The sequence below is a fragment of the Celerinatantimonas diazotrophica genome, from assembly GCF_004339545.1.
Classification (GTDB): domain Bacteria; phylum Pseudomonadota; class Gammaproteobacteria; order Enterobacterales; family Celerinatantimonadaceae; genus Celerinatantimonas; species Celerinatantimonas diazotrophica.
This window is the reverse complement of the sequence record NZ_SMGD01000014.1, coordinates 351,219-408,889: the sequence shown is the minus strand read 5'-3', so window position 1 is coordinate 408,889 and position 57,671 is coordinate 351,219. Positions and strand designations below refer to the sequence as shown.

Here is a 57,671-nt window from a genome sequence, read left to right as displayed (position 1 = left end):
AGTTAGTTGATGATTTAATCGGTGATAACCAAACTTCGGTTGAAGATTTAGCGGCTCAATTATTGATGGTTGCTCAGGGGAACCGACCACTAAAAGTGGTTGAGCCACCTAAACGGGCAAATGCCGATAAAGCACGCGTTCGTAAACCTAGTAAACCTGGTAGTCAGAGTCAGGGAAGTCAGGGACGTAGTAGCCGTCGTCGTCAACCAACTGCCGATGTGCCAATGGAACGTTTCCGCTTGGAAGTAGGCCGCAGTCATGGGGCCCAACCTAAGCACATTGTCGGTGCTATTGCTAATGAAGCAAATATTGAAAGCCAGTATATTGGCCGAATAGAGCTGTTTGATGATCATAGCACGGTTGAGTTGCCGAAAGGTATGCCAGAAACAGTTTTCCGTGATCTGGGTAAAGCGTATGTGAAACAGCGTAAATTGCGAATTCGTCGCGTTTAGCTATAAGTTACATATGAGTTAATAGGCAGCTTAGGCTGCCTTTTTTTATGGACTTTGCTAAGCTATCGACCTCATTATTTTTGACTAGGTCAATCTCGTGAATTGGGTATACCGACTTATTACTTTGTTCGTTTCTCTCTCTGGAATTTTCGTAAGTTATGCAATGGAGCCACCGCCAGGATCGTTAGTTCAAACGATTGCTCCTTGGCAAAACAATGCTCATCAGCAATATCTGGTAAAACCAGCTAGTATTACCAAGTTATTAACCGCAACCGCTGCCTGGCAGACTTTAGGTCCAAAATTCGTTTTTAAAACTTCACTTCATTACCGAAAAATTGCAGCCCATCAAGCAGATGTTCAGCTAGTTTTCAGTGGTGATCCAACTTTAAAATTAGATGATTTGATCAACCTAATTGGTCAGCTTAAACGCCTAGGTATTACTCAAATTCGCCATTTTCAGATTGATGATAGCCGTTATGGTGGGCATCAGTGGGGATTAGGGCAGGTTTGGAATGATCATGGCATCTGTTTTGCTGCACCGATCAATGCTGCGATCGTCGATCATAACTGTGTTTTGGGTAATCTGAAGCCAACTGAAATTGGTCAACCGGGCCGGTTATATGTGGCGAGCTTTGCTGGTGTGAGTTTTTCTAATCAGACGATTACAACTAAAACAGAGGATAACTGTGAGCCACTGCATGCTGTTAACAGTGACAATCATTTTCGTCTTTATGGTTGTATTGGAGAAGATCATATAGTATTACCACTGGCCTTCTCAGTTGTAAATGTTCCGGCTTACATCACTGCTTTAGTTAAGAAAATCATGGCGGATGCGCATATTGACTTGGTAGATAAAATTCGATTTGCCAAAGTTATTAAGCCATATCCCAATATGTTTACGCATTCATCTCAACCACTTTCCAAACTATTGCATACCATGTTGAAGCATTCGGATAACGTCATTGCTGATAGCTTGACTAAACAGCTAGCATACGTCACGACAGGTCGCAGTGGTACCTTTAAAGCAGGGGTTAAGGTGATTTGGCAAGTACTGGCAGAGCATCATATTGATCGTGAAAATCAGGTATTGAATGACGGTTCAGGGTTGTCACGCGAAAATTTAATTTACCCTGAGACTGTCTATAAAGTATTACGATTATGGTTAGATAATCCAAAGTTCCATCCCCTTATCGCTAATCTGCCTGTTGCTGGCGTTGATGGTACACTACGTTATCGAAGTAGTGTCATGAGCCCGCCTTTAAGGGGGCATATTATTGCTAAAACTGGTTCAATGAATGGTGTTTCTAATTTGGCCGGTTTTTTGAAAATAAAATCACAGTTAGTGCCATTTGTGATTATGAGTAATCAGGTCAGCAGTTCCAACCCGAATGAAAGTGCGGTAACTATCATGAAAGAAAATGAGACTAAATGGCTTACAAATGGAATGATTCACTATGAGAAGCGTCATTAGCTAATTTTATATTGCATTTTTAAGATAAAATTTGTATAGATTTTACACACAATGACTAATTTATCGAAGGATAAACTAGTCATTTTTTTATACTTGAATTTTTATTCTGACTATTTGGATAGAAATAGTTTAAAATTACAAATAAACCATAAAGAATGCCATGATTGTGTAATTATATGCGATTTTGTGGTTAAATATAGCTGATAATAACGAAATTAATTATAGGAAATATTTTTAGCGCATGAGTAACACAACATCGGTTAATAGTCGTTGGTCTAGCAAACTGACCTATGTTCTTGCCGCTACAGGCTCGGCAGTTGGATTAGGTAATTTATGGAAGTTCCCTTACATCATGGGTGAAAATGGTGGTGGGGCATTTGTTTTGGTTTACCTTTTTTGTGTCCTAGTGATCGGGATTCCGGTCATGATGGCTGAGGTTTATATTGGCAAGCAGGGGCGGGCGACGCCTGCTCATGCCATGGAGAAAGTCGCCAAAGAACATGGACTGAGTCCCAAGTGGTCTTATAACGGGGCTTTAGGAGTCCTTTCCGGATTTTTAATTCTAAGTTTTTATGTTGTGATTGCTGGTTGGGCTGTTGCATACATCTACTATTCTGCAACGGGAGCTATTGGAGCAGCGGATGGCCATTCAGCCGTTATCCAGGGAATTTTTAGTGCGTTACTAGGATCTATTAGTAAGCTGATTTTATTTACATCAATTATTGTGGTTGCTGCAGTTTACTGTTTGGCCAGAGGAGTGAAACGCGGGCTAGAAGCGGCAATTCGTTACATGATGCCAGCTTTATTTATCCTATTGCTGATTGTAATGATTTATTCCTGTGCTACAGGTGATTTCTCTGGAGCTGTAAACTTTATGTTTTATCCAGATTTTAGTAAGTTAAGTTTCGGTGGCTTTATTGTTGCTCTAGGGCACGCATTTTTCACCTTAAGCTTATCTCTCGGTATTATGATTATGTATGGCGCATATTTACCGGAAGGGACATCGATTGCAAAAACATCGATTATTGTTGCTCTGGCTGATACATTGGTTGCCCTCTGTGCTGGGTTAGCTATCTATCCAGTTGTTTTCGCTCATGGAATTGCGCCAGGGGCTGGTCCTGGTCTATTATTCCAATCCCTTCCTATTGCATTTAGTAATATGCCTTTAGGAACAGTGATCTCGACGCTATTCTTCATTATGGTTACTTTCGCTGCATTTACTTCAGTTTTATCTCTATTTGAAGCACCGATTGCGTATTTTGTTGAACGCAAAGGAATGAGCCGAGGCGCGGCGGCTATTTTATGCGGGGTATTGATCTGGCTGCTAAGTTTACTATCTATTTGTGCATTTGCAAAAGTCAGTTGGGCGAGTTTCCATACCCCAATAGGTGATGGCATTTTTAATATTCTCGATTATATTACGGCTAATATTATGCTGCCAGTAGGTGGGTTATTCACTGCTATTTTTGTCGGTTGGCGGTTGAAACCATCGCTTCGCACGTCGAAAAGTTTTGAGATGAAACGTTTCTTTAAGCCTTATGTTGCATGTATTAAATATGTGTCACCAGCAGCAATTGTATTAGTATTTCTAAATGCGATTGGCGTGCTTTAATAAGCTTGTCTCGAAGACTAAAAAACCGGCATCGCGCCGGTTTTTTAGTCTTATTAACGGTGAGAGATCGATATTGTAGAATATTTTGTTGATTTTTAGTTGCTGCCATAAACAGTTTTATTACACTAGGGGGAATGAATTTTTGATAAGGATTAAGATACATGTCTACCCCGGTTGCCAAATATCGCCAAGATTATGTTGCCCCTGCATTTACGACCTCCCACATTGAGTTAGATGTAGTACTGGATGATCATCAAACCAAAGTTACCGCGGTGCTTGATATCAAACAGCTGCGAGTCGGCGAACCACTCCACTTAGATGGTGACAAGTCACTAAAACTCGTTGAACTGCTCGTTGATGGTACACCATATACAGATTATAACCGCGATGATGAAGGTTTAACCATCAATGGGATTGGTTCTTGCCAACTGACGATCATCAATGAAATAGATCCAAAAAATAACACAGCGCTGGAAGGATTATATAAATCGGGTAATGCGTTTTGTACTCAATGCGAAGCCGAAGGCTTCCGTAGAATTACATTTTATCAGGATCGTCCGGACGTTTTAGCTACGTATACTACGCGTGTTGAAGCTGACAAAGCTGGTTATCCATTTTTACTCTCTAATGGGAATAAAATTGAAAGTGGGGAACTTGATAGTGGCCGTCATTGGGTTCGTTGGCAAGACCCATTTCCAAAACCAAGTTACCTATTTGCCTTGGTCGCTGGTGACTTTGATAAGCTTACTGATAGCTTTAAAACCCGCAGTGGTCGTGACGTTGCATTAGAAATCTTTGTCGATAAAGGTCATTTAAACCGAGCTCATCATGCCATGGCATCGCTGAAAAAAGCGATGGCTTGGGATGAAAGTCGATTCAGTCTTGAATACGATCTCGATATCTATATGGTTGTTGCTGTTGATTTCTTCAATATGGGCGCAATGGAAAATAAAGGCCTGAATGTTTTCAACTCAAAATACGTGTTAGCAAGTCCTGATACAGCCACTGATACTGATTATATGGGAATTGAATCTGTTATCGGACATGAATATTTCCATAACTGGACAGGCGATCGTGTAACTTGTCGAGATTGGTTCCAACTATCTCTCAAAGAAGGATTGACGGTTTTCCGTGATCAGGAGTTTAGCTCTGATCTGAATTCTCGAGGCGTGGAACGAATTAATAATGTGCGAATTTTGCGTAGCCATCAGTTTGCTGAGGATGAGGGACCTATGGCGCATCCGATCCGTCCGGAAAAAGTAATCGAGATGAATAACTTCTACACATTGACGGTTTATGAAAAAGGTGCAGAAGTTATCCGTATGATGCACACCTTGTTGGGTGAAGAAAAATTTCAGGCGGGTATGGCACTTTATTTCGAGCGTCATGATGGCCAGGCAGTTACTTGTGATGATTTTGTGCAAGCGATGGAGGATGCCTCAGGTATTGATTTAGGATTATTCCGGCGCTGGTATTCACAATCGGGGACTCCGCAGTTAACTGTGAAAGATCATTATGATCCATCAACGCAGTGTTATGAGTTGACCCTGACCCAGATGACACCGTCAACGGCTGATCAAAGTGAAAAACTGCCATTGCATATTCCGGTCGATATTGAGTTGCTGAGTGCCGATGGTACACCTATCACACTCAAAGGTGCTGAGTCGCAACGGAATAATTCGGTACTTAATTTAACAGATGTTAAACAGACGTTTGTGTTTGAATCGGTTGCGAGTAAACCGACGCCTTGCATACTCCAGCAATTCTCAGCACCGGTTAAATTGTTCTATGATTATAGCGATGAACAGTTGTTACTGATTATTCAGAAAGCAACGGATGAGTTTTGTCGTTGGGATGCGCTACAACAGCTGATCCATAAATATGTTCGTTTGAATGTGACTGCTTATCAGTGTCAAGAAAAGCTGACTGTTCCAGAAGCGTTTGTTGACGTACTCCGTGCAGCCCTGCTTGATCCGGAGTTAGATCCTGCTTTTACCGCATTATTATTTAATTTGCCAAGTACTCGTGAGCTGATTGAGTTATTCGATTGTGCTGATATTGATGCGATTGAAGCCGTGCGATTCTGGTTACAAACTTATATTGCTGAGCAGCTTGAGGATGAAGTCAGTGCGTTAATCACTAAAGCCACGGGGATCGACAAAAATGAGCTTGAAAGTGAACAGATTGGCTGGCGTAGCTTAAAAGCTCAGCTTCTAAAATATGCAGCTTTTCGTAATGAAGCTTTAATTAAGCGCGAATACAATCAGGCTCAGACTATGACAATGACCTTGGCGGCTCTGACCAGTGCCAATCAGGCGCAGCTGGCATGCCGTGATGAGCTAATGCGTGATTTTGAGCAAAAATGGCAGCATGATGGTTTGGTTATGGATAAATGGTTTACGCTCCAGGGAACTTATCCAGGAAATGATGTATTAGAGCGAGTCAAAACACTTATGAATCATCCGAGCTTTAGTCTGAGTAATCCAAACCGTACCCGTTCATTGATTGGCAGTTTCTGTGAAGGTAACCCTGTTGCGTTTCACCGTGAAGATGGGAGTGGTTACGAATTCCTGAGTGATATTTTGCGTCAGCTCAATGAAAGCAATCCGCAAGTAGCGGCGCGATTAGTAACCCCTCTTATCCAGTTTGGTCGCTTGACTAAGAACCATCAAAGCAAGATTAAAGAAGTGTTAACTTCTCTTGCTGATATGGATAATATTAGTCGAGATTTATATGAGAAAATTGATAAAGCCCTGGGGCAGTTCGCTTAATCGTTCGTTAGTTAAAAGGAGCCTTAGGCTCCTTTTTTCGTGATACTGATCGATAAAATAGATGGTTCGATGGTTATAAATTTAATTTTTAAACTTATCGCAAATTAATATGACTTGAGACAAGGTAACCTCTGAAAAGGTCGCTGATCTAGTCGCTTGATGGTGGAACTATCATTAATAATGAAATATTACCGATTCAATATTAGTGTCAGTTATGAAGAATTTTTACAGGTCTATCAAGGCAGCGCTCGATACTTGGTTATAGAAACTGACGAGGGTTTGACCATCAAAACTAATGCTTCAAATTTTTTGCCATTTGTCAGTCAATTGGGGATTAGAGGTTATTTTTGTCTGATAACAGATGACCTGAATAAATTTCATTCACTAGAGCGTATCGCTTGATGCAGTGGCAGCTACCTAAATTACGAATTTTATTTGTTTTTCCAGATAAATATTGTGGATCTACTTCTATATTTAATGTGGGTCCGTTTCTATATTTAATAAAGCCGTTCGTATTCCGAAGTAAGGATCACAATGATGACCAGAATGCATGTTTCGTCTGTATTACTTGAAAAAGTTTATTCTATAGTGGCTCAAAAGTTGGATGAGCGAGAGGCCGTAATTGCTCAACAATTCATGGCACAGATGTTTGATGGGCTGTCATCCCAAGATTTAGTGCATCATAGTGACAGTGATTTGTACGGAATGGGGATCAATCTATGGAATGCGCTGCAAGATTCAACTGTCGATAAAACTCACATCTATGTTTTTAATCCTGAATTATCAAGACATGGTTGGCAGTCACCTCATACGATCATTGAAGTAGTTGTCAAAGACCGGCCTTTTTTAGTGGATTCTATTCGGATGGCGCTCAATCGAGTTGGGGTGAACGTTCATCTATTTTTGCATGAGCCTCTAGCGGTTGAGCGAGCTAAATCGGGGGAAATCGAATTAATTGCCAAAACACACCAACGCAAAGATATTCCGCATCAGACTGCGTTTTTAATCGAAATTGATCGGCAAACATCAAAAGATGCACTTGCTCGTCTTAAAGATGAAATTGACCAAGTGTTAACTGAGATTGCATTGGTGGTTGACGATTGGCAATCCATGCATAAAAAACTATTAGAAGTGTGTGATGATTTAGCTGCCGAGGGCAAAAAGCAGAATCTTGACTTCACTCAACCCATTGATTTTCTAAAATGGTTAAGTGACGATAATTTCACATTTATTGGTTATCGATTTTATTCTCTAACTCCCGTAAGAGGTGATTATCATCTGGAACCTTCGGGAGATGAAAAATATGGGATTTTCCGCGGCGATATAGAAACCCGCACGGTATCTTTATCATCTGTTCCTGAAGAAGCCCGTTTTTTAGCTTTGAATAATGATCCGTTGTTACTCAATAAGAGTCGCTTTAAGTCACGAATCCATCGTCCAGCTTATATTGATCACATCGGTGTCAAAGCGTTTGATAAAAATAATAATGTCATTGGTGAGCACCGTTTTATAGGGCTGTATGCCTCGGTTATTTATAACCACAGTGTGATGGGGATTCCGCTGATTAACCAAAAAGTGAAGCGGATAATGGAGCAGTCCGGATTTGCTCAAGGCTCACATGCATATAAAGCACTAATGAACTTTATTGAGACCTATCCGCGTGACGAACTGATTCAAGAAAGTGAAGATGAGTTACTCGAAACAGGGACTGAAGTTTTCCAGATCCAAGAGCGGGATCAAGTTAAACTGTTTGTGCGCAGAGATGTCTATGGACGATTTTATTCGTGCTTGGTGTATACCACTAAAGATCGTTTTAACACGGCATTTCGTCAGCAAACCCAAAGCATTTTAAAAAGTTATTTTAACGGCGTGGGAGATGTCGAGTTTTCGACTTACTTTACCGAGGGCGCATTAGCCCGAACTCATTATCTCGTGCGTGTTGAGCAACCAAGAGAAAACGTAAACAAAGCAGAACTGGAGCAGAATTTGATCGAAGCCGCCCGCAATTGGGATGATAAATTAATTGACTCATTGAGTGCTAATTTTGGCGAAGATGATGCCCAGCGATTGGCTCATCGCTACCAATCGGCATTCCCTCGTTCCTATAAAGAATCGGTTATGCCGGGGTCGGCTGTTGCAGATATTATTGAGTTAGAGCAGCTACAATCAGAACAGCAACTTGGGATGATTTTCTACCGAGCTCAGGAGCAAAAACGTAGTAGTAGTTTACTCAATCTTAAACTATTCCATTATGGGGCTCCGCTGTTTTTATCTGATATTTTGCCTATGCTCGAAAATATGGGGCTTAGAATTATCGGTGAGTCACCTTATCGAATCCAAACCAGTGACGATAAAGATTACTGGATTTTAGAATTCACTATGTTTTATTCGGGGTCCCAAGAACTCGACTTGGAGTTGTGCCGGGATAATTTCCAAGATGCCTTGTCGAATGTATGGTCAGGCGATATCGAAAACGATGGGTTTAATAGACTGGTTTTAAGGGCTGGTTTGACTGGGCGCAATGTTGCAATATTACGCGCCTATGCCAAGTACATGCGCCAAATCGGCTCTAATTTTAGTCAGCAATATATTGAAGAAACGCTAGGCCGATATGCTGAAATAGCGGCAATGTTAGTGAATCTATTCCATAGCCGCTTTTGCCCGGAACGAGTCGATGCAGAAACAGAAAAAACCTTACATGAACAGATTATCGCGGCTCTCGAGCAGGTCGAGAATCTAGATGATGATCGTATCATTAGACGCTTCTTAGAACTGATCGAAGCGACGATCCGAACTAACTATTATCAAGATAATCAGCAAAAATCATATATATCATTTAAATTCTTACCGGCAAATATTACGGAGATGCCTGAACCTCGGCCGAAATTTGAAATTTTTGTCTATTCTCCCAAAGTAGAGGGGATCCATTTGCGGGCTGGCAAGGTTGCTCGAGGAGGACTGCGTTGGTCTGATCGGCGCGAAGATTTCAGGACCGAGATACTAGGATTAGTAAAAGCGCAGCAAGTTAAAAACACGGTCATTGTTCCTGTAGGGGCCAAGGGGGGATTTGTTTGCAAACAATTACCGGATATCTCTGATAGAGATGCTTGGTTGAAGGAAGGCAAATCTTGCTATCGAATATTCATCCGTGGGTTGTTAGATATTACCGATAACATTGTCTCAGGAGAGAGTGTCCATCCGGATAATGTAATCTGTTTAGATGAGTTAGATCCCTATCTGGTCGTTGCTGCCGATAAAGGGACTGCGACTTTTTCGGATATTGCTAATGAAATTAGTTCAAGTTATAACTTTTGGATGGGTGATGCGTTTGCTTCAGGCGGAAGTCATGGCTATGACCACAAAGGGATGGGGATTACGGCTAAAGGCGCATGGGAATCGGTAGAAAGACATTTCCGTGAATTAGGTAAGGATTGCCAAAAAGAACCATTTACTTGCGTGGGTATCGGGGACATGGCTGGAGATGTTTTTGGTAACGGTATGTTGTTATCTAAGCAGACGAAACTCTTGGCTGCATTTAACCACATGCATATATTTATCGATCCAACACCGGATCCAGTAAGTTCCTTTGCTGAGCGTCAGCGCTTGTTTAACTTACCGCGTTCGAGCTGGGATGATTATGATCGGAGTCTGATATCAAAGGGAGGCGGAATATTTTTGCGATCAGCTAAGTCCATTAGCTTAACACCGCAAATGCAAAAAGCCTTAGGCTGTCAAAGTAAGAAATTAACGCCAAATGATTTGATCAAAGTGATCTTAACTGCTCCGGTTGACTTACTTTGGAATGGCGGAATCGGTACTTACATTAAGTCCTCTAAAGAGAGTAATAGTGACGTTGGTGATAGAACGAATGACCCACTGAGGATAGATGGGAAAGACGTTCGGGCCAAAATTATCGCAGAGGGAGGCAACCTAGGGGTTACCCAATTAGGGCGGATCGAATTTGCGCTTAATGGTGGTTATGTGAATACCGACTTTACTGATAACGTCGGGGGCGTTAACTGTTCTGATAATGAAGTTAACATCAAAATATTGCTGAACGCATTGGTTAGCAATGGTGACCTCACAGAAAAACAGCGTAATTCAATGCTGGTGAAAATGACCGATGATGTGGCAGCTATCGTTCTAAAAAATGCGTATCGTCAGAGTCAAACGATTAGCATTACAGACGCGCTAGGTCAGGGAATTAGCAAAGAGAATATCCGGTTCATTCACGAATTAGAACGTGATGGGTTGCTCAACCGTCAGTTAGAATATTTGCCTAATGATGATGAATTAAGTGAACGTATCGCCGCCAACATCGGACTTACTCGACCAGAAATGGCGATTTTAGTGGCGTATGCGAAAATGGTGCTGAAAGAACAGCTTAATACTCCTGAGTTGAATGACGATCCCTACTTTTCACAGGTTCTAAACGAAGCATTTCCCTCACTACTAAGAAAAAAATATGCTACGCAAATGGAGAGTCATCCTCTGCGCAACGAAATTATTGCGACGCGATTGGCGAATCAGTTAGTTGATGATATGGGCTTTAATTTTGTTGCAAGGTTGAAAGATGATACCGGTGCGAGTGCCGTGGAAATTTGTATTTGCTACATCATGAGCCGTGAAATATTTAAAACGAGTGAGTTATTTACAGCGATCGAAACGTTAGATAATAAGGTTGAAGCCAAACTTCAATTGCAATTGATGGGTAGTGTTCGGGGGCTGATGCGCCGAGCTGTGCGGCGTTTCTTGCGTCAGCGTAATCGTAAGTTGACGATTAATGAACAGATTGCGCGTTATCGAGGTGTGCATCAAACGTTACTTGAGTTAATGGATGACGCATTGGTTCCTGAAGAAGTGAAAGAAATCCAAGATCTTGTCAATGATTGGCATTCACAAGGTGTACCTGAAGATATTGCTCGGCAAGTTGCAGAGCTAAGTTCCATCTTTGCTTGTCTAGATATTGCTGAAATCAGTGAACAAGTTCAAAGCTCGGATTTCTATGTAGCTGATTTGTATTTTAGTTTGGGAGCTAAAATGGGGCTGCATTGGTTCCTCAATGAAATTCTAGTGTTGCCAGTGGATAATCACTGGCAGGCATTAGCTAGATCATCGTTTCGTGAAGAGCTCGATTGGCAGCAACGCGTATTAGCGACACATACGATACGTTGGCTTGAGCAGAAGCATCTTGAAGCTGATCCAGGAGTTGATGATTGGATGAATGCACACACTCAAATTATTGGACGTTGGCAGCACATGTTGGCTGATTTTAAGACATCAAACACACATGAATTTGCTAAATTTTCAGTATTATTGCGTGAACTCAATTTATTGAATTTAAACTGCGCTGATTTCAGGTAAACTATGCCCCCCGAAGCCCCGCACCTTCGGGGGATGACCTTAAGGGAGTTCCAATGTATTATCCACTGGCAAAAAGTTTACTGTTTCAACTCAACCCAGAACGAGCACATGATGTTATTCTGGCAGCATTTAAGGCCACCGGGCGTACCCCTGTGAGTTATCTGTATCGGCAGGTAATAGAACACGCGCCTATTCATTTAATGGGAATCGATTTTCCGAATCCAGTCGGGCTGGCTGCAGGGCTAGATAAAAATGGCGAATGTCTAGATGCATTTGCAGCTATGGGATTTGGTTATTTAGAGGTGGGAACAGTGACTCCTAAACCTCAGGATGGAAATGATAAGCCCCGTATCTTTCGGTTAGTTGATGCCGAAGGCATTATCAATCGAATGGGATTTAATAATAAAGGGATTGATCATTTGATCGAACAGATCAAAAGATCAAATTATAAAGGCGTCCTAGGAATTAATATTGGTAAAAATTTCACCACTCCTGTAGAAAAAGGAAAGGATGATTATCTTATTTGCTTAGAAAAGGCGTATCCTTATGCTTCTTATATTGCAATTAACATTTCTAGCCCTAACACCCCGGGGCTGCGGACACTGCAATATGGTGAAGCTTTAGATGATTTATTAAGTAGTCTTGATAATAAACGTGAAGAGTTAGCGAAACAATTAGGCGTGCGTAAGCCATTAGTCGTTAAAATAGCGCCTGATCTGACCGATCAAGAATTGGAGCAGATCGCCGATAGCCTGCTTACTCATCATATCGATGGAGTGATTGCAACCAACACAACTATCGATAGAAGTATGGTTGAAGGAATGCGCTATAGCAATGAGCAAGGCGGATTAAGTGGTCGACCTTTGCAAATGCCTTCGACTATTATTATTAAAAAATTACATCACTATTTAAATAACCAAATTCCAATTATTGGTGTTGGAGGGATTGATTCAGCAATGGCTGCAAAAGAAAAAATAAATGCAGGCGCTCAGTTAGTCCAAATTTATAGTGGATTCATTTATCGTGGACCAGAATTAATCCATCAAATTTGCCAAGCAATATAAATTTTTGTTGAATATTCAACTAAAATGAAATATACCTAACGCATACTTTTAATAAAGGTTGGGATATGTTGTTGCACCCGAATAAAAATTGGCATTGGTTGTTTGACTCTAAATTACAGCGGATGACGTTGTTGCTTGGAGAACAGATGCAGTTTGTCAGTGAACTTGAGGGACGCAAGATGAGTTCGGCTGCTTCACAAGCTGGAGAGTTTACTTGTGAGCAGACTCAGGATTACCTTTATTTACTAGAGGTTTTAGAAGGGATTGATTGGCCTGACCCGATTAAAGTTCAGACAGCACTGAATGCATTGACCATGAAGTATTATCATAAACCAATGATGCCTCAAAGTTGGTTTTTTGTGCAGGGTAGTGAGATGCAGCCTTGCCAATTTGGTGAATTGATCCAACTGAAAACCCAAAAATCTTTGGCTTGGTTTATGGTGGTTGAAGCTGAACCTACTTCGGCGCTTTGTATGTACCTTGATAAGGAACTTTGGCTCAGTGATGCAAAATCGATGAGTCAATTTGATGTGATCAAGGTGATGCGTGACCGCATTATTGAGCCCGAAAGTGTAAAGCAGTATGCGCGGGCCGTTTAGGGTACCGCTAGGATAAAAATACCTACCGAATCTGGTAGGTATTTTTATTTAAATGCTGGTACTGGTTTGTATTGTTTGACGAAGTTTACCGTTTATGGGTGGGTTCCATTTTTCATAATGATGGCTCAATCGCCAAAATCGAATAAGCAACATGACTGCTGCACAGCTTAAGCCGAACACAAATGCGAGCCAAAATCCTATAGCACCTAGTGGCTCTGGCGTTAACCATTCAGTCATTCCCAATATGCAACCACTGCCCAAACCAATTGGCCAATAGCTAATAAATGTAATCCATAACACACTGCGGGTATCTTGGTAGCCTCTTAATACTCCAGCAGTAACGACTTGCAGAGCATCAGATAGCTGAAATGCAGCCCCAACGAGTAATAATCGAATTGCAATTGCTTGAACTTGATGATTATTGGTATAAAGTGCCACAATTTGTGGTCGCAATAGCCAAGTAAGTGTTGCGGTAACAAGTGCAATGAGTAGGCACAGGCCTATTCCTAAGAGCCCGATCTTGCGAGCTTTTTCTAATTGCCGTTCTCCGAGTAGATGGCCTATTCGGATTGTCATCGTCATCCCAATACTTAAAGGCACCATAAATATGACACCGATAAAATTGATAGCGATTTGATGTGCCGCGACAGTATTCGTCCCAAATGGCGCCATAAGAATCGTAATGACTGAAAATAGACTTGTCTCAAAGAAAATGGAAAATGCAATAGGGATCCCGAGTTTAGCGATGGCTAAGATCCGATCTTGGCGCGGCTTTATCCGGATATGTAACAGCTTTAATGGCTTATAACGTTTACAGCAATAGACATAAATAGCCAGACTGATAGCCATAAAAGTAAATACAAGCGCCGTTGCTACGCCACAACCTGCACCACCTAGTTTGGGCATGCCGTACAAACCATGGATAAAAATATAGTTAATAGGAACATTGAGAAGAATCCCAATTAAACCAAATACCATAATGATACGGGTATTGCCAACGCCTTCGTTAATCCCTCGCCATGCTTGATAAAAACAAGCCCCAAAGATCCCCCAAGATAGAAAATCAATGTATTCATTGGCCAAATAAATTAAGCGCTGATCATGACTCATCAGCGCGCAGAGATGATATAGCTGCGTTGAAATTAATTTCGCGAAGATACTGAGTACTAAAGCTAACCATAGAGACTGCATTAGCGTGCGACGAATATACCGGTATCGTTTAGCGCCATAATGGTTAGCTATGATTGGTGTAACTGCTAATAACGTTCCTTGGCAGAAGAAAATAAGCGGCATAATTAGACTGCTTCCCAAAGCAACTGCAGCGAGGTCAGTTGCACTGACCTGACCGGCCATGAGTGTATCGACAACACTCATTCCCATCATAATTAGCTGAGTGACTAAAATAGGAAAAGCGAGTTTAATTAAACGCACCATTTCTTGTTTATAGAAACGCTTCATAACAACACAATATTATTCTTAAAATTATTTGGATCTGTAGAGGGTACATTCTTTTGAATGATAATACGACTTTATTTGTTTTGTTGAGTTTTAGCGAAATGATCAACTTATCTTAAGTACAATTTCATGTTCTTAACACTTTGATTAGACACGTTAAAAACTAAAATTAGATTGCTTAAATAGTCATTATTTCCATTTGAGTTTATGGGTTGGTTCCGTTACGATTAGCATCATTGTCCGATAGTAACGGACAAGCTCACAAAATTTACTTTCAAATCTATAAATAAATTCATATTTGCATGTGATGTTTGGTAGGCGTCACCACTGTGAATGTAAGGAATCATTATGCCAGTTATTACGCTTCCTGACGGAAGCCAGCGTCAGTTCGATAATCCAGTCTCAATCGCTGAAATCGCATCCAGTATCGGTGCCGGTTTAGCTAAAGCATGTATTGCAGGTCGAGTAAACGGCCAACGAGTTGATGCTTGCGATACAGTCAGTGACGATGCGAAAGTCGAGATTATTACAGCGAAAGATGAAGACGGTCTAGAAATTATTCGTCACTCTTGTGCGCACTTGTTGGGGCATGCAATTAAACAATTATGGCCCGATGTGAAAATGGCCATCGGCCCAACTATCGACAAAGGATTTTATTACGATGTCGATATGGAACATTCGCTGACGCAGGATGATCTGGAAACGTTAGAAAAGCGCATGAAAGAGTTAGCTAAAACTAACTATGAAGTGATTAAAGAAAAAGTTTCGGTAGATGAAGCAAAGCGTGTGTTTAGTGAACGCAATGAGCCTTACAAATTAGAAATTATCGAAGGCATCGATCCCAGCGACCGTCCAGGTTTATATCATCACATGGAATATGTGGATATGTGTCGTGGCCCTCATGTACCTAATATGCGTTTCTGTCAAAATTTTAGATTGATGAAAGTGGCTGGAGCATATTGGCGTGGTGACAGTAACAATAAAATGTTGCAACGGATCTACGGGACTGCTTGGGCTGATAAAAAACAGCTTAAAGTTTATCTGACACAACTTGAAGAAGCAGCCAAACGAGACCATCGGAAAGTCGGAAAAGCTCTGGATCTGTTCCACTGGCAAGAAGAAGCACCAGGCATGGTTTTTTGGCATAATGATGGTTGGACCATTTTCCGTGAACTGGAAAAATTTGTTCGTGAAAAACTAGGTGAATATGATTATCAAGAAGTGAAAGCACCGATGATCATGGATCGTGTATTGTGGGAACGTTCTGGTCACTGGGATAAATATGCTGAAAACATGTTTACCACGAATTCAGAAAATCGTGAATACGCGATTAAACCAATGAACTGCCCAGGCCATATCCAGATTTTTAACCAGGGACTTAAATCATATCGTGATTTGCCGCTGCGAATGGCTGAATTTGGGAGTTGTCACAGGAACGAACCATCCGGAGCTCTGCATGGGTTAATGCGGGTGCGCGGTTTCACACAAGATGATGCCCATATTTTCTGTACAGAAGATCAAATACAAGACGAGGTCTCCTCATGTATTAAAATGGTTTACGACATGTACAGTACTTTTGGCTTCGATAAAATTGCTGTCAAACTGTCAACTCGTCCAGAAAAACGAGTCGGGAGTGATGAAATCTGGGATAAAGCTGAAAATGCACTGAAAGATTCGTTAGTGCATAATCAACTTGAATATGAGATTCAACCTGGCGAAGGTGCGTTTTACGGGCCTAAGATTGAATTTACTCTATATGATTGTTTGGACAGGGCATGGCAGTGTGGTACAATTCAGTTAGATTTCTCAATGCCTGGGCGTTTGGGAGCATCTTACGTCGCTGAAAGTAACGAACGTAAGGTTCCGGTGATGATTCACCGTGCTATATTAGGTTCTTTAGAACGTTTCTTTGGTATCTTAACTGAAGAATATATTGGCTTCTTCCCGGTATGGCTTGCGCCAACTCAGGTCGTTGTAATGAATATTACGGATAATCAGGCTGATTTTGTCAAACAGACTGTAGCTGCGCTTAAGGAAGCTGGAATTCGCGCGTCTGCAGATTTTAGAAATGAAAAAATTGGTTTTAAAATCCGGGAACATACGCTAAAACGGGTACCCTACTTACTAGTCATTGGTGACAAAGAAGTAGAAGCGCAAGAAGTTGCAGTTCGTACTCGTAAGGGCGTCGATTTAGGTAAAATGAAAGTCGCTGATTTTATTCATCAAGTGCGTACCGAAATCGACAACCGTGTGATAACAATGTCGGAGGAATAAGTTATAAAAGGTGGAAGAAGAGGTCAGCAAAAAGTTGTTCGACCAAATAAAATTAACCGTGAGATCCGAGTTCCCGAAGTCCGCTTAATTGGTACTGAAGGCGAGCAGATAGGGGTTGTTTCAATTGAGGATGCTTTAGATAAAGCACACAATGCAGGTGTTGATCTGGTAGAGATTAGCCCTAATGCTGAGCCTCCTGTTTGCCGAATTATGGATTACGGGAAATTCCTCTACGAAAAAAGTAAATCTGCAAAAGAGCAGAAGAAAAAGCAAAAACAGATTCAGGTCAAGGAAGTTAAATTCCGACCTGGAACTGATGAGGGCGACTATCAGGTAAAACTACGCAACCTGATTCGCTTCATTGAAGAGGGCAATAAAGCCAAGGTGACTTTGCGTTTCCGTGGACGGGAAATGGCACATCAACGTTTAGGGTTTGATCTTTTGAATCGCATTAAAGACGATCTGGAAGAACTGGCTATCGTTGAAGCATTTCCTAAAATGGAAGGCCGACAAGCCGTCATGGTACTTGCTCCTAAGAAGAAGTAGTTAAGGCTTTCAAGTAACTTATAACCAGCTATTCATATGAATAGCTGGTTTTGTTCGCCTTGCTGCTGTTTATTAATCCCAATGCGGAGTGCATGTAAATGCCAAAATTAAAAACTGACAGAGGCGCAGCGAAGCGCTTCAAAAAAACCGGTTCTGGTGGTTTTAAATGTAAACAAGCTGGCCTGCGTCATATCCTGACTAAGCGTCGTACGAAAGTTAAACGTCAATTGCGTGCAAAAAGCATGGTTGCAAAATCTGATATTGCATCCGTCGTACGTATGTTGCCTTACGCTTAAGTTTAAAGGAGATTACAGATGGCTAGAGTAAAACGTGGCGTAACAGCTCGTGCGCGTCATAAAAAAGTCCTGAATCAGGCGAAAGGTTACTATGGTGCTCGTTCACGCGTTTATCGCGTAGCGTTCCAGGCAGTAACTAAAGCTGGTCAATATGCTTATCGTGACCGCCGTCAGCGTAAACGTCAATTCCGTCAATTATGGATTGCGCGTATTAACGCCGCTGCTCGTCAGAACGGTCTGTCATACAGCCGTTTCATCGACGGTTTGAAAAAAGCGTCTGTCGAAATTGATCGTAAGATCTTAGCTGACATCGCTGTATTTGATAAAGTTGCATTCGCTGCTTTGGTTGAAAAAGCTAAAAGCGAACTGTAAGTTTTTGAGAATATGGAAGAGCCCGGCAATAGCCGGGCTTTTTCGTGTCTGAATTCCTTGATAATGTGGCACTTTTGGGTTGGTTGCCTAGCCATTTTAGCGACTTTCGATTAATATTTAGCTCTTATATTTTTTCGCACACCCGATTCCGAGCAGGATAGAGGAACACATGCAACAACTTGAAACGCTGGTAAACCAAGCTCTTTCTCAAGTGGAAGAAGCTAGTGATCTGGCAGCGTTGGACACAGTCCGCGTTGAATTTTTAGGTAAAAAAGGGTTAATGACTCAGCAGATGCAGACCCTGGGTCAGTTGAGTCCGCAAGAACGGCCTGCTGCAGGTCAAGCAATTAACCAAGCAAAACAGGCAATTACTCAGGCGATTAACGTCAAACGTGAAGCTCTTCAACAGGCCGCTCTTAACGCTAAATTGGCCAGTGAGAGTATCGATGTTAGTTTGTCCGGACGGGGTAATTCTTTGGGGGGATTGCATCCGGTCACCCGTACCATTAGTCGTATTGAGCAGTATTTTGGTCAACTTGGGTTTACGACTCGACAAGGGCCTGAAATTGAAGATGATTTTCACAACTTTGATGCGCTAAATATCCCTAAACATCATCCTGCGCGCGCGGATCACGATACTTTTTATTTTAATCCAGAACTTGTCCTTCGTACTCAAACATCTGGGGTGCAAATTCGTACCATGGAGGCTGAAAAACCACCCATTCGGATTATCTCCCCCGGACGAGTATATCGTAATGACTATGATCAGACTCATACACCCATGTTCCATCAGGTCGAAGGGCTCATGGTTGATACCGATGTCAGTTTTACTGAGCTTAAAGGTGTTTTGTATGACTTTTTACAAAACTTTTTTGAGACCGATCTTAAAATTCGCTTTCGGCCTTCATATTTTCCATTCACTGAAACATCTGCTGAAGTTGATATTCTAGGTAAGAATGGTTGGTTAGAAATCCTTGGATGTGGAATGGTTCATCCAAATGTTCTCAAGGCTGTGAATATTGACCCTGAACACTACACTGGTTTTGCTTTTGGCATGGGCGTAGAGCGTTTGACGATGTTGCGTTATGGCGTGAACGACCTGCGGGCTTTTTTCGAAAATGACCTGCGTTTTCTCAAGCAATTCAATTAAGGGATAGGTAGACAATGAAATTTAGTGAAGCTTGGCTGCGCGAGTGGGTCAATCCGCAGATCGACTCAAATGCTTTATGTGAACAAATAACAATGGCAGGGTTAGAGGTTGATACAACTGAACCTGTTGCTGGTGAATTCTCTGGCGTCATTGTAGGGAAAGTCATTGAGTGTCAGCCGCATCCAGATGCGGATAAATTGCGAGTGACTCAAGTTAACATCGGTGCATCTGAACCTGTTCAGATCGTGTGTGGTGCGCCGAACTGTCGTCAGGGACTAAAAGTTGCAGTCGCTACAGTTGGGGCTCTTTTGCCAGATAATTTTAAAATTAAGAAGGCAAAACTACGTGGACAACCATCAAATGGGATGCTCTGCAGTGCTAGTGAATTAGGGCTAAGTGAAGACCATGATGGCATCATCGAATTGCCATTAGATGCCCCAGTAGGGCAAAATTTGCGAGAATATCTTCAGTTGAATGATATTTCTATTGATATCGATTTAACCCCAAATAGAGCCGATTGCTTGAGTATTGCTGGGATTGCTCGTGAAGTAGGCGTTTTAAATCAGTTAGATGTCACACCTATTGTTGTAGATGATGTTATTGAGGATTCGTCTAGTACGATCAATGTATCAGTTGAAGCGCCTGAAGAATGCCCACGCTATCTTGGTCGAGTGATTGAAAACGTTGATCTAAGTGCCAATACCCCGTTATGGATGAAAGAAAAGTTACGTCGTAGCGGTATTCGTTCTATCGATCCGATTGTCGATGTTACTAATTACGTTATGTTAGAACTGGGGCAGCCACTGCATGCATTTGATGCCAATAAGGTCAGTGGTTCAATTCATGTTCGTTTAGCGACTGATAGTGAAACGCTGATTACTCTTGATGAGCAAGAAGTAAAATTAAGTGATAACACGCTCGTTATTGCTGATGATAACGGCCCAATTGCGCTTGCAGGGATCTTTGGCGGTCTACACAGTGGTGTTACTAAGCAAAGTCAGTCAATCTTCTTAGAGAGTGCATTTTTTGCACCGTTGGCTATTACTGGCCGAGCCCGTCAATATGGTTTACATACCGATGCTTCACATCGATTTGAGCGGGGTGTTGATTGGCAATTACAAGAGACAGCACTGCAACGAGCTAGCGCCCTGATCCAACAGATCTGTGGCGGTCAAGCAGGGCCGGTAATAGTGGCTGAAAATCGGGATAAATTGCCAAAACCACAGCCGATTACATTGCGCCATGCTCGTTTAAACAAGTTGATTGGTCAAGAATTTTCAACAGAGCAGGTATGCAGAATACTTAACCGGCTAGGTTTAGATGTCAAGCAACAAGGAGATACTTGGACAGGGATTTCACCAAGTTATCGATTTGATCTAGAAATTGAGCAGGATTTAATTGAAGAAATTGCTCGTGTATATGGTTATAACGAAATCCCCAACGTGTCACCAAATGCTCATTTAAAAATGGCGTTAACACCTGAAGCTTCACTAGCTTTAGGACGATTGAGAGATATTTTAGTTAATCGAGATTACCAAGAAGCGGTGACTTATAGTTTCGTTGATCCTAAAAAGCAGCAAAAATTACATCCACAGCAAGAAGCGATGAATTTGCCAAATCCAATTGCATCAGATATGTCGCAAATGCGCCTGAGTTTATGGACTGGATTGCTAGATACTATTTCATATAATCAGAAACGACAACAGCCAAGAATCCGTGTTTTTGAAACAGGTTTGCGCTTTATTCCCGATGCAACTGAATCATTAAAAGTACGTCAGGAACCGATGATTGGTGGTGCGATTGTTGGGCCTATTTCTGATGAGAGTTGGCATGATGGTCAACGTGAAGTTGATTTTTTTGATATTAAAGGTGACGTTGAAGCATTGATTTCGGCGAGTGGATGCGAAGACGAATTTGAATTTATCAAAGCTGAACATCCGGCGCTTCATCCAGGACAAAGTGCGCAAATTCTTCGCTGTGGTAAATGCGTCGGTTGGGTTGGGGCGATTCATCCTCAATTAGAAAAAACATATTCACTGAGCGGTCGTGTGTTTATGTTTGAATTGCTTCAATCAGCACTAATTGAAGGGAAAATTCCACATATTGAACCGGTTTCAAAATACCCTTCAAATCGTCGAGATTTAGCAATTGTTGTAAATAGTTCCGTTAATGCCGCAGATTTAATAAAATGTGTTCGGAAAAATGGCACAAATCAATTAGTTGGCGTAAACTTATTCGATGTATACCAAGGTAAAGGTGTCCCTGAAGGTAAAAAAAGCATTGCGCTTAGCTTAACTTTACAGGATAAGACCCATACTTTGGATGAAGCTGAGATTGTCGCAATTGTTGATGATATTGTCGCCGCTCTCAAATCCGAATTCGATGCATCCTTGAGGGATTAGATATGGCATTAACTAAAGCTGACCTGGCAGAGAATCTCTTTGATCGGTTGGGGTTTAGTAAAAAAGAATCGAAAGATGTAGTGGAATCATTTTTCGAGGAAATCCGCCTGGCATTAGAATCTGGGGAACAAGTTAAAGTTTCCGGATTTGGCAATTTCGATCTACGGCAAAAAAATGAACGTCCGGGGCGAAATCCAAAAACAGGGGAAGACATTCCTATTAGTGCTAGACGTGTTGTGACTTTTCGACCCGGCCAGAAATTGAAAAGCCGTGTTGAAAACGCTGAACCTAAGTCTGAGTAATATTAGATGTAGTTTATTGTGAATAGATGGTTTCGTCGTGAGTCGGCGAAGCCATTTATTTTTCTTTTATTTCTCATTACCTTGCTAAATATGCTAATTTCATCTTAAATCTTTATATTAATTCCGGAATGCCACTGGAAATTCGGTATGTAACCCGGTAAGTTAGTACAAATATTTTTAGAGATGATGTGAGTTAGTATATGTTGCAAACGGCCAGTAAAACGATCTGCAGTATTAGGCCCCTTGAACAGGAGTGGTGCGGGCATCTTTACGACCGATTTTCAACAACTTTCTATCCTTCCGAACCGGCTAATTTGGATGACTTCCATCAACAATTAATAGAAACTTGTGAAAGTTGGATTGCACTTCGCGATCAAAAAATCATCGGTTTTATTTGTATGAGCTGGGATGCTGACTTTTATATGTTTAAAGAGGCCAATATTCCTGAAATTACGACGCTAGTCGTTCTTCCGGAAATGCGCCGTCAAGGGGTCGCAACGGCCTTGATGAGTCGCATTGAGCCGAAAGCTTTGCGCAGTAGACGGCGTATAGGTATGGGGGTTTCTTTGTCTCCAGCTTACCAAGGAATGCAGCAGTTGTGTGCTAAGCGTGGATTTATTCCTACTTCTCAGGGGTTGTATTATAAAGATAAACCTGTTGAACATAATCAACAGGTTTATCTAAATGAACATCTTCAACTTTACTATATTAAACAGCGTTTATAGTTTAAATTGTCCAATGTCTGCTCGAACTTTTTCACTAATATCTGACAATATTTCAGCCTGTTTCGCATTGCTTTGAGCGGTTTTATTGAGTTCATCAGAAACTTGATTAATGTTATTAGTGTTTTCATTAATTTCAGCTGTAACAGATGTTTGTTCTTCGGCTGCAGTTGCAATTTGAGTCGCCATTTCATTAATGGTTTCAATTGCTGAGCGTATTTCAACAAAGCTTTGTTTAGCCAGATCACTATCATGAACGCTTTGTTGGGCAGTTGCGTGGCTGCTAGTCATGCGAGTTACCGCATTGTCTGTTGCTTCTTGCAGAACTTTAATCATATTGCGGATCTCTTCTGTCGAAGAATGAGTCCGCTGTGAAAGCGAGCGCACTTCATCTGCGACTACAGCAAATCCTCGACCTTGCTCTCCCGCTCGAGCAGCTTCAATGGCTGCATTAAGAGCTAATAAATTGGTCTGCTCAGCAATAGCTGAAATAGTCGATAGGATTGACCCGATTTCTTGCACATGTTGATCCAATTCACCTATTGCTTTAGACGTATCCTGAATTTCATCTGCTAATTGGTTAATACTAGTTTGGCTTTTGTTCACTTCAACTAAGCCTTGTTCACTTAAGTGAACTGCATTATCAGAAGTTGAGGCAGTATTTGCAGCATTATTAGCTATTTCCTGGGTCGCGACAGTCATTTCGTGAACAGCGGTTGCAACCATAGTGACTTCTTGCTGCTGATTATGGATCTGTTTGGCGCTCTCATCAGAAACTTTGTTTGCATTTGAAGCTTCCGATACTAGGCTATCTCCAACAACTTTGAGCCGTGAGATAATTCCATACAAATATTCGATAAAGGTATTAAAGTTACTGGCAAGTTCTCCAATCTCGTCTTGTGATGAAGTTTGGATCCGCATAGTTAGATCTCCGCCGCCACTAGCTATATTCGCAAGACCTTTGGAAACTTCACGTAAATCTTTAAACAACCAGCGAATAATGACTATTGAAGCGATGATACTGATGATCAACAGTACGACAACGATAATTACTATTTTGATAAGCAACTGATAAATGGATGCATATAGCACATTTTTATTCATCACAAAGCCTAAGATCCAGTCAGTGTTAGGAACTGGATTGAGATAAAGTAGGGTATCTTTGCCTTGAATTGATAAGTCATGAGCAGAAGGCTTGCTAGATAATTTAATAAGATTATTTGTGTCTAGACGGCTACTTAACGTTTTTGGTGCTTTGAGGATCATATTTTTTTGCGGGAAGGCTGCAATTGCACCACGTTTATCCAGTAACATGGCGTAGCCATCTCCCTGAATTTTAAGTGAGAGAACGTTGTCCACTATTTTATTTAGATAATAAAGTCCTCCAATAGCCCCCCGAAACTTGCCATCAATGATAATTGGCTGAACAAAGGTAATTGCTAGTTTTTTGCCAGTTACGGCAATATAGGGCAGGGTAATAAAAGGTTTTTCAAGCTTTTTAGCTGTTTTATACCAACCTCGTACACGAGGATCATAGCCAGCTTTGTCAAGGCTCGGGTCATGGCGATACATGGTTCCGTCTTCGAGTCCAACAAAAGTTAAGGCAAAATCGCCGCTTCTCTTCGCCTGGTTTAAGAATTTCAACGTCTCGGTGTGATTTAGTTTTCCATCTGATTTTAACTGTGAACTTAGCTCTATACCAAGAGCTGTCATCATATCTCTACGGTCTTTTGCCCAACTGGATAAGTACTGCGTAAACGCTTGGGCCTGTGCGTCGCTCTGTGATGATATAGCCTGTTCTCGAGAATTAGCTAATTCATTGTAAGCAAGATAACCTAAACAAACTGCAATTATCGTTAGAAAAACTACTGTTACTGAAATCAGTTTCCCTTGTAGAGATAATCTCATATATTTCAACCTCATGCCATCTTCAGCCTTTTTAGTGTAGTTGGAATATTAGAAGTTATCGGCGAAATTAATTTAATTATTAGAAAAATAAATAAATATGAGAGGTAGTCTATATCTTGCGATATAGACTATTCCCATAACAGAAGATTAATGATTAAGGATCTGACTTAAGAATAATTTTGTGCGCTCTGATTGTGGGGAATCAAAGAACTTATCTGGTGTGTTTTGTTCAATAATTTCTCCTCGGTCCATAAAAATCACACGGTCTGCAACCTGCTTAGCAAATCCCATTTCGTGAGTAACACAAATCATCGTCATGCCTTCTTCGGCAAGTTCCACCATTACGTCCAGTACTTCGCGAACCATTTCGGGGTCTAAGGCTGATGTAGGTTCATCAAAAAGCATAATCGAAGGGTTCATACATAAGCTTCGGGCAATCGCGACTCGTTGTTGCTGTCCGCCGGATAATTGCCCCGGATATTTATGGGCTTGTTCTGGAATTTTCACCCGTTCTAAATATTTCATTGCGGTTTGCTCAGCTTCTTTTTGCGGCATATGTTTAACCCAAATAGGAGCCAGGCAGCAGTTTTGCATTACAGTTAAGTGTGGAAACAAATTAAAGTGCTGGAAACACATTCCAACATCACGGCGTACATATTCAATATTTTTAATATCGTTGTTTAGTAACGTATCATTGACAATAATTTCACCTTCTTGATGTTCTTCTAGTCGGTTAATACAGCGAATCATTGTCGACTTCCCAGAGCCTGATGGACCGCAAATGACGATCCGTTCACCTCGGGTGACATTTAAATTGATGTCCTTTAGCACATGGAATTCACCATACCATTTGTTCATTTTACGCAGCTCAATCACGGTGTCTTGCTGAGTGAGCTTAGATTGCTCTGTCATACTAAAATCCTTTTTGATCAGTTCTTATGGCCGGTGTGCAATTTGTTTTCGAGATAGATGGAATACCGAGAGATCCCAAAACAAAATAACCAAAAGACAAATGCGATGAATACATACATCTCAATAGAGAAGCCAAGCCATTTAGGGTCAGACATTGCTGATTGACCTATTGCCAATAGATCAAAGATGCCGATAATTAATACTAAGCTGGTATCTTTAAACAGCGAAATAAAGGTATTGACGATCGATGGAATGGTGATTTTTAACGCTTGAGGTAGAATGACAAAGATCATCGATTTCCAGTAGCTTAATCCCAAGGCTTCAGCCGCTTCATACTGACCACTAGGAATTGCTTGTAACCCCCCACGAATCACTTCAGCCATATAGGCTGAGTAGAACATGGTGATACCGATCATCGCTCGTAACAATTTATCGAAATTCACTTCTGAACTCATAAATAGTGGCAGCATAACCGAAGCCATAAATAACACTGTAATCAGTGGAACTGCCCGCCAGAATTCAATATAAATTGTACTAACAGCCCGAATAACTGGCATCTTAGAACGTCTTCCCAAGGCGAGAACTGTCCCAAATGGCAACGAAACTACAATACCTGAGACAGCGAGAACCAAGGTCACCAACAACCCCCCCCAGAGGCTTGTTTCAATAGGTTTTAGTCCAAATATGCCACCACTAAGCAGAATAACTGCAATAAATGGGTAGATGAAGATGGTAAATGCTCCCACCCAAACTTTTTTAGGCAGTTTGGGAATAGCGAGCCATCCGATCAAAAAAGCACAGCTTGCATAAACTAAGTCGGGGCGCCAACGCTCAGGCTGTGGATAAAAGCCATAAATTAATTGCGAGAAACGATTTTCGACAAAGACCCAACATGCGCCACCACCAACAGTACAGGCTTTGCGACTATCTCCAATCCAAGAAGCGTCAATAAACGCCCACTGAATAAAGTGGTAAATAGGTGGAACAAATAAGTACAACACTAAAAGAGTGAAAATAGAATTATACCAAGTCGAAAACAAGTTTTTACGCATCCAGCCTATGAAGCCAACCTGAATCGAAGGTGCCGGGCGATCAGGTTTAAATTGATATTCACTCATAATTACCTCTCGACCAGCGCGACTTTACGGTTGTATAAGTTCATTAGTAATGATGTACTTAAACTAATCACCAAATAAACAGCCATCGTCATTGCGATGACTTCAATTGCTTGTCCTGTCTGGTTTAATGTTGTCCCCATGAATACCGAAACTAATTCAGGATACCCAATGGCGGTAGCGAGCGATGAGTTTTTCGTTAAGTTAAGATATTCACTGGTGAGCGGCGGAATAATCACCCGCATTGCCTGAGGAATAATAACCAAGCGTAAGGTTTGTGATTTAGATAATGCTAAAGATTGGGCGGCTTCTGTTTGTCCCTTGTTCACAGCTTCAATTCCTGAGCGAACAATTTCAGCGATAAACGCGGAGGTATATAATGCCAGTGCTAATAACAATGAAGTTAACTCAGGAATAATTGTCAATCCACCTCTAAAATTAAAACCTGCTAGGTGAGGAAAATCTAAAGAGACGGGGCGACCTGATACAAAATAACCTAAACATGGCAGCACGATTATAATAGCTAACGATGTCCAGAACACAGGGAAGGGTTGGCCAGTTCTAACATGGCGCCGTTTCGCCCAATAACGCAATATTATTATTGCGACAATCGCCGCAATAATAGCGGCAACTACGAGTCCAGACCCAGCCATAAATACTGGTTTCGGAATGTATAATCCTCGACTATTTAAGAAGAACCATTCACCAATATGGTAGCTCTGTTTGGGACGAGGTAGCGGTGCTAACACTGCGTTATACCAGAAAAATATTTGCAGCAACAATGGTGTGTTACGCAGAATTTCAACGTACACGGACGATAATTTCGAGACAACCCAGTTATCAGATAATCTGGCGATGCCAACAATAAATCCGAGAATGGTTGCCAAGATAATCCCTAAAATGGAAACCAGTAAGGTATTCAATAAACCTACAATGAAAGTATCACCATAAGTACTGTCTTCAGTGTAAGGAATTAACGATTGAATAATTCCGAATCCAGCTCTTTGATCTAAAAAACCAAAGCCTGTATTAATGCCTCGTGCATCTAGATTGTTTAACGCATTGGAAATAATGTCGTGTAAAAACCAAGCAACAAGGCCAATAACAATAACTTGAAAAACTAACGAACGAACATTTGGATCGAACCAAACCGTACGTAACGTTAACTTCGTTTTAGGAGAAGGCCGTTCAGCCATATATCAACTCCGATAAGTCAATTAAACGTTAAAAGCATCAGTCCACTAAGAAGTAGAGCTGGTTGCAATCCAGCTCTACAGGGATTAAATCAAACTATAGTAGTGCTAACGCACTGGTGGTGCGTATTGAATACCACCGTTAATCCATAGCGCGTTTAAGCCTCGTTTAATTTTAAGCGGGGAGTCTTCACCTACATCACGTTTAAATGCTTCACCGTAGTTGCCTACTTGTTTAACGATGTTATAAGCCCATTTGTTACTAATACCTAGCATTTGCCCCATATCAGTATCGACACCTAGTAATCGTTTGATTGAAGGATTGTTTGATTTGAGCATTTGATCAACGTTTTTAGAGCTTACACCAAGTTCTTCAGCGTCGAGCATTGCAAATAACGACCATTTAACAACATTAAACCATGCATCATCCCCCTGACGAACAACAGGTCCCAACGGTTCTTTGGAAATAACTTCAGGCAGAACAACAGCATTTTCAGGTTTGGCTAATTTAATGCGTAATGCATACAACTGTGACTGATCTGAAGTTAAGACATCACAACGACCCGCTTCAAATCCTTTAACACTTTGGTCTGAGGTATCAAATACTACGGGGGTATATTTCATGTTGTGACTGCGGAAATAGTCAGCAAGGTTAAGTTCGGTCGTCGTGCCTGACTGAACGCAAACGGCAGCACCATCAAGCTCTTTGGCCGATGTCACTCCTAAGTTTTTGCTTACCAAAAAGCCTTGACCATCATAATAGTTTATACCCGCAAAGTTGACACCCAAGGATGCATCACGGGTTAAGGTCCAAGTGGTATTACGAGATAGCATATCGATTTCCCCAGACTGCAATGCAGTAAAGCGTTCTTTCGCTGTCAGGGGGGTATATTTGACTTTACTCGCATCACCAAGAACTGCTGCAGCTACAGCTCGACAAACATCAACGTCTAAGCCTTGCCAATGACCTTGAGCATCTGGGTTGGAGAATCCAGGCAATCCTGTGCTGACCCCACATTGAACATAGCCTTTCTTCTGAACATTTTGGAGTGTTGATTCTGCATTAGCATATGCGGAGAGCATGAGAGTAGCCGCCGCAACGGTTGTCCACACTTTGGTCTTTTTGAACATTGTTTTCATCCCTGTACATTTTTATTGTGTTGTGCATATGGCCTAATAGCACTTAGCGATGTTCGACAGCCTTGTCCATTAGGCCTATGTTCAACTTAAACTTTAATCTCGCATTCTGTCAACCATATTTTTATCTATCCATAGTGCAAAAACAGCAACATATTTGGAAATGTCTCAATTTAAGAGAATTATTTTTCAAATAAGATGATTTAACTATTGATTAAATATCATCGTTTGTAAAATTTTTAACTCATTTTTGACCCTGAATTAAACTTATACTGAGATATTTATCTATAATTCCCATAAATTAGAATGATTAATAATCTGTTTAATAAAGTAAAATTGCTTCGGGTATCTCCAGTTCAAGATAAAGATATCAGGGGCAAAATAGTGTCAAATTAACAAAGGAGTCATGGTGAAAGTCGTTGTTTTAACAGGGGCAGGCATATCTGCTGAATCGGGGATTCAAACCTTTCGTGGTGACACAGGACTTTGGGCTGACCATCGGGTCGAAGATATCTGTACTCCCGAAGGATATCAGCGTGATCCGGTTCAAGTTCAGGCGTTTTATAATCAACGTCGCCAGGAACTACTTGACCCTAAAATTAAACCCAATGCAGCACATATTGCTCTAGCGGAACTGTCGGAACGTCCAGGAATAGAAGTCACGTTAGTGACTCAGAATATTGACAATCTTCATGAGCGAGCTGGCAGTCAAAATATTTACCATATGCATGGCGAGCTGATGAAAGTACGCTGTGTCAAAACAGGCAAACTTTATCCTTGTGATCATGATATAGCAGTAGATGAACCATGCCATTGCTGCACACCAGCAAGCCCTTTACGTCCTCATGTTGTTTGGTTTGGTGAAATGCCTTTGTATATGGATGACATCATGGCACATATTTCTCAAGCTGATCTTTTTATTGCTATCGGGACTTCCGGAGTTGTCTATCCAGCCGCTGGTTTTGTTCGTCAGGCATCTCTATCTGGGGCTAAAACTGTTGAACTAAATCTTGCACCGTCTCAAGTTGAAAGTGCATTTGACGAAAAATATTATGGTCCAGCGACGAAAATTGTGCCGGAGTTTTGCCATCAAATTATGGGGTGATTGGCTAAAATCAATGAAGTTGTTAAACTAGAACGCTAAAATTAACATAGGGAGAACAACTTGCGTTGGCTTTTTTATATAACTACATTATCTATTTTAGTGGGTTTGCCTGGGTGTGATTATCGCTCTTCAGGAAACGTTTGGGCGATGCCTGGTTTGTCATTGCCTTCTTCAAGTCTCCCTAAATTCACTGACGGGCAGTCATCATCAGCAAAAAAACAGCAATTTACCGAATATCTGCTGCCGCTGGTAAAGAATATGAATTTTGTTATCCTCAAAAAGCGAGAATTGCTTAAGAAAGCATATGAGCAGTATCGTGGAAAAGAGTCTTTATCTCGCTCAGCAAAGAACTTCGTGAAACGGCTGGCTAGTGAATATAAAGTACCAATTGATGATGAAGGTAGCCTTTCTGACAATATCTTTAAACAGCTACTGTTGCGGGTTGATGCCATTCCCCCTAATTTAGTTTTGGCCCAGGCTGCTAATGAATCGGCTTGGGGGACATCGCGATTTGCTCGTCAGGGAAATAATTTATTTGGGCAATGGTGCTACCAGAAAGGATGTGGAATCATACCAAATGCTCGCTCTGAAGATGCAACTCACGAGGTGAAAAAGTTTACATCACCGGCTCAATCAGTGGTTGCTTATATGCGTAATCTCAATACTAACCCGGCATACAGTAAATTTAGAAGTATTCGTCATAACCTCCGCCAACAAGGTAAAAAGGTGAGTGGTAGGGCAGTAGTTAAGGGATTAGTGAACTATTCGGCTCGCGGAATGGGGTATGTTGATTCACTGACATCACTGATGAACACGTATAAGGATAATTGGCCTGATGCACCTCAGGTTGAGACCAATTAAAACAAAAAACACCATATATATGGTGTTTTTTGGGTTGAATCATTAAATTAATTGGCTGAGGCATCAATAAATTGAACTGTTAATCTGTCTCCACTGTTTTGCTCATTAAATTTTTCAACCCTCTTCGTCTCACTTTGTTCAGGTCGATCAAAGGCTATATCACCACCATCGATAATCCCATTAGATATATCAACATTTTTAAAGTCGAAGAAACTACTATCTAAAAGGTGTGAGGGAACAACATTTTGAATTGCTCTAAACATTGATTCAATGCGCCCTGGGTAGCGTTTTTCCCAGCTGTTAAGCATCTCTTTAATCATCTGCCGTTGTAAGTTTTCTTGCGAACCACAGAGATTACAAGGAATGATTGGAAACTTTTTAATTTGTGCAAAACGCTCTAAATCTGCTTCTTTACAGTAGGCTAATGGACGAATAACGACATGTTCTCCATTATCGCTGACTAATTTCGGTGGCATCGCTTTGAGTTTACCACCATGAAACATATTCAAAAATAAGGTTTCAAGGATGTCATCACGATGATGACCTAGCGCTATCTTGGTTGCTCCTACTTCCTTCGCTGTACGATATAAAATTCCACGGCGCAATCGTGAGCATAATGAGCAGGTTGTTTTTCCTTCGGGAATTTTTTCTTTGACGATAGAATAGGTATCTTCTTCAACAATCTTGTAATGAACACCTAATTCATTAAGGTAGCGGGGCAATACATCTTCAGGAAACCCTGGCTGTTTTTGATCCAGATTTACTGCAATTATATCAAAATTAATTGGGGCATGCGCTTTTAAGTGCAATAGTATTGCTAGTAAACCATAGCTATCTTTCCCTCCAGAGAGGCACACCATGACTTTGTCGCCAGCCTCGATCATATTGTAATCTGCAATAGCTTGCCCTACCTGGCGGCGTAGGCGTTTGTGAAGTTTATTGGCGTTATAGATAGTTTTGGGTTTTACAGACATAGACGTTGACCATACTTTAAAATAAAAAGCGCGCCCATTATAAAGGCGCGCTGGCTGACTGCAAGCAGTACATTATGAGTGCGGTTATTTAGTGCTCGGTATCTAGTGATTCCGGTCGTAATGCGAGCAAATCGCAGTTGAGTTGATCGATCACATGTTCGGCTGTATTACCAATTAATGCACCACTCAATCCACTTCGACCGCAAGTACCTAAAACGACAACGGCTGCATCCAGATTATAAGATGTATCGATAATCGCATCGTCAGGTAACCCTTCTTCTAGATGAATGAAATTTTCGTCAAGGTCGTATTTTTTTACATACTCTTTAACTAATTCTTCATGCTGCTCTTTAACGTTTTGATTATATAATTCAGGATCAAAATCGGGCAGCTCGATAGCGATATTGGCCGGTGCGGGAGGGTAAGCATTAATAGCGTGCAATTGACCATCGACAAGGTCTGCTAAATCACGGCTATAACAAGTAATCATATCATTGAGTTTCAGATGTAATTCATCTTCAGCACCCAAATGAACTGCTGCTAGGATTCGACCATGCGATGGCCAATTATTATTTTTCACTAATAATAATGGGCAGGGGGTTTTGCGCAGTAGATGCCAATCAGTTGGTGTAAAGATAACCGACTGTAATTTAGGATGGCTATGGGTACTTTTAACAATTAAATCGTGTCCGAATTCTTTGGCTTCATTAATAATGGCTTCATAGAGACGGTTATTCCAGAGAACTTTGGTTTCGATCTCGATTCCGTTGTGTTGGTATTGAGCAACGAGCTTATCAAGCCATTCTTTTCTATCAGCGATGACTGCTGAACGCATTGTTTCGCGTTCGCTAGATGAGAGCATTGATGTCATTTCATACGAGAAATCATAGATAGTCAGGAGAGCTTTAATAGGGGCCTGCTGTTTTTGTTGAGAAAGAAAAATCGCTCGAGAAAGGGCAGCCTGTTCATCTTGAGTGGGATCAATCACAACCAAGATATTTTTGTACTGAATCATAATATGCTCCTTAATTAAAGGGCTTAATGAACGATACTCTCAGATTAGCTAAAACATAGAAGAGGGAAAGCGACCTAGTTCAAAGAACAGAACTAGGTCAAAAATACTGTTACTTTTTCGCACCCGCTAATTCTGCAAGTTTATCGTGATTAACGATTGTAATATATTTGCCTTTTACGTTAATCAGTTCTGATTTTTGAAAACGGCCTAATAAACGACTAATTGTTTCAACAGTTAATCCTAAGTAATTACCAATATCGCCACGGGTCATTGTTAAACGAAATTCTCGAGGAGAAAATCCGCGTTGAGCAAAACGATTTGATAAACCAAATATAAACGCAGCTAAACGTTCTTCTGCATTTTTCTTACTTAAGAGCAGAATCATATTTTGATCGCCACAAATCTCATTACTCATCAACCTCATCATTTGATGACGTAACTTAGGCATCGCTGATGATAAATCATCTAACACTTCATAGGGGATTTCACAAACCATCGAAGTTTCCAGTGCTTGAGCAAAGCTCGGATGGATACCACGATTTATTGCATCAAATCCGACCAAGTCACCAGCGAGTTGAAAACCTGTGATTTGTTCGTCACCTTGTTCGGTGATTGTGTATGTTTTAATCGTCCCTGAGCGGATAGCATATAAACAGCGCATCGTTTCACCGGCTGCGAATAGTTCTTCGCCTTTTTGAATCGGTTTTTTACGCTCGATAATCCGATCTAAGCGGTCTAATTCAGTTTCATTGAGGGAATAAGGGATACATAACTGGGCAATGCTACATTCTTGACAATGAATTTCACATCCGCCAGTTTGAATTCGGTTATGTCTGTGGTTAACGCTCATAGCAACTCGACCATCCGTTTTGACTCAAATCAAGTTTACTATTTTTCAAATTACTTTCATAGACAAAAAAAGCATTTTACTTATAACTTTAAATGAGCCCATTTCAACTAGAGCACGAACAATACATGAGAATCAATGGGGGAGGCAAGCACTTTAAAAGTTAAATTAGTGTAACGCTCTTATAAAAAATGTATTTAAAACAAACAATATGTTATCGCTCTCAGAGGATGGCATTGATTAAGTCCACTATAAAACATGATAAATTCATAAGTAATTGTATTATAATAAAAAATTAATTATTAAGTATTCTCCAATCATACTGGAATATGACATTTTTATGCAGAAGACAATCCAGCTAGTATAAAAGCACAGAATATACAACTGCATTATGCTTAATTAGTAGTATCTAATTGCATTTTTTTGAACTGGGACGTCTATAGCAATTCGTTAGGGCGCGATTAAGAAAAAGCAACGAACAAGTAATACTTTTATAAATAATGAGATCGATTTTGGCGTGAGATGTTTTATCGCAGTCATGAATGGGTTAAAGGTAATCGTGTTGAAGCATTGAACAATGACTCCAGACGAGCCCCTGGGTAGAAACCCGTGTTTATGTGGCTAGTCTAGTGCTGCTCACATAGGATCCACCTGTGAGCATGGCTATGATAAATCCTGCCGACAAAGAAATTGTTTCCTAAAAGCGATTGAACTCATTCGGTCAGTACGGTTCTGATCTAAATTAGATAACTTGTTGGCTACACTAAATTAGCTAAGTAAAAAGGAAAATCACTAACGCGCAAGTGGTGAAATCATGTCCGGAGTCTGTGCATGGAACAAAATGAGAAGTTTCGGTATGCTTGTTTTTCAGGCACCGGAATGAAGCCTTGGGAAACTGTGTTTTTGTTCGATCAGTATTTTAAATGCTGAAGTTTTAGAATATATAATTTCGCATAATGTATATTATGTTAAATAGAGTATTTTAGCCCATAGTGAAAACGTAAAGTGCAGCTGTTCTTGTATTGTGCTCGTGATTGTAACACGCTGAATAGCTCGTACAGCAGCACGACTCATGGTCTGTTGTTTTCGCCCATTCTGTAAATTCCTGGCTGATGGACTCGGGACCATTGTTACAGCGGTTCGTCAAGGGTTTGGGTCGCCATCCAAGCAGCTGTTTTAGCGTCCCGACCTTATTACCCGCAGCGTCGGCAGCGAAAACCAAGCTTCAATAAAAGTCATCGATGACGTTGAACAACCGATAGCTGCGCCCATCTGCAAGCTAGTCATACATAAAATCTATCGACCACACTGGATTCGATTTAATTGAGTGGGTTCTGTCAGCAGCTCTGGTGCGTTTCGCTTTAGTCGTCGGCGTGGTTTTATACGCAGATTCAGCGCTAAATCGCAGGATCCGCTTGTGGTTCCATGTAGTTCCAACCGAAGCCTTTCACATTGCGCCGCAGATAATAAAAACATTACCCACAGCCCGAGTCCGTTTCTTTTTCTGTTAAATCAACAAGCAAAGCTGCGGTCTGCGCATTCTCATCGTCATAAACAGGCTGATATCGGTAGTAGGTTTAGCTGATGGAAAATGCCGCGCAGGCCAAGCGAATTGTCATTTTCCGATTGGCCATTGCGTGTTGTGCCATCGCTTCCTGATCAAGTTCTTTTAGGCGAGCCATCAACGACGTATCCATGCTGCCGAATTTAGCTCATTTGTAAAAAGTCGCCGAACTCATGCCATGCTCCCGGCATAGCTCAGGAACGGGCGTGCCGGCTTCGGTTTGTTTGAGGATCGCCATGATTTGGCTGTCTGTAAATTTTGATGTTTTCATGCAGAATTTCCTGCGTTTGGAGTACGAGAAAATTCTACTTTTGACGCCTGTTAATTTACGGGGGTATTACCTAGGCAGTATCGATACGTCGTACTAAGTAATGATGGTTTTGAGGAAAGTTGATTTTTTTCATGGTGTTACTAGAAATCCTATTTAACAATAATGAGTCCAATTTACCATAAAATAGATTATTTCTATTTAGCTATCTTTCTATTTTATCCAATCTTATTGGCTTCATATCACGATATCTCAATAGAAAAAACTATCGCATGTAGTGGCATCAATGCTCCCGGTAAATCATAGATCAGGGATAACACTATATTCTAGGATTTTGAACCAACTCTTAGCTTTGGAGATATCAGCGGACATCAAATTAGGCTCCTCCCTTGAAAAATATCTAAAAGAACATGATTTAATAATTTTGTTAAGTGAATTAACTATCTCAGTATTAGGTTATTCTCCAGTTAAAATAAATAGCCGTTTATTTCAAAAGTATATATGTCCATGTATTTAGATTGAACACACCTAGCTCTAACTTTGCGATGGTGTTAACATACCGCCCGCTTTCATTATATTAAATAACAGTTGTATAAATAATATCCATGAAAAATTTAAAAGTTTTAGTTGTTGATGATTTTTCAACCATGAGAAGAATCATTAAAAACATTTTAAAGGATTTAGGTATCGAGCAAATAGAGATGGCTGAGGATGGAGTCCATGCCTTGTCTATGGTGCAACATACACAATTTGATTTAATTATCACCGATTGGAATATGCCTAATATGAATGGTCTCGAACTGTTAAAGGCTATTCGGAAGACCAAAAGCATTGATGAGCTCCCTGTTCTTATGGTTACTGCCGAAACCAAACGAGAGCAGATTGTCGAGGCGGCTAAGGCTGGGGTGAATGGTTACATAGTTAAACCATTTAGCCAAGTAACCTTAGATAAAAAAATTAAGTTTATTTTTAGAAAAATATACGAAAGAAAATGTGCATAATATCTATCGGATTTGCATCTATACCTGTTTGATTTATAGAGAATTTTATGTTCGCTAAAGTTTCTGTATAATAAATGCTACAATTGTGGTGAGCGTGTCGTTTATCTTCAGTAAGCTGATTATTGAAAGGAATTTATATGAAGCAAAGCAGCCAGCAGTCTCAAGGGTTATTGCTGTTCAAATTAACTTTGCAGCAGACATTCGCTTTAGGCACTCTAAAAGTTCGTGAAATTATCCCTTATCAGCATTTAACTATTCTTCCTCAATCGCATCCTTATGTTATTGGTTCTACCCCTTTTCGCGGGAAAACGATTCCCATCATTGATATGGCATCTGCCGTAGGGTATCGCAGTATTCAAAAAGAAGAATATAAAAAGTGCTTCATTATTGTGACAGATTGTCAACGTCAGCTGGTTGGATTTATGGTACGTAAAATTGACCGCATTATGGAGTGCAATTGGCGAAACATCCACCCTGCCCCTACCGCAGTCGGACGTTCAGCTTATGTCCTTGGAGTAACAGAGTTTGATAATCAAATGGTTCAACTGATTGATATCGAGATGCTTTTATCACATATTTATCCGACTTCTGAAGACCATCTCCATGCAAATATTGATGCGACCGATCGAGCCAGACTCAGAGAACACCGGATCTTAGTCGTCGATGATTCTTCAGTCGCTCGTCGACAATTATCTGAGGCACTTGAGTATGTGAATGTTCCATTTGAAGTATGTGCAGATGGTTCAACTGCACTTGACATGATGTTGAAGTCAACGGCCACTGATAACAGTATTGATATTTTAGTAAGTGATATTGAGATGCCTGGTTTAGATGGCTATGAATTAGCTTTTGAAGTCCGTAGCCATCCGAATATTGCTAAGTCATATATTATTTTACACACTTCCTTATCAAGCGAGATTAGTGTGGATCGAGCTCATCAAGTCGGTGCAAACGAAGCCTTAACTAAATTTGATGCAGCTGAGTTGATTCAGGGAATGCTTCGGGGTGCCAATCACATTGAAAATGGGACAGTTAGCCCAGGCGTATCTGGTCGTTAACCATTTTCAAGACAACGCTCATCTATGGATTTAAAAGCTACTTCTGCTAAAGTGGCTTTTTTGTTGATATTTTTTGTATGCTTAATCTTTCTATACTCGCCAATCCCCTACCCTAGACCTACCATCGTTTGCTAGACACCTACAGTAACCTATGAGATATAACGCAGACTCATGTCAAGCCGATAAGTAATGCAGCGTAAGCCGCGCAGCTAAGCTATTGCATCAACTGTTCATTAAAGTCGTGTGACTTAATAGCCTACGTCTGTGTATGGCCTGACCTGCCTGTCATCATTGTTTATACATTTGAGCAACTTTCACAAAAATGGTTTTCAATTAGTCGATATTTTTGGATGAATGGAATAATCGAAGATCTAAAATGGTTATTGATTGGACAACTAGCTCCCAATCTAGAAAAAACCACTTGCACCAACCTCCCCCTCTCGCTAATATACGCTCGCTTTCGAGGTAGTACGACCGTAGCTCAGTTGGTTAGAGCATCACCTTGACATGGTGGGGGTCGGTGGTTCGAGTCCACTCGGTCGTACCAAGAAAGTAAAAGTATTTATATACGACTGTAGCTCAGTTGGTTAGAGCACCACCTTGACATGGTGGGGGTCGGTGGTTCGAGTCCACTCAGTCGTACCAAACAAATTAATATTCTGTAATACGACTGTAGCTCAGTTGGTTAGAGCATCACCTTGACATGGTGGGGGTCGGTGGTTCGAGTCCACTCAGTCGTACCAAGTTCCTGTCTTAAAGATAAGTTGTTGCATTATTTACCTTCCTTTTGTCTTGTCGATCAGATTATTGCTAATATAATGAATGGTTGAAACCCATGTATGTCTATTGGGATCCCATGAAGGTTCACCTTCAATTTTTTGATAATTACGTGCATGATTAACCAATAAATCGTTCCCCTGCTCGTCTACGATAAAATTATAGTGTCCTGGACCAAAAACTTTTTGATTATAATTTGTTGTAAAAATTGTCTTATCCGATTTATGCCTAGTTAGGCGCACCCAATAAATTGGTACTCTCTTCTGCCCAAGCCGAATAATTGCCTAACTTTACCATTGCGGATCATTGGGTCAGTGAAGGTATCATGTAAACGAACTACATTAAAAAGCATCGCTAGCTTTTAAACCAAATATGTCTGTATAAAAAAAGTAATAATAAGATTCATTGAGGAAATGACGACATTTACAGCTATATCACCTGCAAAAAAACATTTTTTCTAACACCGATAACTTAAATTTTTCCATAACTCTATACCTATGACAAATTTGGAAAACAATCGGGTATTTATAGAGTTATCGTATGTAGATAAGCTAAAAAATTGTGGGATAGATACTGGCTGCTTAATTTGTAGACTAATATTCATAATAATTACTATGACTCTCTGTGCAGAGGGTTTAGCGACTTTATCTATGGACGAAAGCTTACTTGTAGATATATATAGAATTTTACCAATGCGGTTTGACCTTATACATCAAGCCCCAATCAGTAAGTAATAATGCCCGGCGGGTAGCGATAAAAGCGGTGATTGTGTATAGTTGAAGCCTACTTTTTATAAAGGGTTTTATGAATTCAGATGTTTAAAGATAACCCGCTATTACAGCAACTGAAGAAACAAATTAAAGACAGTTTACCAACGGCTGAAGGCCAAGTGAAAGCGACAGAACGTGGATTTGGCTTTTTGCAGTGTGAAGGGAACAAAAGTTACTTCATTACCCCATCTCAAATGAAGCGGGTTATGCATGGCGATAAAGTCTCAGGGATTATTCGCGATGGCTCAGATGGAAAACAGAGCTTTGAGCCAGAAAAATTAATTGAAGCCGGTATTGATGAATTTATCGGTCAAGTTCATTTTAGTCGAGATGGGCGTCCGGCTGTTATCCCTGATCACCCACTGATTAATTTTCCAATCAATGCCAAAGTTAATAAAAAAGTTACTGAGAAACTTGGTAAGCAAGATTGGGTCGTTGCAAAAATGCTACGTCATCCTCTCAATGATCGAGATTTTTATTGTGAAGTACAAAAGGTTATCGCTAAATCTAGTGATCAGTTTGCTCGCTGGAAAGCAACGACTGCTCGCCATCATTTAGCATGGGATGCACCTGCAGACCTAGATGAATATACCCTTGCACAAGAATCTTTAGAACGTCGCGATATCACTGATGTTGATTTTTTCACAATCGACGCAGAATCAACATTGGATATGGATGATGCGTTACATATTGAGAAAATTGCGGATGGCTGGGAGTTGTTAGTTGCGATTGCTGACCCAAGTGCCTATATCACGCCTAATAATCCACTGGAAGAGACTGCAAGGGAACGTGGATTTACACTTTACCTTCCTGCCCATACTGTCCCCATGTTACCAGCGCATTTAGCCGATGAATTGTGTTCTTTACATCCTGAACAAAAACGTCCGACTCTCTGTGCTCGCATTCGTATTGATAATACTGGCCAACTGAATTATAGCGAAACAGAATTTTTTGCAGCTTGGATGCAAAGCAAACATCGTTTGAATTATGAGAATGTTTCTGATTGGATCGAGTCTGACGGCCAGTCATCATGGCAACCAGGCAGCAATTTACTAGCTATCCAGCTCAAAGAACTTCAGGCAATGACGGCACAGCGTACTAGTTGGCGTCAAAAAAATGCGATTGTGTTTGCTGATCGCCCTGATTATCGATTTGAAATAAATCCTGATGGAAGTGTAGCTGATATCCATTGTGAGCCTCGCCGCATTGCTAACCGGATGGTTGAAGAGGCAATGATTGCGGCTAACATTAGCGCAGCTAAGACTTTAAATGATCATTTTGGCTTTGCTGTCTTTAATAGTCATGCCGGTTTTGATGAAAACAAGATTGCTCAGGTTGAAGAGATAGTTAAACAAGCGGGCATTGAGATGAGCCGCGAAGAGTTATTGTCGTTTGAGGGATTTTGTAAACTACGTCGCCAGTTAGACAATGATGAGATGACATACTTGGATCTACGCCTTCGTAAATTTTACAGTTTTAGTGAATATTCTGCGCAAGCAAAACCTCACTTTGGCTTAGGCGAACCTTGTTATGGCACATGGACTTCACCGATTAGAAAATATGGGGACTTGCTCAACCACCGCTTACTAAAAGCGATGTTGCTTAATGAACAAGTTGACTCTCCACTTGATGAAGCGTTATCTGTTCATTTAGGTGAATGTCGTCGAGCCCATAAATTTGCTGAGCGAAATATGAGTGATTATCTATACAGTGAATTTTATAGCCGTCATTTAAAAGAACGTGGCAATGAACAAGGGCAGTTAATTGACGTAACCCGTGGTGGCTTAAAAGTCCGTATTAATGAAACAGGGGCAGTTGCCTTTGTTCCTGCGACTAAAGTTCATGCTGTTAAAGATCAACTCAATTGTGATAGCGATAATGGTAAAGTGTTCATTAATGGTGAATGCAAATACCAGTTAGGTGATGAGCTATTCATCAACGTATGTGAAGTAAAACAGAATGGTTCAAGTTTGATTGCTGAGCTTGTCTAAGCTGACATTATTTTCACTCAATAATTATTACAAGGCTCAACTTGGGGATTTTTCTTGTTTGAGCTTTTTATCAATTCTATCCACTTTTAAGGAAGACCTGTGGACGAAAAATCACAACAACTTCATAGAGGACTTAAGAATCGCCATATTCAACTAATTGCTCTTGGAGGTGCAATTGGTACAGGGCTATTTTTAGGCGTTGCCGACACAATAAAAATGGCAGGCCCGGCAGTATTACTCGGGTATGCAATTGCCGGATTTATTGCCTTTTTAATTATGCGACAGCTTGGGGAGATGGTCGTTGAAGAGCCTGTTGCAGGATCTTTTAGCCATTTTGCATATAAATACTGGGGAAACTTAGCTGGATTTATTTCAGGTTGGAACTATTGGGTATTATACATTCTGGTTTCAATGGCTGAATTATCCGCAGTAGGTAAATATGTCCAGTATTGGTACCCGAGCGTTCCGATTTGGGTTTCAGCACTAGTATTCTTCATTATGATCAATCTGATCAACCTAACTCATGTTAAGTTATTTGGTGAGATGGAATTCTGGTTTGCTATTATTAAAGTCCTAGCCATCATTTGTATGATTTTGTTCGGCGCCTATTTATTAACCACTGGAGAGGCTGGTCCGCAGGCAAGTATTTCTAATCTTTGGGCTCATGGTGGATTTTTCCCCAAAGGTTGGCATGGTGTGATCATGTCACTGGCCATCATTATGTTTTCATTTGGTGGTTTGGAGCTAGTCGGCATTACTGCTGCTGAATCTGATAAGCCTAGAAAAACTATACCCAAAGCAACCAATCAAGTGATCTATCGGATCTTGATTTTCTATATCGGTGCGCTAGCTATTTTATTATCACTATATCCATGGGATAAAGTTGTTGATAGTGGCAGTCCTTTCGTACTGATCTTTCACGCGCTTAATAGTGATTTTGTCGCTAATATTCTAAATGTTATTGTTTTAACTGCTGCACTATCTGTTTATAACAGTAGTGTTTACTGTAATAGTCGTATGCTATTTGGTTTAGCTCAACAGGGAAATGCACCGAAATTTTTACTTAAAGTAAATCGTAAAGGAATTCCTGTCATTGCTTTAAGTTGTTCTGCGTTAGTTGTTGGCTTGTGTGTAATATTGAATTATTTTGCTCCAAAAGAGGCATTTGGTTATTTAATGTCTCTGACTGTTTCAGCACTGGTGATTAACTGGGCAATGATTAGCTTTACTCATTTAAAATTCCGTAAGTTCCAAAATCATCACGGAAAACGAAGCTACTTCCCTAGCTTTTGCTATCCATGGAGTAACATTTTATGTTTGCTGTTTATGGTTCTCATTTTAGTCATTATGTTACTAACACCAAGCCAACGGATTTGCGTATATTTGCTTCCAGCTTGGGTGGTGCTCTTAGCTATCTTCTTCTTCATCAAGTCAAATCGAAGTTCGCAAACTAGCAGTGCTAATTTTTCAGAAAAGTCGACTGAAAATTCTTAACTAACTGGTAAGGGCAACAATGACAGATGTTGCCCTTTTCTTCCCTCCGCTCAATTACCTATCTATAAATTCTTACTACTTTTAACCCGCTCAGATTCAGATGGCATTTTTATAAAGCTCCCCCTCAATATTGATAACCTTACAACTAATTGAATTTATTAAATATTTTGTTTTTATCATTGTCTTTTATATCTCTACTTATTAAAATGTATCTTTGAAAAAGTAAAGTTTATTAAAATTATAATTGGCTGTTAGATTAGGCTATAGATGAAGTCATATTGGAGTATCTAGTGTCAGAGTCTGTTGTATCTAAATTTTTTCTCAGAAATGAGCTCATCAGTTCCACTCCTGAAGCACATAATCCTGCAATTGCTTATCTGATTTCTCTGCAATCAGTGAGGAGTCGACAGACAATGAAGTCTTTTCTAAATATTGTGGCCAAAATTCTAGGGTATATCTCCTTTAAAGATTGTCCTTGGTCTGAACTAAGAAGGCACCATATACAAGCAGTGATAGAAAAATTGTTAGCTAAAGGTAGAAGTCCGGCAACAGTTAATACTTATTTGGCAGCGATCAAAGGAGTGATGTTAGAAGCATGGAGTATGAATCAAATTGATACGGATACCTATACACATATTCGTCAAATTAAATCTGTGAAGGGGTATCGCGTCAGCCGAGGGAGAGCCTTAAGTCAATTTGAGATCAAGCAACTATTTACTACTACTAATGAAGATTTTTCCTGCAAAGGTGTCCGTGATGCCGCAATTATTGCGCTATTATTAGGCTGTGGTTTACGGCGAGCCGAGTTGGTTGCATTGAATTTAAATGATATAGAATATTCAAGTAAAACGCTTGTAGTCATGGGAAAAGGCAATAAACAGCGTCGTTCTTTTATGCCATCTAGCAGCTGGGAATATCTACAGAAGTGGATCTATGATATCAGAGGGGAATATTCTGGGCCTCTTTTTACCCGAATTCGACGTTTTGACGATGTAACTTTAGATCGGCTAAGTGACCAAGCGATCTATCATATTTTACAGATACGACAGAAAGATGCTGAGATTGAACCTTTTGCCCCGCATGATCTTCGCCGAACGTTTGCATCCATGATGCTCGATAATGGTGAAGATATTGTTACGGTCAAAGATGCGATGGGACATGCCAGTATTAATACGACACAACGATATGATCGTCGTGGTGATGAACGATTACAAAGAGCAAGCTCACGCATTATCTTCTAATAAAAAAACCACCTCAAAGAGGTGGTTTCAAAGATTATAAAAAGTCCGTAAGTAATCGACGCTTTACTTTTTCTCGTGAACAGCTAAATCTTCAGCAATATCTGTAGCTTCATCAAGATAAGCATCAGGAGCTTTAAAATTTGCAGGTTTATCGGCAATCGATTTAACTGGCTTTTTACCTGCGCGTTTTAAGCGCTCATTTAAACGAGCCAATTCTTCTTTATCTTGTTTCTCTCGCTGAGCTTTACGAATTTGATAATTTAAGCTAATACTTTTTTTATCTTTTCTGGCTTGATACTGCTTAATATCAGCAATAATATACTGAAACTCAGGTGACTTAGCGATCCGTTTCTTATGATCTGCAATTAAAATGGGCAACAGTTTTTTAAAGCTTCCAACCTTATGGTAATCAGCTGATTTAATATGATCCCACGGCAAAGCATTATCATTGGCTGATTCACCAACTTCTGAATGTGGTAATGCTGATGGGAAAATAATATCAGGCATAACCCCTTTGCGCTGAGTTGATCCACCATTAACTCGATAGAATTTAGCTACTGTATATTGCACATGCCCCATCGGGTGCTCAAATAAATCATAAGTTCGTCCCAACCCACGATGCTGTTGGACCGTTCCTTTACCATATGTTTGTTCACCAACGATGATCGCTCGACCATAGTCTTGCAGAGCCGCCGCAAAAATTTCTGATGCTGAAGCACTATATTGATTAACTAGCACAACTAATGGACCTCTGTAGACAGTCGAACCGCTCATATCCTGATTCACTCTGACGCGACCTAATTGATCACGAACTTGAACAACCGGGCCTTTCGGGATAAATAAACCTGTCATACTAATCGCTTCACTTAATGCCCCTCCCCCATTTCCTCGGAGATCAACAACCAGAGCCTGAATGTGTTGCTTTTTAAGTTTATTAATCGCTTTAGCTGAATCTTTACTTAGGCCAACATAAAAGCTTGGAACTGTTAGAACTCCGATCTTATGGCCATCAACTTTCATAACCTCGCCACTAGCGGCACGATCTTTTAGCCGAACAACATCTCTAACCAATTTAATCTTACGTGTTTTGCCATCGGCTTTACTGCCTGCAGGTAATATCTGCAGATAAACCGTAGTTCCCTTAGGTCCCTTAATCAAATCCACAATATCATCAATACGCCAACCAATGACATCAACCATCGGTTTACCATCTTGAGCGACCCCAACAATTCTATCTCCAATTTTCAGCAGGCCGCTTTTAGCCGCGGGTCCACCGGGTATAAGTCGGCGAATGGTCGTATATTCATCTTTATTTTCTAAAACAGCTCCAATTCCTTGTAGTGAAAGGCTCATTTCGGTATTGAAGCGTTCTGACGAACGTGGTGATAAATAACTGGTATGAGGATCGATTGAACGTGAAAAAGCATTCATAGCTGTTTGAAAAACATCTTCACTTTCTGTTTGCGTCAACCTTCTGAGCGCATAGTTATAGCGTTTGGATAATAACTTAACAATTTCTGGCCACTTTTTACCGGAAAGTTTAAGATTCAAGGCATCGAACTTAACTTTCTTCTTCCAAAGTGCTTTTTGTTCAGTTTTATCCTTTGGATACGCTGCATCGGTACGATCAAATTGATAGCGTTCTTTATCTTTGAAAGTCAAAGGCTTATTAATATTAAGTAGACTTAAGGAATAAGCCAATTGCTCATAGCGACGTTTTAAACTGAGATTAAAAATTTTATAAAACGGAGAGAGTTGTCCTGAAGCTATATCATCATCAAGTTGCGTCTTATAATCGTCCATAGCTTCAAGGTCAGATTGTAAAAACAGATCATGATGATAATCAAGCTGATTCAAATAGCGCTTAAAGATCTTTTTTGAAAGTGCACTATTTAAAACAACATTGACATAATGAGTACGCGTATAAATAGCTGCAATTCGCCTTGCTTCCGTGGCATGTTGGCTTTGTGGAGCTAGTTGTGGCAATGCTGATTCTTTGATATTGACCGGACTAGCAAATGCACTGGTCGATAAACTCAAAGAAAGGGTCAGTGCCACAAGCAGCGGGCCAATTAATCTCATAAAGACGCCTCTTGAATAAAATTAAGCAACGATATGCTCTTTTTTGACTTTGACTTGCATACCAGAATTAAGCTGCACTGAAATCTCGTTTTTCACGATTTCGGTAATAATTCCTGGCATAGGGGTCTTTCCGACTAACACACGGATTTGTTTGCCAGTATGTAACTCTTCGCTAGGAACAACTTTAACTTTAGCCGGATGAGGCGTGTTATTGTTTCGCTTGGGACGACGAACTGTATTAGTTCGTTCTGGTTTTGTTTTGGCTGGTTTTGCTTCTTTTTTAGCTTGGGCTTTAGAGCCAAAAACTTTTTCTTTACTTTCCTTTAATTTTTGTTGCGCGTGATCGGCATGTTCCTGCTCAACAACTTCAGCGGGTTGCCCATCTAAATCAACTCGATTCACTCCCGTTTTAACACCATGAAGATAACGCCAACTGGAAGTATATTGGCGCAATGCACTACGCAATAGTGTATTGCTTACCCTAGAGTCATCTTTTAACCGACTGGTTAAATCTTGAAAAATACCAATTTTCAATGGCTTGGCTTCCCCTTTCAATGAGAAGCACTGAGGGAATAATTCTGCCAAATAGGCAATTACTTCTTTACTATTCTTTAGTTTATTAACGGTTTCCATGAACAACCTTAAATTACACAACTAGATAGCACAGACCGCTCTGTACTTGGGTTATTATAGTGGCCAAGCTTGGAAAAGCTATTAAAATTCAATATCTGGTAAGGCATTAGCTAATAGATTAAGCAATTTTTGCAAACCTGATACGTCATGTTGATCAAACCGATTTAAAACGGGACTGTCAATATCCAAAACTCCTATAAGCTGAGTTTTTGCGTAAAAAGGTAAAACAATCTCAGATTCGCTTGCCGCATCACACGCAATATGTCCGGGAAACTCGTGAACATTCGCAACAGCCAATGGTTTACGTTGCGCAAATGCTGTTCCACAGACACCCTTTCCAATATCAATATTAGTACAAGCTGGGTTACCTTGAAATGGTCCAAGAACTAATTGCTCACCACTTTTAAGGTAAAAGCCAGCCCAGTTGATTGTATCAAGTTCCATCCACAATAGCGCTGCTGTATTTGCAAGCGTTGAAAGCCAATGAACGTCAGGTCCTGTAAAAGCTTCAACCTGTTGAGTTAACCGTTCATAAAATTTGGCTCTATCATTCATTCTCAGATGCTCCTGATAGCATATTTACTTCAAACTCTCGTCCTTTTAACAAATTATTGACACAATTGCGATTATTAGCGATAAAAAATCCTAATTCTTCAGCTTGAGATTCATCGATTTTTACCTCAGATTGGCGTAAAAATAAGGCGAATTGATCGGCGATATCTAACATTTTATCGTATGCATCAGCCTCTTTTTTCGAAGTAAAGGTCATTTTTTCTACACCATCTCGTTCAACTACATATTTGATGACGACTGCCACGGTAACTCCAAATACTGTATTTATGTACAGTGCCCTATTATACGGATATATGTAAAAAAATCTAAGAATTCAAGAAAAAAGCGGTTGATAGAAAAATATCGATGCGAAATAGATTCAGATCAGTACAATATGCGCCAGTGTATTTGTCCCATGGATCTGCAATTGTGGCTGTTTCATTACCTGAGCCGTTTGTCGAACTTATTTCTAAAAGTCTACCAACACCTGACTACCTTGAACAATTCCTCGAGTATTGCGATAAACCATTGCGTCGCAGCATTCGTATTAACACCTTAAAAATCACGCCGGATGACTTTTGCCAGCGAATGCGCTCTAAGGGTTGGCACTTAGAACCAATTCCTTGGTGTGACACTGGATTTTGGATAGAGCGTGATGATGATACGATCGCACTAGGGAACACAATAGAGCACCTTGGCGGATTGTTTTACATTCAAGAAGCCAGCTCAATGTTGCCAGTGAGCGCGTTATTTCATCTTATCAGCCCAAATGATGCCCCGCTTATTTTAGATGCTGCAGCTGCACCTGGGTCTAAAACGACTCAGATAGCCGCTATATTGGAGCATCAGGGTGCTATCGTTGCCAATGAATTTTCGGCAAGCCGTATCAAAGGTCTCTATTCTAATATACAGCGCTGTGGTATTGCCAACGTGGCTTTGACCCATTATAACGCGGATGTTTTTGGTCGCTGGCTCCCAGAAATTTTCGATGGAATTTTATTAGATGCGCCCTGCTCCGGAGAGGGAACTCTAAGAAAAGATCCGCAAGCAATGAATAATTGGTCAGTTGAGCATGTTAAAGAGATAGCGACATTACAGCTGACGTTGCTTGATAGTGCATTGCATGCCTTAAAGCCTGATGGGGTTGTGATCTATTCTACATGTACTTTAAATCGACTTGAAAATGAACAAGTGGTTGAATTAATTCAGCAACGTTATCCGCAAGCGGTTGAGGTTGTACCATTAGGAACGCTATTTCCTGATGCTCAAAGAGCACTTACAACCGAGGGCTATTTGCATGTATGGCCACAAGTTTACGATAGTGAAGGATTTTTTGTTGCTGCAATCAAGAAAAAAGCATCATTAACTATCAAACCAGTGCACAAAAAAGTTCGGCCATTACCCTTTACTAAAGCTAGCCCAAAACAGCTGCAGCAGATCAGCAGTTATTTGAAACGACAATTTGGCATTGTTCTACAAGAACATTATGTTGTAATGATTCGAGACAACGAATATTGGCTGTTTCCTGAAGCAATTTATCAACTGACTGGGGAGATTCGCTTTGACCGTATCGGTTTAAAAATAGCTGAGCAGTTTAAAGATCAATGGCGACTCACTCATGAAGCGGCTATCCACTGGGCAGAACAGATTAATAAAAATACCATAGAATTAACACTTGAGCAGGCTGCACGCTATTATCAGGGGCAAGATATCAAATGGCCTGACTCCAAAGCCGGTGGGGGGGAAGTTTTACTTAGCGCTCAAGGTGTTCACTTAGGTCTGGGGAAACGACTTAACGGCAAAATTAAAAATCGACTCCCTAGGGAACTTGTGCGTGATGGCGTCCAGTTTATTTAAACTGGAAAATTAGCTAAGCCTAGCTACACTTAAAGTGTTGGTAATAATTAGCGCAAGGCCCATGCGGGCCATTCCCCTATGTCCGGCGCAAGGATTCGCACCGGACTTTTTTTGTGCTTTTTATTCAATTTTCCCAAAAAGTTTTTGAAAGTTCTCTGTAGTCACTTTTGCAATGTCCTCATAGCTGACGCCTTTAAGTATCGCGAGCTGTTCTGCGACTTGACGTGTATAAGCAGGCTGATTTTCTTTACCTCGAAAAGGTACCGGTGCCAGATATGGTGAGTCGGTTTCAACGAGAAGGCGTTCTAAAGGCAACTTAGCAAATGTTTGTTGTACTTTCTTCGCCGATTTAAAAGTAATGATTCCGCTAGCTGAAATATAGTATCCCATGTCGATGGCCTGCATCGCCATCTCATAATCTTCGGTAAAGCAATGCAAAACACCACCGATATCTGGATTCCCGTATTTATTGATCAATTCTAGCGTTTCTTTTTTAGCATCTCGAGTATGAATGATGACTGGTTTTTCTAGTTCTCTACTAACTTTCAGATGCTCGATAAAACTTTCAATCTGTTGTTCTCTTGTTTCAGGGCTGTAAAAATAATCTAACCCTGTTTCGCCCAATGCAACAACTCGCTCTTGAGCGCCAAGGCGTCGGAGGCGTTCTACCTCAATTTTTGATTCATGAACATGTAACGGATGAACACCACAAGAAAAAAACAAATTGGAATAGTCATTAAGAGACTGACGCATATTCTGATATTCATCAAGAGAGATACTGACCACTAACATGTAATGTACATCTTGTTGGACTGCTTGTTCAATGACCTGCTTTGGATCTCGGTGCAAGCTTTCATAGTTGAGGCGGTCAAGGTGACAGTGTGAATCAATCAGCACGATTACTCTCCGGTTGATTTAAATAGCTAAGTAATGGGTAAACTTGCAATGAAAAATTTAATGCTGGATGTTGCGCTAGTTTTTCTCTTAACTGTACAAACATTTGCCAGGCATCTATGAGTTGATTCTGCGTGAGTTGTGTTAAAAGAGGACAGATATGGTCCCGCTTATGGAAATGGTTTTGCAGTGAATCAATGATAATCTGACCAAGCCAGCTTAATTTATCTGGCGATTTCTCTAGTTGCTGAGCAATTGGATCTATATCATGCTGATTGAGCCCCTCAACTGCTTGGGTAAACTTACTCAATTCGTCCTCACCATTATTGTTAAAAAATTCAGCACATTCAGTGGGTCCATCCAGCCAATGTAATGCGAGTTGTAATCGCTCTAAATGAATATCCGGGTACCATTGTTGGAGCAAATCAAGCGCTTGAGTTGGTGATGGTGAATGGATCACCCAGCGTTGTGCTCGACTAATAATAGTCGTCAGTAGTGAACTTTGGAGAGGCTTTAGAAGTATGAAATAGGTATTTTCTTTAGGCTCTTCAAGCATTTTTAACAGTGCATTAGCTGCTGAAGGCGTTAACTTATGGCTTTGTTCAATTAGTGCGACTTTACCATGCCCATGGGTTGGTTTTTGCACTGACCAGTCTTGCAGTAAACGGACATCATCAACACCAATACTTTGGCCTTTAGGTGCAAGTGAATAAAAATCACTGTGACTTTCAGACTCAAGCATGTGACAACTGTGACAGTGGCCACAGGGCGTATATTTCGCTGTATGACTTTGACATAAAATGAGACGCACCAAGTAGTTACTTAGCGTTTCAACAGCTGCTCCTTTTTCATAATCAAACAATAATGTCTGAGCTAAGCGATGATTAGCAAATTGGGCGCTTAATTGTTCAACTAAACGCTCTTGCCACGGAGGAAGGCTAGTAATCATAACTTGGCTTATGCAAAAAGTTGGTAACTATTTTTCTTATGGACTGCTGAACATCATCGAGTGATTGTCCCGCGTCGATTTTGATACATTGGGGGTTGCGGGTGACTTCATCCAGATACACCGCTCTCGCTCGTTTGAAAAAGTCTAATTGCTGTTGCTCTATCCTATCAAGTTGACCACGAGCCTTCGCTCTGGCAAGCCCTTTGACGGGATCGATGTCTAGATAAAGTGTTAAGGCAGGCCTAAAATTTCCTAATGTTAAATCACGTAATTGATTTAGTGTATCCATTGAGATTTGACGTCCCCCCCCTTGGTAAGCGCGCGAACTAAGATCATGGCGGTCACCTAAGACCCACTTACCCTGGTTTAAAGCGGGCTTAATCACGTTTTCAACCAACTGGCTGCGTGCTGCATACATCAACAATAGCTCGCTTTGGGCTGTAATTGCTTCATCTTGATAGTGCTTTAGAATATCACGTAACTGTTCTGCCAGAGGGGTGCCGCCCGGCTCTCGAGTCGCAATAAAATCAATACCTTGTTTTGTCAGGCATTCTTTTAAGGTTTCTAGAGCAGTACTTTTACCAGCGCCTTCTAACCCTTCTATAACTATAAATTGGCCTTTGTTCATCGGTTTAATATATATTTCCTTACAGCACGATTATGTTGTTTCAATGTTTGTGAAAAATGATGACCACCAGTTCCATCGGCAACAAAATAATAATAGTGGGTTTGTTCTGGATGAGCCGCTGCTTTTAGCGCAACTTTCCCTGGCATAGCGATGGGGGTTGGCGGTAAGCCATGAATCACATACGTATTATACGCATTTTTAGCTTTGAGATCGGCTCGCGTTATATGACCGTTATAGGCATCGCCTAATCCATAGATGACAGTCGGATCTGTCTGCAAACGCATGCCTTTATGTAAACGATTCACAAAAACAGATGCTACTTTCGGCATTTCGCTATTAATGCCGGTCTCTTTCTGGATCAATGAAGCGAGAATAATCAGTTGATAACGTGAGGTAAGCGGTAAATCTTTATCGCGATTTTCCCATAATTGCGAGCTTATTTGTTCCATCGAATGATAAGCTCTGCGAATGACTGCAATGGCTTTCGTTCCGTGCGTATAATAATAAGTTTCAGGTAATAATAATCCTTCCAGATTAGTCGATGGCGCCTTGAGTTGAGCTGCAATTTCTTCTGGTGACTTCTGCGGTGGGATCAATCCTGGTGAATTGCTAAGTCGCTGCCACCACTGCGATAAGGTTTCGCCCTCAACTAATGTTAAATGGTACTGATATACTTTCCCGGACCGGAGAATCGCAGCGATATCCGCGAAACTAGATTGAGCTGGGAGTTCATAAGTTCCAGCTTTAATTCTTGCCAACTTGGGATGAATTCGAAACCAAAATTTTAAGCTAATTTGCTGCGTTTTATTGAGTACAGTTAATTGAGAAAGAACGTCAATTAGGCGCTCACCTGGTTTAAGCGTGTATAGTTGTGATTTGGTTAAGTTTGGTTTTATCCATAGTTGATGAGCGAACTTATACCCTTTAAACAACAATCCACTTAAACCAATGACGAGGAATAAACTGATGATTAAGAAAGCTTTTCGCATGGGCAATTAGTATCCTAGATCCCCTAATAAACGTTGAGTAAATGAGAAATCTTGATATGTCTTGGACTCAAACTGTCGCACCGGTACAATTGGTAACAAACTATTGGTTAACCATATCTCGTCGGAGTTTTGAATATGAGCAAGTGGATAATTATCAATATTTAACTCGAAATCAGCAAATTCACGATGTTGTAATTTCTCTATAAGGTAACTGCGCTGAGTCCCAAATACACCGGCTAACTTAAGTTCTGGGGTGTATATTTTTTTGCCTTTACGCCAGAACACATTCGCAGTGATAGCTTCACTGACATTCCCCAGATAATCTAATACCAATAGCTCGTCATTATCCTTGGTTAATTCTTGTTTAAGAGCCACCTGCTCTATTCTATTCAGCGTTTTTAAATGACTAAAAACATTTCCGACCGCGAGTCTGGTTTTTGCTAAGGCTAATCGCACCCCGACTTCTTGCCATTCCTTATAAATAGGAGGCAACGCAAAACTACTAATAATCCAGTTTGGCGAAGGATGTTCGGGACTTTGGTAGCCTCTTCCACCGACGCCACGGGTAATGGTTAGTTTTAATCCACCATCATTCAGCGATGTTGCCTTTTGCTCAGTGAATTGCCAGATTTTAGCAACATCAACTGAAAAATTGAGTAACCTTAATCCATGCGAAATACGAATCTGATGATAATCTAAGTTTTGTATTTTCCCATTCCGCACTGCCATCGTCGTAAAAAATCCGTCACCATATTGTAAACCGCGATCCTCTACCGGTAGCGAGTCGGATGGTTGTCCATTTACCCAGTGCTTTATCACAGAGACTCCTTAATTTGGGTATAAAAAAGCCCGATGCCATATTAGCGACATCAGGCTCAATGCTCAAATGACAGTTAAACTATATTTTTTTAAACAGTAAAGAACCATTTGTGCCACCAAATCCAAATGAATTGGATAAGGTATATTCAAGTTCAACAGGGCGAGCTTCATTGGCAACATAATCCAAATCACATCCTTCATCAGGATTATCCAGATTAATGGTTGGTGGAGCAATTTGATCTCGAAGAGCTAACACCGAGACAATCGCTTCAACAGCTCCGGCAGCACCTAATAAATGCCCGGTCATCGATTTGGTTGAGCTAACCAACAAATGGTAAGCATGATCACCAAAGACACTTTTAACCGCATTGCTTTCTGCCACATCGCCAGTAGGTGTCGAGGTGCCATGAGCATTAACGTATCCCACAACAGACGGATCAACTTTGGCATCTTTAAGGGCATTTTTCATCGCTAATACGGCGCCATCACCTGAAGGTGCCGTAATATGATGTGCGTCACCACTCATTCCAAAACCAACGAGTTCGGCATAAATTTTAGCACCACGAGCTTTGGCGTGTTCATACTCTTCTAACACCATAACACCAGCACCATCACCTAAGACAAACCCATCTCGGTCTTTATCCCATGGCCGACTCGCATGTTGCGGGTCATCGTTGCGGCTACTAAGCGCTCGAGCTGCGGCAAAGCCGCCCATACCAAGTTCGGTCGATGCTTTTTCTGAACCACCGGCGAGCATGACATCCGCATCCCCATAGGCGATTAATCTTGCCGCAAGACCAATTGAATGAGTTCCGGTTGTACATGCAGTCGTTACTGCAATGTTGGGTCCTTTAATTCCTGTTTTAATCGACAGGTGCCCTGCAACCATATTAATGATTGTCGATGGAACAAAAAAAGGACTGATTTTACGGGGTCCTTGATTCATCAAGCTTGTGTGGTTTTGTTCGATTAAACCTAAACCACCAATCCCAGAACCAATGGATAAGCCAATCCGTTCTGCGTTGTCATCTGTTACTTCAATAGCTGAGTCTTCAAGTGCCATCAAACCGGCTGCTATGCCGTATTGAATAAAAAGATCAGTTTTACGTTGATCTTTTTTGGGGATATATTTATCAGCATCAAAGTTTTTAACTAAGCCAGCGAAACGAGTTGGAAAGGCCTCTGTATCGAAATGCTCAATGGGTCCAATACCGCTTTGGCCTGCAAGGAGAGCTTTCCAAGAATCTTCCGCCGTATTTCCTACCGGCGACAACATACCAATGCCGGTTACAACCACTCTGCGTTTTGTCACAGATTAGCCTCCAGAAATGGGAATACGAAATAAAGAGTGAGATCAAAACAGGCAGTCAAACTGCCTGTTTTAGAAGATTAGTCTTGATTAGCAAGAATGTAATCAATAGCTGTTTGAACGGTAGTGATTTTTTCAGCTTCTTCATCTGGAATCTCAGTATCAAACTCTTCTTCCAGAGCCATCACCAGCTCAACAGTATCCAAAGAATCAGCACCCAAGTCATCAACGAATGATGCTTCTGGTTTTACTTCATCTTCACCAACACCAAGCTGTTCGATGATAATCTTCTTTACACGTTCTTCGATTGTGCTCATGACAATAATTTTCCTTTGTATAATACGCTTTTGCGTTGTTGCGATAGTGTATTCAAACCGCGAAAAGTTGCAACCCCTAGTTGCATGATCGCTTTCGCGATTTATCACTGAATTTAACGGAGAATGCCTTATTTAATCACTTTAAAAGTGATTATGCCATGTACATTCCGCCATTAACATGAATCGTTTCACCTGTAATATATGCTGCGTCATCACTTGCTAAAAATGCAACTGTCTTCGCAATATCTTCAGGATCTCCGAGTCGAGCCATTGGCACTTCAGCTAAAATAGCCTTGCGCTGACTTTCGTCAAGGGCTCTGGTCATGTCTGTTTCTACAAATCCGGGTGCGACTGCATTGACAGTAATTCCACGAGAGGCGACTTCTTTTGCCATTGAACGTGTAAAGCCTAATAACCCGGCTTTGGCTGCTGAATAATTAGTTTGTCCAGCATTACCCATAGAACCGACAACTGAACCGATATTAATTACGCGACCGGACCGTTTCTTCATCATAGCTCGTAAAACGGTTTTCGATAATTTAAAGACAGATGTCAAATTCGTGGCGATGATATCATCCCATTCTTCATCTTTCATCCGCATTAACAAATTATCGCGAGTAATACCGGCATTATTTACTAGAATATCGATATCGCCATACTGCTGCTTGATATGGTTGAATAATTCTGTGATTGATTCATTATTTGTGACATTTAAAACCATGCCACAGCCACCTTGTGCTTGCAGATATCCGGTTATTGCTTCAGCACCTTTGTCAGATGTTGCTGTTCCAATAACTGTTGCACCTCGGTTGGCAAGAACCGTAGCGATCGCTTTGCCAATACCACGGCTAGCGCCGGTCACTAATGCTATTTGGCCGGTAAAAGACATGTTATCAATCCTTTATTATTTAGAAATTGTTTCAATGGCAGCATCTAAAGATGCAGTATCGTTAAACGATACAGACGAAAGTTGTTTATTAATCCGTTTAGTCAAGCCAGAAAGCACTTTACCCGGACCACACTCGACTAAATGAGAAACACCTTCATTTGCAAGCATTTCAACTATTTCAACCCATCTTACAGGACTATAAAGCTGTTTAATTAAAGCTTCTTTGATCTGTTGGGCGTTTTCAGACACCGATACATTATAGTTGTGAATGACGCGATAGAGTGGATGATGAAATTTGAGTGTGTCTAGTTTTTCAGCCAATTGCTCAGCCGCCGGGCGCATCAACTCACAATGGGATGGAACACTAACCGGCAACGGAAGTGCTCGTTTCGCTCCAGCTTCTTTACACAAAGCGTTGGCGCGTTCCACTGCTGCTTTATTTCCTGCAATAACAACTTGTCCTGGCGAGTTGAAATTAACAGCGGTTACAACTTCACCTTGCGCAGCTTGCTCACACACCTGAATAATTGTGTCATTGTCAAGACCGATAATCGCCGACATTGCACCAACACCAGAAGGAACAGCTTGTTGCATGAGTTGGCCACGTAATTCGACTAGTGTCACCGCATCAGAGAAATCAATGGCCCCTGCACATGCTAAAGCTGAATATTCTCCAAGACTATGTCCTGCTAGAAATGCTGGCTTAAAATCAGCCCTTTCCTGCCAAACTCGCCATAGTGCAACAGAGCATGTTAGCAACGCAGGTTGGGTAACTGCCGTATCATTTAACTTTTCGACAGGACCATTCGCGATAACATCATCGATGCGATATCCCAGAGCATCTGAAGCCTGGGCAAAAGTCTTCTGAACAGTTGCGTTTGTCTGGGCCAGTTCGGCTAGCATCCCTACACTCTGGGATCCCTGCCCCGGAAACACAAATGCAAATTTCGACATGAGATATTCCTATATCTAAATTTAAACAGCCCCACGTGAAGGCGACTGCAGTCTTGGCAAACTATAAATAATGAATTAATGTTTGCAAGTATAACCACTTCGCCAGCACATCCCAAGTGGCATCTATGCTTTGGATAAAGCAAGCGGTTAAATATTCCTCAATATGTGCGATTTATTATCAATTTTCTGACAATGTAGCCTGATATGTTTGTATTTTTTCCCCTATCATATCGGGGATATGCAATTTTGATTGCTCAATTGCTTCGCAGATCGCCTGATAAAACGCATCACTATCCGCTCTGCCATGACTTTTAATCACACTACCATTTAAGCCTAACATACAGGCTCCATTATATTGAGACGGACGATATCGATTAAGTTGGGTTGCGATTCCGGGTAACAGTCTGCTGATTAAATATCGCTTGATACGTCCTTTAGGCATAAAGGATGAAAATATATCTAATAAATATTCAGCAGTCCCTTCAGCTGTCTTTAGTGCAACATTCCCAGAGAAACCATCACAGACAATGACATTACATGAACCATTGAACAACTGATTTCCCTCAATAAATCCTTGATAATTTAGATGTTTTGTTTGAGTAAGTAAATGACTAGCATGACGAATTGTATCGTTCCCTTTGATTGCTTCACTGCCAATATTCAAAAGCGCAACCGATGGATTGTTGACGCCCCAAAGTTGTTCAACTAAGACAGAA

At 40.8% G+C, this 57,671-nt stretch carries 47 protein-coding genes, 3 tRNA genes and 1 pseudogene (2 of these 51 cut by a window edge); 27 read left to right on the top strand and 24 right to left on the bottom strand.

Annotation, left to right across the window (positions count from 1 at the left end):
• The 8 genes from EV690_RS13285 to EV690_RS13250 form a co-directional block, all read left to right on the top strand.
• Positions 1-452, top strand: the 3' end of a protein-coding gene (locus tag EV690_RS13285) for a DEAD/DEAH box helicase (protein WP_131913480.1). It extends 1,210 nt beyond the left edge of the window; the window shows 452 of its 1,662 coding nt (coding positions 1,211-1,662); its start codon lies off the left edge, out of view; the stop codon is at positions 450-452.
• Between the two features lie 163 nt (positions 453-615).
• Positions 616-1,923 (top strand): D-alanyl-D-alanine carboxypeptidase/D-alanyl-D-alanine endopeptidase, encoded by a 1,308-nt coding sequence (gene dacB, locus EV690_RS13280; protein WP_131913479.1) that lies wholly within the window; start codon positions 616-618, stop codon positions 1,921-1,923.
• A 241-nt stretch (positions 1,924-2,164) separates the two neighbouring features.
• A complete protein-coding gene (locus EV690_RS13275) occupies positions 2,165-3,535 on the top strand; it encodes a sodium-dependent transporter (RefSeq protein ID WP_131913478.1) in 1,371 nt (456 codons plus the stop codon).
• Between the two features lie 161 nt (positions 3,536-3,696).
• Positions 3,697-6,306, top strand: coding sequence for an aminopeptidase N (pepN, locus tag EV690_RS13270; RefSeq protein WP_131913477.1), 2,610 nt, complete (start codon positions 3,697-3,699; stop codon positions 6,304-6,306).
• Positions 6,307-6,465: 159 nt separating this feature from the next.
• A complete protein-coding gene (locus tag EV690_RS18755; RefSeq protein WP_131913476.1) occupies positions 6,466-6,708 on the top strand; it encodes a DUF2835 family protein in 243 nt (80 codons plus the stop codon).
• Positions 6,709-6,840: 132 nt separating this feature from the next.
• Positions 6,841-11,670, top strand: coding sequence for an NAD-glutamate dehydrogenase (locus EV690_RS13260; protein ID WP_411675419.1), 4,830 nt, complete (start codon positions 6,841-6,843; stop codon positions 11,668-11,670).
• A 53-nt stretch (positions 11,671-11,723) separates the two neighbouring features.
• Positions 11,724-12,734 carry a quinone-dependent dihydroorotate dehydrogenase gene (pyrD, locus tag EV690_RS13255; protein ID WP_131913475.1) on the top strand — a complete coding sequence of 337 codons (1,011 nt, stop codon included), beginning with the start codon at positions 11,724-11,726 and terminating at the stop codon, positions 12,732-12,734.
• Between the two features lie 65 nt (positions 12,735-12,799).
• Positions 12,800-13,333, top strand: coding sequence for a cell division protein ZapC domain-containing protein (locus EV690_RS13250; RefSeq protein ID WP_131913474.1), 534 nt, complete (start codon positions 12,800-12,802; stop codon positions 13,331-13,333).
• A gap of 48 nt (positions 13,334-13,381) precedes the next feature.
• Here EV690_RS13250 and EV690_RS13245 read toward each other — a convergent pair whose 3' ends face one another.
• Positions 13,382-14,791 carry an MATE family efflux transporter gene (locus EV690_RS13245; protein WP_131913473.1) on the bottom strand — a complete coding sequence of 470 codons (1,410 nt, stop codon included), beginning with the start codon at positions 14,789-14,791 and terminating at the stop codon, positions 13,382-13,384.
• Positions 14,792-15,136: 345 nt separating this feature from the next.
• Here EV690_RS13245 and thrS point away from each other — a divergent pair, with 345 nt between their 5' ends.
• The 8 genes from thrS to EV690_RS13205 all read left to right on the top strand — a co-directional run bounded on the left by thrS (position 15,137) and on the right by EV690_RS13205 (position 22,855).
• Positions 15,137-17,062: a threonine--tRNA ligase gene (thrS, locus tag EV690_RS13240; protein WP_131913472.1), complete on the top strand. Its 1,926-nt coding sequence runs from the start codon at positions 15,137-15,139 to the stop codon at positions 17,060-17,062.
• A gap of 3 nt (positions 17,063-17,065) precedes the next feature.
• A complete protein-coding gene (gene infC, locus EV690_RS13235; protein ID WP_131913471.1) occupies positions 17,066-17,608 on the top strand; it encodes a translation initiation factor IF-3 in 543 nt (180 codons plus the stop codon).
• 98 nt (positions 17,609-17,706) lie between these two features.
• Positions 17,707-17,904: a 50S ribosomal protein L35 gene (rpmI, locus tag EV690_RS13230; protein WP_131913470.1), complete on the top strand. Its 198-nt coding sequence runs from the start codon at positions 17,707-17,709 to the stop codon at positions 17,902-17,904.
• An 18-nt stretch (positions 17,905-17,922) separates the two neighbouring features.
• Positions 17,923-18,276 carry a 50S ribosomal protein L20 gene (rplT, locus tag EV690_RS13225; RefSeq protein WP_131913469.1) on the top strand — a complete coding sequence of 118 codons (354 nt, stop codon included), beginning with the start codon at positions 17,923-17,925 and terminating at the stop codon, positions 18,274-18,276.
• Between the two features lie 169 nt (positions 18,277-18,445).
• Positions 18,446-19,426: a phenylalanine--tRNA ligase subunit alpha gene (gene pheS, locus EV690_RS13220; protein WP_131913468.1), complete on the top strand. Its 981-nt coding sequence runs from the start codon at positions 18,446-18,448 to the stop codon at positions 19,424-19,426.
• A 14-nt stretch (positions 19,427-19,440) separates the two neighbouring features.
• The gene (gene pheT / locus EV690_RS13215; RefSeq protein ID WP_131913467.1) at positions 19,441-21,828 is read left to right on the top strand and encodes a phenylalanine--tRNA ligase subunit beta; all 2,388 of its coding nucleotides are present in this window, start codon (positions 19,441-19,443) and stop codon (positions 21,826-21,828) included.
• 2 nt (positions 21,829-21,830) lie between these two features.
• Entirely contained in the window at positions 21,831-22,130 is a 300-nt protein-coding gene (locus tag EV690_RS13210; protein ID WP_131913466.1) for an integration host factor subunit alpha, read from the top strand.
• 200 nt (positions 22,131-22,330) lie between these two features.
• Positions 22,331-22,855: a GNAT family N-acetyltransferase gene (locus EV690_RS13205; protein WP_131913465.1), complete on the top strand. Its 525-nt coding sequence runs from the start codon at positions 22,331-22,333 to the stop codon at positions 22,853-22,855.
• Here the strand turns inward: EV690_RS13205 and EV690_RS13200 are convergent.
• The 5 genes from EV690_RS13200 to EV690_RS13180 form a co-directional block, all read right to left on the bottom strand.
• Positions 22,850-24,760 carry a methyl-accepting chemotaxis protein gene (locus EV690_RS13200; RefSeq protein ID WP_165872755.1) on the bottom strand — a complete coding sequence of 637 codons (1,911 nt, stop codon included), beginning with the start codon at positions 24,758-24,760 and terminating at the stop codon, positions 22,850-22,852. The genes EV690_RS13205 and EV690_RS13200 overlap by 6 nt on opposite strands.
• A 147-nt stretch (positions 24,761-24,907) precedes the next feature.
• On the bottom strand, positions 24,908-25,672 hold the full coding sequence (locus tag EV690_RS13195) for an amino acid ABC transporter ATP-binding protein (protein WP_131913463.1): 765 nt from the start codon (positions 25,670-25,672) through the stop codon (positions 24,908-24,910).
• Positions 25,673-25,689: 17 nt separating this feature from the next.
• A complete protein-coding gene (locus EV690_RS13190) occupies positions 25,690-26,790 on the bottom strand; it encodes an amino acid ABC transporter permease (protein WP_131913462.1) in 1,101 nt (366 codons plus the stop codon).
• A 2-nt stretch (positions 26,791-26,792) separates the two neighbouring features.
• On the bottom strand, positions 26,793-27,983 hold the full coding sequence (locus EV690_RS13185; protein ID WP_131913461.1) for an amino acid ABC transporter permease: 1,191 nt from the start codon (positions 27,981-27,983) through the stop codon (positions 26,793-26,795).
• 105 nt (positions 27,984-28,088) lie between these two features.
• Positions 28,089-29,111 (bottom strand): amino acid ABC transporter substrate-binding protein, encoded by a 1,023-nt coding sequence (locus EV690_RS13180; RefSeq protein ID WP_165872754.1) that lies wholly within the window; start codon positions 29,109-29,111, stop codon positions 28,089-28,091.
• 412 nt (positions 29,112-29,523) lie between these two features.
• Between EV690_RS13180 and cobB the strand changes: the two genes are divergently transcribed.
• Entirely contained in the window at positions 29,524-30,222 is a 699-nt protein-coding gene (gene cobB / locus EV690_RS13175) for a Sir2 family NAD+-dependent deacetylase (RefSeq protein WP_131913460.1), read from the top strand.
• A gap of 60 nt (positions 30,223-30,282) precedes the next feature.
• Positions 30,283-31,083 (top strand): glucosaminidase domain-containing protein, encoded by an 801-nt coding sequence (locus tag EV690_RS13170; protein WP_131913459.1) that lies wholly within the window; start codon positions 30,283-30,285, stop codon positions 31,081-31,083.
• Positions 31,084-31,130: 47 nt separating this feature from the next.
• Here EV690_RS13170 and ttcA read toward each other — a convergent pair whose 3' ends face one another.
• The 4 genes and pseudogenes from ttcA to EV690_RS13150 form a co-directional block, all read right to left on the bottom strand.
• The gene (gene ttcA / locus EV690_RS13165; RefSeq protein ID WP_131913458.1) at positions 31,131-32,057 is read right to left on the bottom strand and encodes a tRNA 2-thiocytidine(32) synthetase TtcA; all 927 of its coding nucleotides are present in this window, start codon (positions 32,055-32,057) and stop codon (positions 31,131-31,133) included.
• Positions 32,058-32,145: 88 nt separating this feature from the next.
• Complete coding sequence (gene uspE, locus EV690_RS13160) at positions 32,146-33,072, bottom strand: universal stress protein UspE (protein ID WP_131913457.1); 927 nt, start codon at positions 33,070-33,072, stop codon at positions 32,146-32,148.
• 109 nt (positions 33,073-33,181) lie between these two features.
• Positions 33,182-33,922: an FNR family transcription factor gene (locus tag EV690_RS13155; protein WP_131913456.1), complete on the bottom strand. Its 741-nt coding sequence runs from the start codon at positions 33,920-33,922 to the stop codon at positions 33,182-33,184.
• A gap of 1,081 nt (positions 33,923-35,003) precedes the next feature.
• Positions 35,004-35,754: pseudogene (locus EV690_RS13150) on the bottom strand (transposase); the annotation flags it as partial.
• A 602-nt stretch (positions 35,755-36,356) separates the two neighbouring features.
• Here EV690_RS13150 and EV690_RS13145 point away from each other — a divergent pair.
• The 8 genes from EV690_RS13145 (at position 36,357) to EV690_RS13110 (ending at position 44,083) form a co-directional block, all read left to right on the top strand.
• Entirely contained in the window at positions 36,357-36,752 is a 396-nt protein-coding gene (locus EV690_RS13145; RefSeq protein WP_131913455.1) for a response regulator, read from the top strand.
• A gap of 137 nt (positions 36,753-36,889) precedes the next feature.
• Positions 36,890-37,810: a chemotaxis protein gene (locus EV690_RS13140; protein ID WP_131913454.1), complete on the top strand. Its 921-nt coding sequence runs from the start codon at positions 36,890-36,892 to the stop codon at positions 37,808-37,810.
• 470 nt (positions 37,811-38,280) lie between these two features.
• Positions 38,281-38,357, top strand: a tRNA-Val gene (locus EV690_RS13135).
• Positions 38,358-38,378: 21 nt separating this feature from the next.
• A tRNA-Val gene (locus EV690_RS13130) sits at positions 38,379-38,455 on the top strand.
• A gap of 21 nt (positions 38,456-38,476) precedes the next feature.
• Positions 38,477-38,553, top strand: a tRNA-Val gene (locus EV690_RS13125).
• 848 nt (positions 38,554-39,401) lie between these two features.
• Complete coding sequence (locus EV690_RS13120) at positions 39,402-41,348, top strand: exoribonuclease II (RefSeq protein ID WP_131913453.1); 1,947 nt, start codon at positions 39,402-39,404, stop codon at positions 41,346-41,348.
• 99 nt (positions 41,349-41,447) lie between these two features.
• A complete protein-coding gene (locus tag EV690_RS13115) occupies positions 41,448-42,842 on the top strand; it encodes an amino acid permease (protein ID WP_131913452.1) in 1,395 nt (464 codons plus the stop codon).
• Positions 42,843-43,177: 335 nt separating this feature from the next.
• On the top strand, positions 43,178-44,083 hold the full coding sequence (locus tag EV690_RS13110; protein ID WP_224055049.1) for a tyrosine-type recombinase/integrase: 906 nt from the start codon (positions 43,178-43,180) through the stop codon (positions 44,081-44,083).
• A 63-nt stretch (positions 44,084-44,146) separates the two neighbouring features.
• Here the strand turns inward: EV690_RS13110 and prc are convergent, their stop codons facing one another.
• From prc to EV690_RS13090, 4 genes are all read right to left on the bottom strand, one after another.
• Positions 44,147-46,165: a carboxy terminal-processing peptidase gene (gene prc, locus EV690_RS13105; protein WP_131913450.1), complete on the bottom strand. Its 2,019-nt coding sequence runs from the start codon at positions 46,163-46,165 to the stop codon at positions 44,147-44,149.
• 21 nt (positions 46,166-46,186) lie between these two features.
• A complete protein-coding gene (gene proQ / locus EV690_RS13100) occupies positions 46,187-46,798 on the bottom strand; it encodes an RNA chaperone ProQ (RefSeq protein WP_131913449.1) in 612 nt (203 codons plus the stop codon).
• An 81-nt stretch (positions 46,799-46,879) separates the two neighbouring features.
• Complete coding sequence (locus EV690_RS13095) at positions 46,880-47,353, bottom strand: GAF domain-containing protein (protein WP_131913448.1); 474 nt, start codon at positions 47,351-47,353, stop codon at positions 46,880-46,882.
• Complete coding sequence (locus EV690_RS13090) at positions 47,346-47,615, bottom strand: YebG family protein (RefSeq protein ID WP_131913447.1); 270 nt, start codon at positions 47,613-47,615, stop codon at positions 47,346-47,348. Before EV690_RS13090 ends, EV690_RS13095 begins: the two co-directional genes overlap by 8 nt.
• Before the next feature lie 164 nt (positions 47,616-47,779).
• On the opposite strand from EV690_RS13090, the gene rsmF reads away from it, so the two are divergent.
• Positions 47,780-49,207 carry a 16S rRNA (cytosine(1407)-C(5))-methyltransferase RsmF gene (rsmF, locus tag EV690_RS13085; protein WP_224054868.1) on the top strand — a complete coding sequence of 476 codons (1,428 nt, stop codon included), beginning with the start codon at positions 47,780-47,782 and terminating at the stop codon, positions 49,205-49,207.
• Between the two features lie 120 nt (positions 49,208-49,327).
• Here the strand turns inward: rsmF and EV690_RS13080 are convergent, their stop codons facing one another.
• The 10 genes from EV690_RS13080 to plsX form a co-directional block, all read right to left on the bottom strand.
• Entirely contained in the window at positions 49,328-50,107 is a 780-nt protein-coding gene (locus EV690_RS13080; protein ID WP_131913445.1) for a TatD family hydrolase, read from the bottom strand.
• Entirely contained in the window at positions 50,094-51,050 is a 957-nt protein-coding gene (locus EV690_RS13075) for a hypothetical protein (protein WP_131913444.1), read from the bottom strand. The genes EV690_RS13080 and EV690_RS13075 overlap by 14 nt, the downstream gene beginning before the upstream one ends.
• Positions 51,040-51,678 (bottom strand): dTMP kinase, encoded by a 639-nt coding sequence (gene tmk, locus EV690_RS13070; protein WP_131913443.1) that lies wholly within the window; start codon positions 51,676-51,678, stop codon positions 51,040-51,042. The genes EV690_RS13075 and tmk overlap by 11 nt, the downstream gene beginning before the upstream one ends.
• A complete protein-coding gene (mltG, locus tag EV690_RS13065; RefSeq protein WP_131913442.1) occupies positions 51,675-52,667 on the bottom strand; it encodes an endolytic transglycosylase MltG in 993 nt (330 codons plus the stop codon). Before mltG ends, tmk begins: the two co-directional genes overlap by 4 nt.
• 6 nt (positions 52,668-52,673) lie before the next feature.
• Positions 52,674-53,486: an aminodeoxychorismate lyase gene (pabC, locus tag EV690_RS13060; protein WP_131913441.1), complete on the bottom strand. Its 813-nt coding sequence runs from the start codon at positions 53,484-53,486 to the stop codon at positions 52,674-52,676.
• 79 nt (positions 53,487-53,565) lie between these two features.
• Positions 53,566-54,798: a beta-ketoacyl-ACP synthase II gene (fabF, locus tag EV690_RS13055; RefSeq protein WP_131913440.1), complete on the bottom strand. Its 1,233-nt coding sequence runs from the start codon at positions 54,796-54,798 to the stop codon at positions 53,566-53,568.
• Positions 54,799-54,875: 77 nt separating this feature from the next.
• Positions 54,876-55,112: an acyl carrier protein gene (acpP, locus tag EV690_RS13050; RefSeq protein WP_131913439.1), complete on the bottom strand. Its 237-nt coding sequence runs from the start codon at positions 55,110-55,112 to the stop codon at positions 54,876-54,878.
• Positions 55,113-55,263: 151 nt separating this feature from the next.
• Positions 55,264-56,001 (bottom strand): 3-oxoacyl-ACP reductase FabG, encoded by a 738-nt coding sequence (gene fabG, locus EV690_RS13045; RefSeq protein ID WP_131913438.1) that lies wholly within the window; start codon positions 55,999-56,001, stop codon positions 55,264-55,266.
• A 15-nt stretch (positions 56,002-56,016) separates the two neighbouring features.
• Positions 56,017-56,955: an ACP S-malonyltransferase gene (fabD, locus tag EV690_RS13040; RefSeq protein ID WP_131913437.1), complete on the bottom strand. Its 939-nt coding sequence runs from the start codon at positions 56,953-56,955 to the stop codon at positions 56,017-56,019.
• A 178-nt stretch (positions 56,956-57,133) separates the two neighbouring features.
• Positions 57,134-57,671: the final stretch of a phosphate acyltransferase PlsX gene (gene plsX, locus EV690_RS13035; protein WP_131913436.1), read on the bottom strand. Its footprint extends 542 nt past the window's final position; only the last 538 of its 1,080 coding nucleotides appear in the window; its start codon lies beyond the right edge, outside the window — the gene reads right to left on this strand; its stop codon occupies positions 57,134-57,136.

What these genes read in the sequence shown, in the direction of transcription:
- EV690_RS13245 (WP_131913473.1), bottom strand. Translation starts at nt 14,791, where the DNA reads ATGAAGCGTTTCTATAAACAAGAAATGGTGCGTTTAATTAAACTCGCT.
- EV690_RS13205 (WP_131913465.1), top strand. Translation starts at nt 22,331, where the DNA reads ATGTTGCAAACGGCCAGTAAAACGATCTGCAGTATTAGGCCCCTTGAA.
- fabD (WP_131913437.1), bottom strand. Translation starts at nt 56,955, where the DNA reads ATGTCGAAATTTGCATTTGTGTTTCCGGGGCAGGGATCCCAGAGTGTA.
- pyrD (WP_131913475.1), top strand. Translation starts at nt 11,724, where the DNA reads ATGTATTATCCACTGGCAAAAAGTTTACTGTTTCAACTCAACCCAGAA.
- EV690_RS13180 (WP_165872754.1), bottom strand. Translation starts at nt 29,111, where the DNA reads ATGTTCAAAAAGACCAAAGTGTGGACAACCGTTGCGGCGGCTACTCTC.
- rplT (WP_131913469.1), top strand. Translation starts at nt 17,923, where the DNA reads ATGGCTAGAGTAAAACGTGGCGTAACAGCTCGTGCGCGTCATAAAAAA.
- EV690_RS18755 (WP_131913476.1), top strand. Translation starts at nt 6,466, where the DNA reads ATGGTGGAACTATCATTAATAATGAAATATTACCGATTCAATATTAGT.
- thrS (WP_131913472.1), top strand. Translation starts at nt 15,137, where the DNA reads ATGCCAGTTATTACGCTTCCTGACGGAAGCCAGCGTCAGTTCGATAAT.
- pheT (WP_131913467.1), top strand. Translation starts at nt 19,441, where the DNA reads ATGAAATTTAGTGAAGCTTGGCTGCGCGAGTGGGTCAATCCGCAGATC.
- uspE (WP_131913457.1), bottom strand. Translation starts at nt 33,072, where the DNA reads ATGATTCAGTACAAAAATATCTTGGTTGTGATTGATCCCACTCAAGAT.
- EV690_RS13140 (WP_131913454.1), top strand. Translation starts at nt 36,890, where the DNA reads ATGAAGCAAAGCAGCCAGCAGTCTCAAGGGTTATTGCTGTTCAAATTA.
- fabG (WP_131913438.1), bottom strand. Translation starts at nt 56,001, where the DNA reads ATGTCTTTTACCGGCCAAATAGCATTAGTGACCGGCGCTAGCCGTGGT.
- EV690_RS13075 (WP_131913444.1), bottom strand. Translation starts at nt 51,050, where the DNA reads ATGATTACTAGCCTTCCTCCGTGGCAAGAGCGTTTAGTTGAACAATTA.
- EV690_RS13155 (WP_131913456.1), bottom strand. Translation starts at nt 33,922, where the DNA reads ATGAGCGTTAACCACAGACATAACCGAATTCAAACTGGCGGATGTGAA.
- EV690_RS13275 (WP_131913478.1), top strand. Translation starts at nt 2,165, where the DNA reads ATGAGTAACACAACATCGGTTAATAGTCGTTGGTCTAGCAAACTGACC.
- EV690_RS13190 (WP_131913462.1), bottom strand. Translation starts at nt 26,790, where the DNA reads ATGAGTGAATATCAATTTAAACCTGATCGCCCGGCACCTTCGATTCAG.
- EV690_RS13095 (WP_131913448.1), bottom strand. Translation starts at nt 47,353, where the DNA reads ATGAATGATAGAGCCAAATTTTATGAACGGTTAACTCAACAGGTTGAA.
- mltG (WP_131913442.1), bottom strand. Translation starts at nt 52,667, where the DNA reads ATGCGAAAAGCTTTCTTAATCATCAGTTTATTCCTCGTCATTGGTTTA.
- EV690_RS13120 (WP_131913453.1), top strand. Translation starts at nt 39,402, where the DNA reads ATGTTTAAAGATAACCCGCTATTACAGCAACTGAAGAAACAAATTAAA.
- EV690_RS13200 (WP_165872755.1), bottom strand. Translation starts at nt 24,760, where the DNA reads ATGAGATTATCTCTACAAGGGAAACTGATTTCAGTAACAGTAGTTTTT.
- ttcA (WP_131913458.1), bottom strand. Translation starts at nt 32,057, where the DNA reads ATGTCTGTAAAACCCAAAACTATCTATAACGCCAATAAACTTCACAAA.
- rpmI (WP_131913470.1), top strand. Translation starts at nt 17,707, where the DNA reads ATGCCAAAATTAAAAACTGACAGAGGCGCAGCGAAGCGCTTCAAAAAA.
- pheS (WP_131913468.1), top strand. Translation starts at nt 18,446, where the DNA reads ATGCAACAACTTGAAACGCTGGTAAACCAAGCTCTTTCTCAAGTGGAA.
- acpP (WP_131913439.1), bottom strand. Translation starts at nt 55,112, where the DNA reads ATGAGCACAATCGAAGAACGTGTAAAGAAGATTATCATCGAACAGCTT.
- EV690_RS13195 (WP_131913463.1), bottom strand. Translation starts at nt 25,672, where the DNA reads ATGACAGAGCAATCTAAGCTCACTCAGCAAGACACCGTGATTGAGCTG.
- EV690_RS13210 (WP_131913466.1), top strand. Translation starts at nt 21,831, where the DNA reads ATGGCATTAACTAAAGCTGACCTGGCAGAGAATCTCTTTGATCGGTTG.
- pepN (WP_131913477.1), top strand. Translation starts at nt 3,697, where the DNA reads ATGTCTACCCCGGTTGCCAAATATCGCCAAGATTATGTTGCCCCTGCA.
- cobB (WP_131913460.1), top strand. Translation starts at nt 29,524, where the DNA reads ATGGTGAAAGTCGTTGTTTTAACAGGGGCAGGCATATCTGCTGAATCG.
- proQ (WP_131913449.1), bottom strand. Translation starts at nt 46,798, where the DNA reads ATGGAAACCGTTAATAAACTAAAGAATAGTAAAGAAGTAATTGCCTAT.
- EV690_RS13260 (WP_411675419.1), top strand. Translation starts at nt 6,841, where the DNA reads ATGATGACCAGAATGCATGTTTCGTCTGTATTACTTGAAAAAGTTTAT.
- EV690_RS13145 (WP_131913455.1), top strand. Translation starts at nt 36,357, where the DNA reads ATGAAAAATTTAAAAGTTTTAGTTGTTGATGATTTTTCAACCATGAGA.
- dacB (WP_131913479.1), top strand. Translation starts at nt 616, where the DNA reads ATGGAGCCACCGCCAGGATCGTTAGTTCAAACGATTGCTCCTTGGCAA.
- EV690_RS13185 (WP_131913461.1), bottom strand. Translation starts at nt 27,983, where the DNA reads ATGGCTGAACGGCCTTCTCCTAAAACGAAGTTAACGTTACGTACGGTT.
- tmk (WP_131913443.1), bottom strand. Translation starts at nt 51,678, where the DNA reads ATGAACAAAGGCCAATTTATAGTTATAGAAGGGTTAGAAGGCGCTGGT.
- EV690_RS13250 (WP_131913474.1), top strand. Translation starts at nt 12,800, where the DNA reads ATGTTGTTGCACCCGAATAAAAATTGGCATTGGTTGTTTGACTCTAAA.
- prc (WP_131913450.1), bottom strand. Translation starts at nt 46,165, where the DNA reads ATGAGATTAATTGGCCCGCTGCTTGTGGCACTGACCCTTTCTTTGAGT.